General features: G+C 52.3%; 54 protein-coding genes, 1 tRNA gene and 1 pseudogene (2 of these 56 running past the window's edge). 31 read left to right on the forward strand and 25 right to left on the reverse strand.

The window, feature by feature from the left end; all coding sequences use genetic code 11:
- Positions 1 to 776 carry the 3' portion of a glutathione ABC transporter permease GsiD gene (gene gsiD, locus OGV94_RS17715; RefSeq protein ID WP_043015712.1) on the forward strand. The gene continues 136 nt to the left of window position 1, outside the view, so only the last 776 of its 912 coding nucleotides appear in the window; the start codon falls outside the window, past its left edge; it ends in the stop codon at positions 774 to 776.
- 93 nt (positions 777 to 869) lie between these two features.
- Here the strand turns inward: gsiD and rimO are convergent, their stop codons facing one another.
- A complete protein-coding gene (gene rimO, locus OGV94_RS17720) occupies positions 870 to 2,177 on the reverse strand; it encodes a 30S ribosomal protein S12 methylthiotransferase RimO (protein WP_003831616.1) in 1,308 nt (435 codons plus the stop codon).
- A 231-nt stretch (positions 2,178 to 2,408) separates the two neighbouring features.
- On the opposite strand from rimO, the gene OGV94_RS17725 reads away from it, so the two are divergent.
- Positions 2,409 to 2,594: a glycine cleavage system protein T gene (locus OGV94_RS17725; RefSeq protein WP_226791845.1), complete on the forward strand. Its 186-nt coding sequence runs from the start codon at positions 2,409 to 2,411 to the stop codon at positions 2,592 to 2,594.
- Positions 2,595 to 2,646: 52 nt separating this feature from the next.
- Positions 2,647 to 5,097 carry a glycogen phosphorylase gene (gene glgP, locus OGV94_RS17730; RefSeq protein ID WP_286523879.1) on the forward strand — a complete coding sequence of 817 codons (2,451 nt, stop codon included), beginning with the start codon at positions 2,647 to 2,649 and terminating at the stop codon, positions 5,095 to 5,097.
- 31 nt (positions 5,098 to 5,128) lie between these two features.
- On the opposite strand, the gene OGV94_RS17735 is transcribed toward glgP, so the two are convergent.
- Positions 5,129 to 6,055 carry a LysR family transcriptional regulator gene (locus OGV94_RS17735; RefSeq protein WP_047412423.1) on the reverse strand — a complete coding sequence of 309 codons (927 nt, stop codon included), beginning with the start codon at positions 6,053 to 6,055 and terminating at the stop codon, positions 5,129 to 5,131.
- A gap of 220 nt (positions 6,056 to 6,275) precedes the next feature.
- On the opposite strand from OGV94_RS17735, the gene bssR reads away from it, so the two are divergent.
- Together bssR and OGV94_RS17745 are read left to right on the forward strand one after the other, a co-directional pair.
- Positions 6,276 to 6,659: a biofilm formation regulator BssR gene (gene bssR, locus OGV94_RS17740; RefSeq protein ID WP_006685335.1), complete on the forward strand. Its 384-nt coding sequence runs from the start codon at positions 6,276 to 6,278 to the stop codon at positions 6,657 to 6,659.
- Between the two features lie 102 nt (positions 6,660 to 6,761).
- On the forward strand, positions 6,762 to 7,859 hold the full coding sequence (locus OGV94_RS17745) for a PQQ-dependent sugar dehydrogenase (protein ID WP_286523881.1): 1,098 nt from the start codon (positions 6,762 to 6,764) through the stop codon (positions 7,857 to 7,859).
- 5 nt (positions 7,860 to 7,864) lie between these two features.
- Here OGV94_RS17745 and OGV94_RS17750 read toward each other — a convergent pair whose 3' ends face one another.
- A complete protein-coding gene (locus OGV94_RS17750) occupies positions 7,865 to 8,491 on the reverse strand; it encodes a glutathione S-transferase family protein (protein ID WP_047412416.1) in 627 nt (208 codons plus the stop codon).
- A 328-nt stretch (positions 8,492 to 8,819) separates the two neighbouring features.
- On the opposite strand from OGV94_RS17750, the gene dacC reads away from it, so the two are divergent.
- The gene (gene dacC / locus OGV94_RS17755) at positions 8,820 to 10,022 is read left to right on the forward strand and encodes a serine-type D-Ala-D-Ala carboxypeptidase (RefSeq protein ID WP_032944358.1); all 1,203 of its coding nucleotides are present in this window, start codon (positions 8,820 to 8,822) and stop codon (positions 10,020 to 10,022) included.
- 45 nt (positions 10,023 to 10,067) lie between these two features.
- On the opposite strand, the gene deoR is transcribed toward dacC, so the two are convergent.
- Together deoR and ybjG are read right to left on the reverse strand one after the other, a co-directional pair.
- Positions 10,068 to 10,826: a DNA-binding transcriptional repressor DeoR gene (deoR, locus tag OGV94_RS17760; protein ID WP_181633948.1), complete on the reverse strand. Its 759-nt coding sequence runs from the start codon at positions 10,824 to 10,826 to the stop codon at positions 10,068 to 10,070.
- 64 nt (positions 10,827 to 10,890) lie between these two features.
- Complete coding sequence (gene ybjG, locus OGV94_RS17765) at positions 10,891 to 11,499, reverse strand: undecaprenyl-diphosphate phosphatase (RefSeq protein ID WP_043015719.1); 609 nt, start codon at positions 11,497 to 11,499, stop codon at positions 10,891 to 10,893.
- A 297-nt stretch (positions 11,500 to 11,796) separates the two neighbouring features.
- Between ybjG and OGV94_RS17770 the strand changes: the two genes are divergently transcribed.
- The gene (locus OGV94_RS17770; RefSeq protein WP_043015720.1) at positions 11,797 to 13,029 is read left to right on the forward strand and encodes an MFS transporter; all 1,233 of its coding nucleotides are present in this window, start codon (positions 11,797 to 11,799) and stop codon (positions 13,027 to 13,029) included.
- 28 nt (positions 13,030 to 13,057) lie between these two features.
- Here the strand turns inward: OGV94_RS17770 and OGV94_RS17775 are convergent, their stop codons facing one another.
- The 3 genes from OGV94_RS17775 to OGV94_RS17785 form a co-directional block, all read right to left on the reverse strand.
- Positions 13,058 to 13,339 carry a hypothetical protein gene (locus OGV94_RS17775; protein ID WP_043015721.1) on the reverse strand — a complete coding sequence of 94 codons (282 nt, stop codon included), beginning with the start codon at positions 13,337 to 13,339 and terminating at the stop codon, positions 13,058 to 13,060.
- Positions 13,340 to 13,446: 107 nt separating this feature from the next.
- Entirely contained in the window at positions 13,447 to 14,262 is an 816-nt protein-coding gene (locus OGV94_RS17780) for a Cof-type HAD-IIB family hydrolase (protein WP_043015722.1), read from the reverse strand.
- On the reverse strand, positions 14,262 to 15,470 hold the full coding sequence (locus OGV94_RS17785; RefSeq protein WP_213733479.1) for an MFS transporter: 1,209 nt from the start codon (positions 15,468 to 15,470) through the stop codon (positions 14,262 to 14,264). Before OGV94_RS17785 ends, OGV94_RS17780 begins: the two co-directional genes overlap by 1 nt.
- A gap of 85 nt (positions 15,471 to 15,555) precedes the next feature.
- Here OGV94_RS17785 and OGV94_RS17790 point away from each other — a divergent pair, with 85 nt between their 5' ends.
- Positions 15,556 to 16,116 carry a TetR/AcrR family transcriptional regulator gene (locus OGV94_RS17790; protein ID WP_043015724.1) on the forward strand — a complete coding sequence of 187 codons (561 nt, stop codon included), beginning with the start codon at positions 15,556 to 15,558 and terminating at the stop codon, positions 16,114 to 16,116.
- Here OGV94_RS17790 and OGV94_RS17795 read toward each other — a convergent pair.
- Both OGV94_RS17795 and OGV94_RS17800 read right to left on the reverse strand, forming a co-directional pair.
- Positions 16,103 to 16,900, reverse strand: a complete 798-nt coding sequence (locus OGV94_RS17795) for an SDR family NAD(P)-dependent oxidoreductase (protein WP_213733480.1) — start codon at positions 16,898 to 16,900, stop codon at positions 16,103 to 16,105. The genes OGV94_RS17790 and OGV94_RS17795 overlap by 14 nt on opposite strands.
- Positions 16,901 to 17,169: 269 nt before the next feature.
- Positions 17,170 to 18,855, reverse strand: coding sequence for an aspartate:alanine antiporter (locus OGV94_RS17800; RefSeq protein ID WP_043015726.1), 1,686 nt, complete (start codon positions 18,853 to 18,855; stop codon positions 17,170 to 17,172).
- Between the two features lie 270 nt (positions 18,856 to 19,125).
- Between OGV94_RS17800 and OGV94_RS17805 the strand changes: the two genes are divergently transcribed.
- Positions 19,126 to 19,506 carry an inner membrane protein YbjM gene (locus OGV94_RS17805; protein ID WP_043015727.1) on the forward strand — a complete coding sequence of 127 codons (381 nt, stop codon included), beginning with the start codon at positions 19,126 to 19,128 and terminating at the stop codon, positions 19,504 to 19,506.
- Between the two features lie 34 nt (positions 19,507 to 19,540).
- Here the strand turns inward: OGV94_RS17805 and OGV94_RS17810 are convergent, their stop codons facing one another.
- A complete protein-coding gene (locus OGV94_RS17810; protein ID WP_016152408.1) occupies positions 19,541 to 19,804 on the reverse strand; it encodes a GrxA family glutaredoxin in 264 nt (87 codons plus the stop codon).
- A gap of 172 nt (positions 19,805 to 19,976) precedes the next feature.
- Between OGV94_RS17810 and OGV94_RS17815 the strand changes: the two genes are divergently transcribed.
- From OGV94_RS17815 to rlmC, 10 genes are all read left to right on the forward strand, one after another.
- Positions 19,977 to 20,267, forward strand: coding sequence for a YbjC family protein (locus OGV94_RS17815; RefSeq protein ID WP_080625477.1), 291 nt, complete (start codon positions 19,977 to 19,979; stop codon positions 20,265 to 20,267).
- Positions 20,251 to 20,973 (forward strand): nitroreductase NfsA, encoded by a 723-nt coding sequence (gene nfsA / locus OGV94_RS17820; RefSeq protein WP_047412393.1) that lies wholly within the window; start codon positions 20,251 to 20,253, stop codon positions 20,971 to 20,973. The genes OGV94_RS17815 and nfsA overlap by 17 nt, the downstream gene beginning before the upstream one ends.
- Before the next feature lie 59 nt (positions 20,974 to 21,032).
- Positions 21,033 to 21,935, forward strand: a complete 903-nt coding sequence (gene rimK / locus OGV94_RS17825) for a 30S ribosomal protein S6--L-glutamate ligase (protein ID WP_043015730.1) — start codon at positions 21,033 to 21,035, stop codon at positions 21,933 to 21,935.
- Between the two features lie 90 nt (positions 21,936 to 22,025).
- A complete protein-coding gene (locus tag OGV94_RS17830) occupies positions 22,026 to 22,502 on the forward strand; it encodes a type III secretion system chaperone family protein (protein WP_047412390.1) in 477 nt (158 codons plus the stop codon).
- Between the two features lie 433 nt (positions 22,503 to 22,935).
- The gene (gene potF, locus OGV94_RS17835) at positions 22,936 to 24,048 is read left to right on the forward strand and encodes a spermidine/putrescine ABC transporter substrate-binding protein PotF (protein WP_043015732.1); all 1,113 of its coding nucleotides are present in this window, start codon (positions 22,936 to 22,938) and stop codon (positions 24,046 to 24,048) included.
- A gap of 138 nt (positions 24,049 to 24,186) precedes the next feature.
- On the forward strand, positions 24,187 to 25,320 hold the full coding sequence (gene potG, locus OGV94_RS17840; protein WP_286523884.1) for a putrescine ABC transporter ATP-binding subunit PotG: 1,134 nt from the start codon (positions 24,187 to 24,189) through the stop codon (positions 25,318 to 25,320).
- Between the two features lie 9 nt (positions 25,321 to 25,329).
- Entirely contained in the window at positions 25,330 to 26,283 is a 954-nt protein-coding gene (gene potH / locus OGV94_RS17845; RefSeq protein ID WP_043015734.1) for a putrescine ABC transporter permease PotH, read from the forward strand.
- Positions 26,280 to 27,125: a putrescine ABC transporter permease PotI gene (potI, locus tag OGV94_RS17850; RefSeq protein WP_003831669.1), complete on the forward strand. Its 846-nt coding sequence runs from the start codon at positions 26,280 to 26,282 to the stop codon at positions 27,123 to 27,125. The genes potH and potI overlap by 4 nt, the downstream gene beginning before the upstream one ends.
- Before the next feature lie 59 nt (positions 27,126 to 27,184).
- Entirely contained in the window at positions 27,185 to 27,673 is a 489-nt protein-coding gene (locus OGV94_RS17855) for a YbjO family protein (protein WP_181633946.1), read from the forward strand.
- Positions 27,674 to 27,839: 166 nt separating this feature from the next.
- Complete coding sequence (gene rlmC / locus OGV94_RS17860) at positions 27,840 to 28,970, forward strand: 23S rRNA (uracil(747)-C(5))-methyltransferase RlmC (RefSeq protein WP_286523887.1); 1,131 nt, start codon at positions 27,840 to 27,842, stop codon at positions 28,968 to 28,970.
- Positions 28,971 to 29,289: 319 nt separating this feature from the next.
- On the opposite strand, the gene OGV94_RS17865 is transcribed toward rlmC, so the two are convergent.
- From OGV94_RS17865 to OGV94_RS17875, 3 genes are all read right to left on the reverse strand, one after another.
- Positions 29,290 to 29,377, reverse strand: a tRNA-Ser gene (locus OGV94_RS17865).
- A gap of 149 nt (positions 29,378 to 29,526) precedes the next feature.
- The gene (locus OGV94_RS17870; protein ID WP_043015737.1) at positions 29,527 to 30,204 is read right to left on the reverse strand and encodes an isochorismatase family protein; all 678 of its coding nucleotides are present in this window, start codon (positions 30,202 to 30,204) and stop codon (positions 29,527 to 29,529) included.
- A 16-nt stretch (positions 30,205 to 30,220) separates the two neighbouring features.
- A complete protein-coding gene (locus OGV94_RS17875) occupies positions 30,221 to 31,081 on the reverse strand; it encodes a pirin family protein (protein WP_220772006.1) in 861 nt (286 codons plus the stop codon).
- A 108-nt stretch (positions 31,082 to 31,189) separates the two neighbouring features.
- On the opposite strand from OGV94_RS17875, the gene OGV94_RS17880 reads away from it, so the two are divergent.
- The gene (locus tag OGV94_RS17880) at positions 31,190 to 32,101 is read left to right on the forward strand and encodes a LysR family transcriptional regulator (RefSeq protein WP_043015739.1); all 912 of its coding nucleotides are present in this window, start codon (positions 31,190 to 31,192) and stop codon (positions 32,099 to 32,101) included.
- A 79-nt stretch (positions 32,102 to 32,180) separates the two neighbouring features.
- Here OGV94_RS17880 and infA read toward each other — a convergent pair whose 3' ends face one another.
- The 5 genes from infA to trxB form a co-directional block, all read right to left on the reverse strand.
- The gene (infA, locus tag OGV94_RS17885) at positions 32,181 to 32,399 is read right to left on the reverse strand and encodes a translation initiation factor IF-1 (RefSeq protein WP_002211347.1); all 219 of its coding nucleotides are present in this window, start codon (positions 32,397 to 32,399) and stop codon (positions 32,181 to 32,183) included.
- A 283-nt stretch (positions 32,400 to 32,682) separates the two neighbouring features.
- A complete protein-coding gene (gene aat / locus OGV94_RS17895; protein WP_075144931.1) occupies positions 32,683 to 33,387 on the reverse strand; it encodes a leucyl/phenylalanyl-tRNA--protein transferase in 705 nt (234 codons plus the stop codon).
- A gap of 44 nt (positions 33,388 to 33,431) precedes the next feature.
- The gene (gene cydC / locus OGV94_RS17900) at positions 33,432 to 35,153 is read right to left on the reverse strand and encodes a heme ABC transporter ATP-binding protein/permease CydC (protein WP_286523888.1); all 1,722 of its coding nucleotides are present in this window, start codon (positions 35,151 to 35,153) and stop codon (positions 33,432 to 33,434) included.
- Positions 35,154 to 36,920 (reverse strand): heme ABC transporter permease/ATP-binding protein CydD, encoded by a 1,767-nt coding sequence (cydD, locus tag OGV94_RS17905; RefSeq protein WP_043015741.1) that lies wholly within the window; start codon positions 36,918 to 36,920, stop codon positions 35,154 to 35,156.
- A 114-nt stretch (positions 36,921 to 37,034) separates the two neighbouring features.
- The gene (gene trxB, locus OGV94_RS17910) at positions 37,035 to 38,003 is read right to left on the reverse strand and encodes a thioredoxin-disulfide reductase (protein WP_043015742.1); all 969 of its coding nucleotides are present in this window, start codon (positions 38,001 to 38,003) and stop codon (positions 37,035 to 37,037) included.
- A gap of 547 nt (positions 38,004 to 38,550) precedes the next feature.
- On the opposite strand from trxB, the gene lrp reads away from it, so the two are divergent.
- The 8 genes from lrp to OGV94_RS17950 all read left to right on the forward strand — a co-directional run bounded on the left by lrp (position 38,551) and on the right by OGV94_RS17950 (position 50,912).
- Positions 38,551 to 39,045, forward strand: coding sequence for a leucine-responsive transcriptional regulator Lrp (gene lrp / locus OGV94_RS17915; RefSeq protein ID WP_002439523.1), 495 nt, complete (start codon positions 38,551 to 38,553; stop codon positions 39,043 to 39,045).
- Between the two features lie 134 nt (positions 39,046 to 39,179).
- Positions 39,180 to 43,277: a DNA translocase FtsK gene (gene ftsK, locus OGV94_RS17920; RefSeq protein WP_286523892.1), complete on the forward strand. Its 4,098-nt coding sequence runs from the start codon at positions 39,180 to 39,182 to the stop codon at positions 43,275 to 43,277.
- A gap of 111 nt (positions 43,278 to 43,388) precedes the next feature.
- The gene (gene lolA / locus OGV94_RS17925) at positions 43,389 to 44,000 is read left to right on the forward strand and encodes an outer membrane lipoprotein periplasmic chaperone LolA (RefSeq protein ID WP_043015744.1); all 612 of its coding nucleotides are present in this window, start codon (positions 43,389 to 43,391) and stop codon (positions 43,998 to 44,000) included.
- A 10-nt stretch (positions 44,001 to 44,010) separates the two neighbouring features.
- The gene (gene rarA / locus OGV94_RS17930) at positions 44,011 to 45,354 is read left to right on the forward strand and encodes a replication-associated recombination protein RarA (protein WP_043015745.1); all 1,344 of its coding nucleotides are present in this window, start codon (positions 44,011 to 44,013) and stop codon (positions 45,352 to 45,354) included.
- Between the two features lie 92 nt (positions 45,355 to 45,446).
- Positions 45,447 to 46,739 carry a serine--tRNA ligase gene (gene serS / locus OGV94_RS17935; protein WP_003831902.1) on the forward strand — a complete coding sequence of 431 codons (1,293 nt, stop codon included), beginning with the start codon at positions 45,447 to 45,449 and terminating at the stop codon, positions 46,737 to 46,739.
- A 235-nt stretch (positions 46,740 to 46,974) separates the two neighbouring features.
- Complete coding sequence (gene dmsA / locus OGV94_RS17940) at positions 46,975 to 49,419, forward strand: dimethylsulfoxide reductase subunit A (protein ID WP_220772000.1); 2,445 nt, start codon at positions 46,975 to 46,977, stop codon at positions 49,417 to 49,419.
- A 10-nt stretch (positions 49,420 to 49,429) separates the two neighbouring features.
- Positions 49,430 to 50,047 carry a DMSO/selenate family reductase complex B subunit gene (locus OGV94_RS17945; RefSeq protein WP_003035741.1) on the forward strand — a complete coding sequence of 206 codons (618 nt, stop codon included), beginning with the start codon at positions 49,430 to 49,432 and terminating at the stop codon, positions 50,045 to 50,047.
- 1 nt (position 50,048) lies between these two features.
- Positions 50,049 to 50,912 (forward strand): dimethyl sulfoxide reductase anchor subunit family protein, encoded by an 864-nt coding sequence (locus tag OGV94_RS17950; protein ID WP_193144701.1) that lies wholly within the window; start codon positions 50,049 to 50,051, stop codon positions 50,910 to 50,912.
- Between the two features lie 108 nt (positions 50,913 to 51,020).
- Here the strand turns inward: OGV94_RS17950 and ycaC are convergent, their stop codons facing one another.
- Positions 51,021 to 51,647: an isochorismate family cysteine hydrolase YcaC gene (ycaC, locus tag OGV94_RS17955; protein WP_043015748.1), complete on the reverse strand. Its 627-nt coding sequence runs from the start codon at positions 51,645 to 51,647 to the stop codon at positions 51,021 to 51,023.
- Positions 51,648 to 52,032: 385 nt separating this feature from the next.
- On the opposite strand from ycaC, the gene OGV94_RS17960 reads away from it, so the two are divergent.
- A complete protein-coding gene (locus OGV94_RS17960) occupies positions 52,033 to 53,181 on the forward strand; it encodes an MFS transporter (protein ID WP_043015749.1) in 1,149 nt (382 codons plus the stop codon).
- Between the two features lie 179 nt (positions 53,182 to 53,360).
- Positions 53,361 to 53,429 (forward strand): annotated as a pseudogene (locus OGV94_RS25240) (transporter); the annotation flags it as partial.
- 4 nt (positions 53,430 to 53,433) lie between these two features.
- Here OGV94_RS25240 and OGV94_RS17965 read toward each other — a convergent pair.
- The 5 genes from OGV94_RS17965 to OGV94_RS17985 are packed head-to-tail and all read right to left on the reverse strand — an operon-like array spanning position 53,434 to position 57,202.
- Entirely contained in the window at positions 53,434 to 53,871 is a 438-nt protein-coding gene (locus tag OGV94_RS17965) for a PTS sugar transporter subunit IIA (RefSeq protein ID WP_286523897.1), read from the reverse strand.
- 51 nt (positions 53,872 to 53,922) lie between these two features.
- Positions 53,923 to 54,834: a transketolase family protein gene (locus tag OGV94_RS17970; RefSeq protein WP_042309472.1), complete on the reverse strand. Its 912-nt coding sequence runs from the start codon at positions 54,832 to 54,834 to the stop codon at positions 53,923 to 53,925.
- Positions 54,831 to 55,631, reverse strand: a complete 801-nt coding sequence (locus tag OGV94_RS17975; RefSeq protein WP_087052622.1) for a transketolase — start codon at positions 55,629 to 55,631, stop codon at positions 54,831 to 54,833. Before OGV94_RS17975 ends, OGV94_RS17970 begins: the two co-directional genes overlap by 4 nt.
- A 12-nt stretch (positions 55,632 to 55,643) precedes the next feature.
- Positions 55,644 to 56,909 (reverse strand): PTS ascorbate transporter subunit IIC, encoded by a 1,266-nt coding sequence (ulaA, locus tag OGV94_RS17980; RefSeq protein ID WP_042309469.1) that lies wholly within the window; start codon positions 56,907 to 56,909, stop codon positions 55,644 to 55,646.
- A 17-nt stretch (positions 56,910 to 56,926) separates the two neighbouring features.
- A complete protein-coding gene (locus OGV94_RS17985) occupies positions 56,927 to 57,202 on the reverse strand; it encodes a PTS sugar transporter subunit IIB (protein ID WP_042309466.1) in 276 nt (91 codons plus the stop codon).
- Positions 57,203 to 57,323: 121 nt separating this feature from the next.
- On the opposite strand from OGV94_RS17985, the gene OGV94_RS17990 reads away from it, so the two are divergent.
- A protein-coding gene (locus tag OGV94_RS17990) for a MurR/RpiR family transcriptional regulator (protein WP_042309464.1) crosses the window boundary here: on the forward strand, positions 57,324 to 57,671 show its 5' portion. 501 nt of this gene lie beyond the right edge of the window; 348 of the gene's 849 nt are visible here — the first part of the coding sequence; the start codon lies at positions 57,324 to 57,326; the stop codon falls past the right edge of the window.

Raw genomic sequence — 57,671 nt, forward strand, 5'->3', positions numbered from 1 at the left:
TTGTCCTGTTGCTGATAGCGGTGGCGATTTTTGCGCGCTGGCTGACGCCATTTGATGCCGAGAACTACTTCGATTATGACCGTCTGAATGACGGACCGTCGATGCTGCACTGGTTTGGGGTTGACTCACTGGGACGGGATATCTTTAGCCGCGTGCTGGTTGGCGCGCAAATCTCGCTGGCGGCAGGGGTCTTTGCCGTGTTTATTGGTGCGGCGATTGGCACGGTGTTGGGTCTGCTGGCAGGATACTATGAAGGCTGGTGGGACAGACTGATTATGCGTATCTGCGACGTGCTGTTCGCCTTTCCGGGGATTTTGCTGGCGATAGCCGTCGTCGCCGTGTTGGGCAGCGGCATTGCGAACGTGATCATTGCCGTGGCCGTTTTCTCCATTCCTGCCTTCGCACGCCTGGTGCGCGGAAATACGCTGGTGCTGAAGCAGCAGACCTTTATTGAGTCTGCGCGCAGTATTGGCGCCAGCGATGCGACCATCATTTTTAACCATATCCTGCCGGGTACGGTTTCATCGATAGTGGTCTTTTTTACCATGCGAATTGGCACGTCGATTATCTCTGCCGCGAGCTTGTCATTTCTGGGATTGGGCGCGCAGCCGCCGACCCCGGAGTGGGGGGCCATGCTCAATGAAGCACGCGCTGATATGGTGATCGCGCCGCACGTGGCGATTTTCCCCGCAGTGGCGATATTCCTGACAGTGCTGGCGTTTAACCTGCTGGGAGATGGTCTGCGCGACGCGCTGGACCCGAAAATTAAAGGGTAAATCACAGGCCTGATAAGACGCATTAGCATCGTCATCAGGCCTTACCGGATGCGGCGAAACGCCTAATCCGGTCTGCAGTTGGCTTACGCTTATTTAAACGCGGGTGCCCCACAGATCGTATTCATCTGCGTTTTCGACTTTCACGCGGATGATATCGCCAGGTTTCACCTTAGTTTCGCCATTCAGGTATACCGCGCCGTCGATTTCCGGGGCGTCAGCCATACTGCGACCAATCGCGCCTTCTTCGTCAACTTCATCAACGATAACCAGAATTTCGCGGCCCACTTTCTCCTGCAAGCGTTCAGCAGAGATCTGCTGTTGCAACTGCATAAAGCGGTTCCAGCGTTCTTCTTTCACCTCTTCCGGGATTTGGTCCGGAAGATCATTGGCGCCAGCGCCTTCTACCGGGCTGTATTTAAAGCAGCCCACGCGATCCAGACGTGCTTCCTTCAGGAAGTCGAGCAGCATCTGGAAGTCTTCTTCCGTTTCACCCGGGAAACCGACAATGAAGGTGGAGCGCAGCGTCAGTTCAGGGCAGATTTCACGCCACTGCTTGATGCGCGCCAGCTGTCTGTCCACGGAACCTGGGCGTTTCATCAGTTTAAGAATACGCGGGCTGGCATGCTGCAGCGGGATGTCCAGATACGGCAGAATTTTCCCTTCCGCCATCAGTGGGATCACGTCATCAACGTGCGGGTAGGGATAGACGTAATGCAAACGCGTCCAGATCCCCAGTTTTGATAACTGCTCGCACAGATCAACCATGCTGGTTTTGACCGGCTCGCCGTTATGGAAACCGGTGCGATGCTTCACATCCACGCCGTAGGCGGAGGTATCCTGAGAAATGACCAGGATCTCTTTTACGCCTGCATCCACCAGACGTTTGGCTTCGCTGAGGACGTCGCCAATCGGGCGGCTCACCAGATCGCCACGCATCGACGGAATAATGCAGAACGTGCAGCGGTGGTTGCAGCCTTCAGAAATTTTCAGATAGGCATAATGGCGCGGAGTCAGCTTGACCCCCTGCTCAGGAACCAGACTCTGGAACGGGTTGTGCTTAGGTTTTGGCACATAGTGGTGAACGTGCTCCAGAACCTGTTCGTAGCTGTGCGGCCCGGTGATTTCCAGCACCTTTGGGTGAACTTCACGGATCTGATCGACTTTCGCGCCCAGACAGCCGGTGACGATCACCTTGCCGTTTTCGTTCAGCGCTTCGCCGATTGCTTCCAGAGACTCCTGAACCGCGCTGTCGATAAAACCGCAGGTGTTAACGATAACCATATCCGCGTCGTCGTAGCTTGGCACAACATCATAGCCTTCGGTACGAAGTTCGGTCAGGATGCGCTCAGAATCGACGAGGTTTTTCGGACAACCTAGTGATATAAAACCAATTTTTGCCATTTTCTTATACTGTACATTGCTCGTAATCGGGCGATTATACAGATGCCTTCACGGTACATCTATATCTGATCAGCATAAGGCCGGGAGAATAAGGACCAATACCCAGAAATAGTGGATCGGTTAGCGGAAGGTGTTTAGCGAGTCTAATTCCGGCTTTAAGTGCCACTTCTTGGCTGTAGAAATTAATTATCGTAAATTTTATCTCGTCGAGCGTTATTAATGAGGTTAAATTTGAAAGATATTGTTTTGCAGTCGAAACTTGAAATGGCGAAAACTCTTTATGCTAATGGTGTGAGTTTATATTATATCTCACTTGCCACGGGCTTAAGTTGGCGCGTATTAATGGCAGAATTAACGTTTATCGCCAGTCATGAAATTATTCGACAAAAAACTGACGCTCGCAAACCCAGAGTTTAAATAATTCATCTGTCTATTACCCATCCTGCAAAATTTGAAAGGTAACGTTAATATGTATATTTCGCCACTGCCGCTTGCGACGGACTCTGATGTTGATAAACTGAGAGACGATATTGCTAATAAGCTCTTATTTACTATTGGCAAAGATCCCGCCATCGCGACGAAGCGGGAGTGGCTTAACGCGACGTTATATGCGGTTCGCGATCGAATGGTCGAGCGTTGGCACCGTTCTAATCGGGCTCAATTCTCTCAGGATGCACGCCAGGTTTATTATCTGTCGATGGAGTTTTTAATTGGCCGTACGCTGTCGAATGCGCTGCTGTCGTTAGGTATTTACGATGAAATCAGAAGCGCGCTGGAGGCAATGGGACTTGAACTGGAAGAGTTGATTGACGAAGAAAACGATCCCGGACTTGGGAATGGCGGTCTTGGTCGTCTGGCGGCTTGTTTCCTTGATTCTCTGGCAACGCTTGGCCTGCCGGGATGTGGATACGGCATTCGCTATAACTACGGTATGTTTAAACAAAATATCGTCAACGGCGTACAAAAAGAGTCGCTGGATTATTGGTTAGAATACGGTAATCCGTGGGAATTCAAACGTCATAATACACATTATAAAGTGCGTTTTGGTGGGCGACTGCAACAAGAAGGGAATAAAAACCGCTGGCTTGAAACTGAAGATATTCTGGCGGTGGCCCATGACCAAATTATTCCCGGCTATGCGACGGATACCACCAACACATTACGGTTGTGGAACGTTCAGGTAAATAGTGAGGTTAATGCGGGCAAACTAAATCAGCAGGAAGACTTTGCTACGGAAGTGGAAAACAAATACCACTTTGATCGGATCTCGCGAGTACTGTACCCGGATGATTCGACCGATGCAGGACGTGAGCTGCGTTTACGCCAGGCCTATTTCCTGGCATCAGCTACGATTCAGGACATCCTGAGCCGTCATTATCAGTTGCACCGCACATACGATAATCTGTGCGATAAAATCGCGATTCACCTCAATGATACGCATCCAGTGCTGGCGATCCCTGAGCTGATGCGTTTGCTGATTGATCATCACCAGTTTAGTTGGGATAACGCGTTTGACGTGACCTGTCAGATTTTTTCTTATACCAACCATACATTGATGAGTGAGGCGCTGGAAACCTGGCCGGTAGAAATGTTAAGTCGAATTTTGCCGCGTCATTTGCAGATTATTTTTGAGATAAACGATCGCTTCCTGAAGACGTTACAGGAGCGCTATCGCGATGACAGCGAACTGTTGCAGCGCGTATCGCTGATTGATGAATCTAATGGGCGCGTGGTGCGCATGGCCTGGCTGGCGGTGGTTGTCAGTCATAAGGTAAATGGCGTGTCGGCGTTGCATTCAACGCTGATGACCGACTCCCTGTTTGCTGACTTTGCGCGTATCTTTCCTTTGCGTTTCACCAACGTAACCAACGGTGTTACGGCGCGGCGTTGGTTGGCGCTGGCAAACCCTGCGCTAGCCAATGTACTGGATGATAATATTGGTGAAAGCTGGCGGACCCAATTAATGCAATTAGGCGAGTTGAAGCAGTATATAGACTATCCGACGGTGAATGAGGCGGTACGCCGGGCGAAGCATGAAAATAAGCAGCGACTGGCGCAACATATTGCCAGCCATTACGGCGTGGTGGTGGATCCAAATGCGCTGTTTGATGTGCAGGTGAAACGTATTCACGAATACAAGCGGCAGCTTATGAATGTGCTTCACGTGATCACGCGCTATAACCGGATTAAAGCCGCGCCGGATGCCAATTGGGTTCCACGTGTCAATATTTTTGCCGGAAAAGCCGCCTCGTCTTACTATATGGCGAAGCAAATTATTCGCTTAATCAACGATGTGGCGCAGCTAGTTAATAATGACCCGCAAACAGGCGGCAAACTGAAGGTAGTCTTTATTCCGGATTACAGCGTTAGTCTTGCTCAGCTAATTATTCCGGCAGCCGATCTGTCAGAACAAATTTCCCTGGCCGGGACGGAAGCCTCCGGGACCAGCAATATGAAATTTGGTATGAATGGCGCGTTGACCATTGGCACGCTCGACGGTGCGAATATTGAAATGCGCGAATATGTTGGGGAAGATAATATCTTCATCTTTGGTAACACGGCTAATCAGGTTGAAGCCTTACGATGTGATGGCTATGACCCGCGACGGATCTTTGAAAGTGATGAAGAACTGCACCAGGCGCTGACGCAAATCGGTACAGGTATGTTCAGCCCGCAGGAGCCTGGACGTTACAGAGACGTGCTGGATTCATTGATCAACTTTGGTGACACCTACCAGGTGTTGGCGGATTACCGCAGCTATGTGAACTGCCAGGATGCGGTGGATGAGTTGTATCGAACTCCTCGCGAGTGGACGACAAAGACGATGCATAATATTGCCAACATGGGGTATTTCTCATCGGACAGAACGGTGCAGGAATATGCCGACCATATCTGGCGCATAGCTAAAATTCGCGTATAGCAATTTCCCTAACGCTGGGCCTCCCTGGATTTTATAACAGGGAGGCAGTTTGCAAATCGGCGAGAATGGGGGAGAGGATCTTATGGGTATTGCTGTCTTTGCGCGATGAAGCAAACACACTAAATTGCGGCAGGGGAAACGGCGTGTTTATTTTTTTCAGCCCATACAGATGAGCATGTGTTGCAAATACCTTTTCCGGGATCACCCCTATACAATGGGTATTGGAGACAATCGTCAGTATCGCCGTAAATGATGAGGTAAGCAGGCAGCGCTCCCCGGTTCTGAATTTTTTATCCACAATGCTGCGATGGTAAATGATTTTTTCATTCTTGGTATTATAACCCACCAGGTTCGCGTTTCTGAATTGCGCTTCGCTAATGGTGCTGCCGTATAAAGCGTTATTTTTTGATGCCGCCAGTACCAGCCGCATATCGCATATTTTCTGGCATGAAAGGCTTGCTGACTCAACGGAAAAAGTTGAAAAAACGGCATCTGCCTGGCGCATATTCAATAACTCAATAATGCTCTGTTCATTCAGGTCGGCGGTGAGGTGCAGGAGACTGATATCGGCGTCGGTATCGATTATCCTGGCGGTAACTTCGGGAATGACGATAGGGGAAATAAAAGATTCCGTGTAGAGCGTTAGCCTTTTTTTGGCGGCAGGCGTGGAAAGCGGCATCAGCGACGACAGTTTGTCGATAATTGGGATTGTATTATCATAAAGCTCATCAGAGTAGACCGTCGGTAACAGCGCATTTCCGCTGCGGACGAACAGATTATCCCCCATCATTTCTCGCAGTTTTCTCAGGGACTGGCTGACGGCAGAGGGCGAAATGTTCAACATGTCCGCGACCCTGGAAATGCTGCCGACGCTATAGATCAAGCAGAAAATCGTCAGTAGATTGAGATCAATTTTTGATAGCGTGCGAATTTTCTCTGCATCATTTGCTTTCGACATACACCCCTCATAATCAGCGCCACGGCAGTAATCACATCAGGTATAGCAAAAAATGTCAGGCCAGTCAGACACTGACCATTTTCGCTGAGCACACCGTCTGGAGTTGTAACATTGTAAATTATGTTAATCAATTGAGCTTTGTTGATGTAGGACATCTATTTGTTCAAAAAACAACCATACTATTAAGTTGCACCATGGTTGGAAAGAGGAGGAACAAAGTATGGTTGTTGACAGACTGAGAACCGATCTTCTCAACAAATTGATAAACGCCCGTATCGAACTTGCCGCTTATCTGCTGTTGAGAAAAGCGAAAGGCTACATGTCAGTTAGTGAGAGCGATCGTCTGCGTGATAATTTTTTTGTGCTGAATCGCGAATTGCACGAACAATCACAGCTTCACGGTATGCATCTTGATCAGGAAGAGTGGAATGCCCTTCATCGTGCCGAAGGGGCGTTAGCCGCCGCCGCTGTTTGTCTTATGAGTGGACATCATGATTGTCCAACCTTCATCGCCGTTAACGCAGAGAAACTGGAAAACTGCCTGACAACGCTGACGCTGAGTATCCAGTGTTTGCAATCTTATCCAACGCTGGAACACGTCTGAATCAGGGGGAGGGCGCTCCCCCTTTTCGTTAAGATTATGTAAATATGGCAGGATAATTCCCCTTGCTGGCTACGCTTTATGCAGAGCTATTCAGGAGGTGTTATGCGTCGACTCTTTCTCTGTGCTATTCCACTTGCGCTATTTTCCACTTATGCCGCCGCGGTAAAAGTGGAAGTGCTGCAAACCAAACTCGATCACCCGTGGTCGCTGGCTTTTTTACCCGACAATCGCGGTATGCTCATTACGCTTAAAGGCGGCCAGCTTCGACTCTGGCAGCCAGAGAAGGGGATTTCCGACCCACTGACCGGCGTGCCCAAAGTCTGGGCAAATGGTCAGGGAGGACTGCTTGATGTGGCGTTAGCACCGGATTTTGCACAATCTCGCCGGGTATGGCTGAGCTTTGCTGAAGCTGATAGTGAAGGTAAAGCCGGCACGGCGGTAGGTTACGGGCGGCTGAGCGACGATCTCAAACATCTGCAAGGATTCCAGACCGTTTTTCGCCAACAGCCGAAGCTCTCTACCGGAAACCATTTTGGCGGACGTATGGTATTTGATGGTAACGGCTATCTGTTTATTGGCCTCGGTGAGAATAACCAACGAGCCAGCGCACAGGATCTGGATAAGCTGCAGGGTACGGTGGTACGACTGACCGACGAGGGGAAAATTCCGCCGGATAATCCGTTTGTGGGCAAGACAGGGGAGCGGGCAGAGATTTGGTCATATGGTATCCGCAATCCGCAGGGGATGGCGATGAATCCCTGGAGCGATACCCTGTGGCTCAATGAGCATGGTCCACGCGGGGGCGATGAAATCAATATCCCGGAGAAAGGGAAAAACTACGGCTGGCCGATCGCGACCTGGGGTGTTAACTACAGCGGTCTTAAAATTCCGGAAGCAAAAGGTCAAATTGTTGCTGGCACTGAGCAACCCATCTTTTACTGGGAAAAGTCACCGGCAGTCAGCGGAATGGCTTTTTATAACAGCGACGCCTTCCCTCAGTGGCGGCAGAAGTTGTTCATCGGCGCGTTGAAAGATAAAGAACTGATTGTGCTGAGCGTCAAAGGGAATACGGTCACCGAAGACGGTCGTCTTTTACAGGAACGGGGGCAGCGGATCCGTGATGTCCGCGTCGGACCAGACGGTTATTTATATGTATTAACCGACGAGTCCGACGGGGAATTACTAAAAGTGAGTCCCTGACCTGGTTAGCTGACCGGGATCATCACGACTTTTTGAAACGCCGGGCGCTCGGTCAGTTGTTGATACCAGCGCTCCAGATGTGGGCGCGGGGTCCAGCTCAGGCCAACATTGAACAAGTTGTAGATGAACGGCGCAACGGCGATATCTGCGGTACCAAATTCAGCTCCGGAGAACCATGACTGGTCCGCCAGCGCGTTATCCAGAATGGCAAACAGGTTATCGCAAACCTGAGCGCCCGCCTCGATGGCCGCCATGTCGCGCTGATCGGCAGGTGTTCTGACCAGACCAAATAAGATAACCCGATGCGCAGGGCTTAGCGTCTGGTTCGCCCAGTCCATCCATTTTTCACCGACAGCGCGCGCAGCCGGAGCATCAATCCACAAACGCTTTTGTCCGTACTGAGCGGCCAGATAGCGGACAATGGTATTGGATTCCCACAGAACAACGCCCGTTTCATCATCGCGTAGCAGCGGGACAAGTCCGTTGGGGTTCAGTGCCAGATAGTCGGCATCGCGGTTACCGCCATGCTGTCCGCCCGCCAGAATTTGGTTATATGGCAGTTCCAGTTCTTCGAGCGTCCACAATACTTTTTTTACGTTGGTCGAGTTATTGCGACCCCACAGTGTAATCATAGTAACCCCGCAAATTAATTGAGCAGCTTTATGGCTGCAGATGCCATCTGACGAGCTCACATGGTGGGGTAAACCTAATATTTACGCAACAAAGTCTAAAAAAATCGTGCCAGGAGCAGCGCAGCGCGGCGTTATTGCATAAACTTTAAAAACTTTACCAACTTACGGTTTCTTTAAGCTCGTTAGTGCGTTATTACTCACCGCACTTATTTTACACGTCATCCATCAGACCTTTTCTGCATGGGTTGGCCGAGGTCGTTTGGCCGGTTTTGTGTAAACACGGTGTGGTATGACGTGGTTTTTTGGAATGGATACTCGGGTGGCATTTATGACGCAATACTTCTCTTCACTTCGCAGCTTTGCTGCAGGTTCTGCACTCTTAATCCTCTTGGCGCCGACCGTACAGGCGGCGGAGCAACCGACGGCCCCACCGAGCGTGGACGCGCGCGCGTGGATCCTGATGGATTACGCCAGTGGCAAAGTGCTGGCGGAAGGTAATGCTGATGAGAAACTGGATCCTGCCAGTCTGACCAAAATCATGACCAGCTATGTGGTCGGTCAGGCGCTAAAGGCCGGGAAAATTAACCTCAACGACATGGTCACGGTGGGCAAAGACGCCTGGGCGACCGGTAACCCGGCCCTGCGCGGTTCGTCGGTCATGTTCCTCAAACCTGGCGATCAGGTTGCGGTGTCCGATCTGAACAAAGGCGTTATTATTCAGTCCGGGAACGATGCCTGTATTGCACTTGCTGATTACGTTGCCGGTAGTCAGGAATCCTTCATTGGCCTGATGAACGGCTACGCGAAAAAACTGGGGCTGACCAACACCACTTTCCAAACGGTGCATGGCCTGGATGCCGCAGGACAGTTCAGTACCGCACGTGATATGGCGCTGCTCGGGAAAGCGCTCATCCACGATGTACCGGAAGAGTATGCTATCCACAAAGAGAAAGAATTTACCTTTAATAAAATCCGCCAGCCGAACCGCAACCGTCTGTTGTGGAGCACCAACCTGAACGTGGACGGTATGAAAACCGGGACCACTGCCGGGGCGGGATACAACCTGGTGGCTTCCGCAACTCAGGGCGATATGCGCCTGATCTCCGTGGTGCTGGGAGCGAAAACCGACCGCATTCGTTTTAATGAGTCAGAAAAGTTGCTGACCTGGGGCTTCCGCTTCTTTGAAACCGTTACGCCGATCAAGCCGGATGCGACTTTCGTGACCCAGCGCGTCTGGTTTGGTGATAAGAGCGAAGTTAATTTGGGCGCTGGAGAAGCGGGTTCGGTGACCATCCCGCGTGGTCAGCTCAAAAACCTGAAGGCCAGCTTTACCCTCACCGAGCCACAGTTAACCGCGCCGCTGAAGAAAGGTCAGGTTGTGGGCACTATCGACTTCCAGTTGAACGGGAAATCTATCGAGCAGCGTCCGCTGATGGTGATGGAAGACGTTGAAGAGGGCGGATTCTTTAGCCGCATGTGGGACTTTGTGATGATGAAATTCCACCAGTGGTTTGGTGGCTGGTTCTCTTAATCTTCGCGTTTGCCGGGTGACGCTATCGCCATCCGGCAGCACCTCTTAATAAATCAGCTTTATATGTTGCGCTTTCGCGTACTCAACAAATGCCTCGTCAGGACGGCTGTCGCTGATGATGGTATCAAAGCGTTTTACTTCACCCATCCTCGCAGGGCGCACCTTACCAAATTTGCTGTGATCGACCACCAGCACGTGATGCTGCGCCATCGACATCGCCCAGTGTTTCACCGGCAGCTCTTCCAGGTTAAAACAGGTCGCGCCTTTCTCAATATGAACGCCTGCCGCGGAATAAAAGGCGATATCCGGACACAGATTGTTCAGCGTTTCCTGGAAATCGAGCGGTTTGAAAATCGCGTTGCTGGCATGGAATTCGCCACCACACAGAATAACGCGGCACTGCGGTTTTTCCTGCAACACCAGAAACGTATTTAACGAGTAGCAGATTGCGGTGAAAGGCAATTCATTGTCGATGGCTTCAATGATCCACGGCGTGGTGGTGCCACAGTCGAAAAAGATGGTCTGGTGTGCCTGAACGAGGCTTGCCGCCTGTTGGGCGGCGCGACGTTTTTCATCAACCAGCCGGGATTTTTGATCGCTAATTAAATAGTGATTTGCGCTGCGGGGTTCCAGAACAATATAGCCCCCGAGCAGGACGACGGGAGCATCGTTATTATTCAGGTCGCGACGAATGGTCATCTCGGATACACCCAGCAGCGTCGCGGCTTCTTTGAGGTGTAATTTATCGCTGCGTTTCAGCGCCTGCAGTAATTGACCAATACGCTCATCGCGTCGAGTTTCCATAGTTCCCCTGGAGAGTAGAATAAGTGCTCTGTGCCGCGCTTAATATTACTCTTTTTACCGTGGGTTAGTCACGCACCCAGCCTTTACGGATGGGCAGAGCGAAGCAGGCGCGATAGCAATTTTGCAAGCCGAGATACAGGGTTGCGCCAAAGCGCTGCCAGATCATCTGGGCACTCAGACAGCCAATCAGTCCGGCGAGTAATCCTCCCAGCATATCCAGCGGCCAGTGTACGCCAAGGTAGACCCGCGACCAGGCAATTGCTACGGCAACGCCCATCAGCAGAGCGCCCGTCCAAAGGCGATGCCAGAACAGGAAAGCGAGGGCAAAGGTAAAGATAACCGTACCGTGATCGCTCGGGAAAGAGTCATCCGCTGCATGATGCAGGAAGTTGTAACCGATGTGGTTAACAAACGGACGATCGTGGGGGAACAGATGTCCCATCAGCCATGAAATCGTCAGCCCGACGATGAGCGCAATCGCCATTTTGATGACCAACTGACGCTGGAGCATAACCTGGTCGCGCGGTCCCCAAAGCCAAAGTACAACGGCTAACAATGGCACGATGCTAATCAGGTCTTTGGCAATAAAAATCGCCAGCGATATCATCCATTGCGCAGAGTCCGGCGTGGCATTGATGAGATAAAAAAGTGAGTTGTTCAGATTTTCCAGCATAACGTCCAGACTCAGTGTAATCGTTTAAAGGCCCATAGGGGGGAGAGCATAAAATTGCTTTCACGGAATAAAAAGCGGTCTTGTCTTATTTGTCTGCTAAATGACTATTTTTAAGACAGTTAATGAGACTTATTGAGCATGATAGCGGCCTCAACTTAAATTAACCTTAAAGCCAAATCTTCGTGAGCAAATGAGTGTAAAAATGTGCGCATTTCGCTTTCAAATCACATAATTCACTATCACCAGTACGGCGCATTTATTACACTTTGCGCGATTTTTCTATAGTTAAGAGATTGCATGCAGAACCGTTTATCTTCAGGCGCCCGTTTGGGGCGTCAGGCATTACTTTTCCCTCTCTGTCTGGTGCTTTACGAATTCTCTACTTATATCGGCAACGATATGATCCAGCCCGGAATGTTGGCGGTGGTGGAGCAATATAACGCCGGATTAGATTGGGTACCCACATCGATGACCGCCTATCTGGCTGGCGGCATGTTTTTGCAGTGGTTGTTAGGACCGCTGTCGGATCGTATTGGACGTCGCCCGGTGATGTTAACCGGTGTGCTGTGGTTCATTGTGACCTGCCTTGCGACCCTCCTTGCGCAGAATATTGAGCAGTTTACCTTCCTGCGTTTTTTACAAGGGATAAGCCTGTGCTTTATTGGCGCGGTGGGTTACGCCGCAATTCAGGAATCCTTTGAAGAAGCGGTGTGCATAAAAATAACCGCGTTGATGGCAAACGTAGCGCTGATTGCGCCACTGCTGGGTCCGTTGGTCGGCGCAGCCTGGGTTCATATTCTGCCGTGGGAAGGGATGTTTATCCTGTTTGCCGCTCTTGCCGCCATCTCCTTTTTTGGTCTGCAACGGGCGATGCCGGAAACGGCAACCCGACTTGGCGAAAAGTTATCCATTAAAGAGCTGGGCAAAGATTATAAGCTGGTGCTGAGGAACGTACGTTTCGTGGCTGGCGCGTTGGCATTGGGGTTTGTCAGCCTGCCGTTACTGGCGTGGATTGCGCAGTCGCCGATTATCATCATCAGTGGTGAACATCTCAGCAGCTACGAATATGGCCTGTTGCAGGTGCCGATTTTTGGCGCGCTGATTGCCGGTAACCTGGTGCTGGCGCGCCTGACTTCGCGAAAAACCGTACGTTCGCTGATTATCATGGGCGGCTGGCCAATCGCCGTCGGGCTGGTGATTGCCGCAGCGGCTACGGTGGTATCATCCCATGCATATCTATGGATGACGGCAGGTTTGAGCATCTACGCGTTTGGTATTGGCGTGGCGAATGCGGGACTGGTACGTCTGACGCTGTTCGCCAGTGAAATGAGTAAAGGTACGGTTTCCGCCGCCATGGGGATGTTGCAGATGCTGATTTTTACCGTTGGTATCGAGCTGAGTAAACATGCTTATCTGCTGGGAGGGAACGGTTTGTTCAGCCTGTTCAATCTGGCAAGCGGCGTACTGTGGCTGATTCTGATGGTTATCTTCCTGAAAGATAAACGGGTAGGGGATTCACGGGAAGGTTAAAGCCCGGTTGCCCGGGCCTGGCGACAACTTAGTGGTGATCGTCAATCTGATGTTCGATAACCATCCCTTCACCAACGCTTGCAACATGTCGCGCATAAGGATGTGCGCGATAAACAGGAGCCGGGGCAGGTGCCGGAGCAACATACACCGTTTGCGGCGCGGAAGTCACGCTGACCGCCTGCGGAACGCTGACGGAAGAGGGTACAACCACCACCTTGTAACCGCTGGGAACGTCAACAGTAACGCTTTGCGCAAATGCTGTTCCCGCAAAACCCAGCAACAATGTCGCCATCAGTATACTTTTCTTCATAATCCGCTCGCCTGAAATATTCACCGGAAGTAATAATCCAGTGGGTTAATTTGAGGCGGATTATGAATAGATCATGCCATTATTTTGTTGCCGTCTGTGCTGAGGCATTAATGCGTAAACGGTGCTTCATTCTTTAACACGCGGTCGATAATATCCAGCACAGCCTCTTCGTTGTTCGACCCCGCGCGATATTTAGCCGCCTGGATAACCGGCTCATGGGCGTTGGCCATTGCAAAACTAAATCCTGCCTGACGCAGCATCTCAATATCATTTCCGCCATCGCCAAACACAACAACCTCATCGTCGTTAATATTCCAGCGGTGTTGCAGCAGGCGCAGACCATTTGCCTTATGCACGCCGGGAATAATTAAATCGATACTGCCGTAGCCGGTATGCACCGGCACCATAATGTCGCCAATGGCTTCATGCAGATCAGCCTGCACCTGCGGGATACGGTCGTCGGAAATATTCAACCCGAACTTGAAGAAAACGTCGTTAAGATCGTCAAAATTATCTACAAATTCAAGACGATGATAATACATGGCGGAAACAGTTTTATGCTCGTCGCTGTACTGCTTCAGCGTATAGGCGCTGCTTTTACCACAGGCGATAATGTCGATGTCCGTGCGGGTCAGCAGATGCTGCACGATGGCATGAAAATCGTCTTTCGCCAGCTCGCCGTTAAAAACATCTTCGCCTTCACTGACCACCCAACCGCCATTTTCGGCAACAAAAGAGATTTCACTGGCCAGTTCAGGGAAAAAGGAGATGAGCTGGTAATACTGGTTGCCGCTGGCGACCACGAAGCGGATCCCTTGTTCTTTCATCTGACGATATTGCGCCATAAAGCGCTCACGGTTATAGGTTTTTTGGTCGCTTAAAAATGTGCCGTCCATGTCGACCGCAATTAATTTGATACTCATTAGCTGTTCTCCATCACAGTGGTATTTTTGAGATCTGGTTTCGCCACCGCTTTTGCGACGATGGCGGCGACAAGCACCAGCGACAGCACCACCAGCATAGCGCTGCGCAGGCCGTAGTGTTCACCCAGGTAGCCCAGCAGTGGCGGTCCTACCAGGAACGCCAGATAGCCGGTCGTTGCGACAACGCTGACGCGGGTTGGCGCATCGGGGCCGGTGTCGCTGGCAGCCGAAATGGTCAACGGGAAGCCCAGTGATGCGCCGAGTCCCCACAGAATAACGGAAACACCTGCCACCCAGGAGCTGTCGACAAAAATAATCAGGCTAATTCCGAGTGCGCCCATCAGCGCACTGGCACGCACCACCGCGACGCGGCTATAGCGGTCGATGAACCAGCCGCCGGTAAATCGTCCAACGGTCATACCCAACGTAAAGCCGGCATAAATCAGCGAGCCTGATGTCGGGCTAAATCCATGTCCGTCCACCATTAGCAGCGGAAGCCAGTCGTTGGCGGAACCCTCAGCAAATGCCATCGCCAGCACCACGACGCCAATCAGCAATAGCTGGATATCGCGATAAAAAGGCAACCCTTTTTCGCCGGAGTGAGTTCCGTCAGCGGCATTTTTACCCGTGCCGTCAGGAATCGCTTTGATAGCGATGAAGATAGGGGTGATTGCAACCATCGCCGCCAGCAGAATATGCGCGGTCGCCGGGACGCTGAAGGCGGTAAGCATCATTCCGACCCCTGCACCTGCCAGCGTTCCCAGGCTGTAAAAACCGTGCATCATCGGCAGCACGGTTTTATTAATTTCGCGCTCAACTGCCGCACCTTCGACGTTGATGGCGACTTCTGCCGCGCCAAAACTGGCACCAAATACGCCCAGGCCAAACGCGAAAAGCCAGGCGGAATGCAGCCAGAGCGCCCCGCTGAGGATTGCCATTCCGAGAACTGCGCAAGACATGGTGGTGCGGATCACTTTACGCGTGCCAAATCGTTTCACCAGCCAGGCCGAACAAAGAATGCCACTCATCGAACCGATAGAGAGTCCAAATAGCACCGCGCCCATTTCAGCGGTGGAGATGGAGAGAATATCTCTGATGGCAGGGGTACGCGTTGCCCAGGAGGCCATTAATAATCCTGGTAAAAAGAAGAACGTGAACAGCGCCCAGGTACGACGTCTTAAGGCTTTGCGTGATGAGATGCCAGTCATGAATTCGAGCCAAAGAAAAGAGGAAAGAAGACAACATTAGCAAGGTTGTGTACATTTGTACACAAATGCAAGAAGAGGTAATGCAGTGCGACGTGCGAACGATCCGCAGCGGCGGGAAAAAATAGTTCAGGCAACTCTGGATGCGGTAATAGCCCATGGTATTCATGCGGTTACACATCGCAAGATTGCGACAATTGCTCAGGTGCCCCTAGGGTCTATGACCTATTACTTTTCGGGTATCGATGAGCTTTTGATGGAGGCGTTTGGCCGTTTTACTGACAGGATGCTGCTGCAGTATCAGGCCTTTTTTGCCGACGTTAAGGATGCGTCGCAGGCTTGCCAGGCTATTACCGATATGATTTACAGCTCTCAGGTCACCACGCCTGACAACATGGAGCTCATGTATCAGTTATATGCCTTCGCCAGCCGTAAACCGGCGCTAAAAACGGTGATGCAAAACTGGATGCTACGCAGCCAACAAACGCTGGAGCAGTGGTTTGACCCGGTGACGGCGCGGGCGCTGGATGCGTTTATTGAAGGGATGACGCTGCATTTTGTCACGGACAAAAAACCGCTGCAGCGAGAAGATATTTTGCTGATGGTGGAGCGTATAGCGGGCTTGTCCGCGACAGTCAGTTCTGGGTAGCGCCCCCGGTAATATTCACCACCGTGGCGGTGATTGCTGCTGCATGGTCTGAAGCCAGAAAGGTCATTACCTCAGCAATTTGAGCAAGCGTAGGCAGGCGCCCGAGCATGGTGCTTTGCGCCGCGCCCGCTAACCATTGATCGACGGTTATACCCATTGATTGCGCTTTTGCGGAGAAAATCTCTCCGGTATACGAGCCGGCCGCTACCGCGTCCACAATCGCATGTGATCGCACGCCGACGACCCGAACATTTGCCGGTCCCAGTTCGCTGGCGAGCGCTTTAATAAAAGCCTCTGTTCCCGCACAGCCGACGATGTGACCCAGATGTCCAGGCATCGCCATCGGGGCCGCGGGCGCGACAACGGTGAGAATGACACCCGCTCGATTGCCGCCCATGTGCGGCGTTACAGATTTTGCGATATTGAACTGCGCCGAGAGGAAAGGGGTGATACCGCTCATAAACTCAGGGAGGGATAATGCCTCAATGCGCTTGCCCTGCTCATGCATAAAGCCGGTCGCGTTAACTACCACATCTATTCCACCGGTTTGCTGCGCAAGTTGAGTAATTTGTTTTGATGCGTCGTGTTCGTCGAGTACATCGGTGATAAAGGTGTCGACGGTACCGCCTGCTGTTCGAAGGCGACTGGCCGTCCAATCCAGCTTTTCCTGACTGCGCGCGCCCAGGTACACATGGGCACCTTCGCGCGCCATGGCCTGCGCAACCGCACTACCAATAGCCCCGCTGCCACCGAAGATCACCGCGACTTTGCCTGCGAGCAACATAGCTTACTCCCGTCACCATTAAGCACCGAGTAAAAGTATGTGCCATAACCGGCGTGCTGCAAATATAGGGCGACATTTCCGGGGGAGGAAGGAGGGAGGCAAAATACAGGCAACAAAAAACCCATCAACCTTGAACCAAAACGGCGGGGTTGATGGGCTCCACAAATTGGGGACATCAAAGAAAAGCAGTGGCAATAGTTATGACTGACGCCTTGAAGAAAAGTTCTGCTTACCTGCAAAAAATTTTCGTTAAAGGGTAAATCTCAGCGCTAACCAAGGCCAGGCCAGACAATGACGATGAGTGTCCCCGCTAATGTCAGCAGAACGTTGGCAATCGCGTAGGTCCCGGCATAGCCTAATGCGGGGATGTTACTGCGAGCCGTGTCGCTGATGATTTCCATTGCCGGAGCGCAGGTACGCGCGCCCATCATGGCACCAAACAGCAGGGCGCGGTTCATACGTAATACGTAAGCACCGAACAAGAAACAGATGACAACCGGCACCAGGCTGACCACCAGACCGGCAATCAGCATTTGACCACCGACAACGCCAAGGCCATTGCCAATGCCGCTGCCCGCGCTTAAACCGACGCCTGCCATAAATACCATCAGGCCAAACTCTTTGACCATGTTCAACGCCCCCTGCGGGATATAGCCAAACGTTGGGTGGTTGGCACGCAGGAAGCCCAGCATGATCCCGGCGAACAGCAGTCCAGCCGCATTCCCGATGCCGAAGCTGAAATTACTGAACTGGAAGGTGATCATCCCGATCATCAGACCGATGATAAAGAAGGCGCAGAAGGCCAGGAGATCGGTCACCTGACTGTGAATGGAAATGAAGCCGATACGGTCGGCAATGGTTTTTACGCGGCGGGCATCCCCACTGACCTGTAGCACATCACCTTTATTAAGCACGACGTTGTCATCGATAGGCATTTCAATCTGGCTACGGATCACGCGGTTGAGGAAACAGCCGTGGTCGGTCAATTTCAACTGGGCCAGGCGACGGCCAACGGCATTGTGGTTTTTCACCACAATTTCTTCAGTGACGATGCGCATATCGAGCAGATCGCGATCGAACACCTCTTTCCCATTACGGAAGCTGGGGTCGAGGCGGGCATGTGCGTCCGGATAACCCACCAGGGCTATTTCATCGCCCATTTGCAGTACCGCGTCGCCATCCGGGTTGGCCAGGATGCCGTTGCGACGGATGCGTTCAATATAACAACCGGTCTGGCGATAGATACCCAGTTCGCGCAGATTTTTGCCATCGGCCCATGCCACCAGCTCCGGACCAACGCGATAGGCGCGGATCACCGGCAGATACACTTTGCGGTTGGCGTCTGTGTCCAGACCCCGTTCACGTGCGATTTGTTGGGCGCTGGTTTGCAGGTCCTGATGCTGAAGTTTTGGCAAGTAACGCGCACCAACAATCAGACTGACCAGACCAATCAAATAGGTGAGGGCGTAGCCGAGGCTCAGGTTATCAAGGGCGGTTGAAAGCGATGTTCCCGACATTCCCGAATGGCGCAAGGTGTCACCTGCGCCGACCAGCACCGGCGTGGAGGTCATCGAGCCAGCCAGCATACCCGCCGTCAGGCCGATGTCCCAGCCAAACAGCTTACCCAGCCCCAGGGCGATCAGCATTGCGCTACCGACCATCACCAGAGCAAGCATTAGATAATTTTTCCCATCGCGAAAAAAAATCGAAAAAAAGTTGGGGCCGGCTTCGACGCCGACACAAAAAATAAACAGCATAAAGCCGAGATTTAATGCGTCAGTGTTAATACTAAAGTGCTGCTGACCTAATAATAGGGACACCACTAAAACGCCAATGGAATTACCGAGTTGGACTGAACCCAGGCGTAATTTACCCAGACACAGGCCCAGTGCCAGGACCACAAATAATAACAGGATGTAATTCCCATTTAACAAATCTGCGACGTTTATATTCACGGAGACTAACTTCTTGTTTACTAGTAAGCTATTGAAAGAAATGGCAATTTACGCTAATGTTTTTGCCAGAAATTAAGGGGGCGACAGCTTCGTACACAGCCCCGAATAATGCAGCGTAACAATATATGCGGCTAGTTTAATCTCATTACGTATCAACGGCTATAAGAATCGTGTGAGTGTGTTTTTGGCATGGAATGCCAGGTTACTTTATCTGACTGGACGCCTGCGGGCGAAAAGAGTGTTCGATAGAGAATGTGTCAGGAGGAACGATTGAAACATAAGCAAAGTTGGGCGGGTGCGGTCTGTTGCTTTGTGCTCTTTATTGTGGTGTGTCTTTCATTAACGCTGAACGTGAAAGGGGCATTCAGGGCGGCAGGGCATCCTGAGGTCGGATTGTTGTTTTTTATCCTGCCTGGTGCTGCAGCAAGTTTTTTCTCCCATCGTCGGGAGGTGCTCAAACCCCTTCTTGGTGCCATGTTGGCGGCGCCGTGCTGTCTGTTACTGATGCGGTTCGTTTTTATGCCGACGCGTTCATTGTGGCAAGAGCTGGCGTGGTTGTTTAGTGCGGTGTTTTGGTGCGCGCTTGGCGCATTATGTTTTTTGTTTATCAGTAGCCTGTTCAATCAGCATCAACGACGGAAAAAGAACTGATGACGCCCTCCAGCGGAGGGCGTAGAAACAGCTATCAGGCGAACAGATTCATGTTCTCTTTTGCCCACGCTTCAAAATCCGTGCAGCCGCCGATGTGTTTTTGATCAACAAAAATCTGCGGAACGGTTTCGACTGGCTTACCTACCGTCTTTTCCAGATCGGCTTTCGTAATACCTTCGGCATGGATATCAATGTAGCGGAAGTTAAAATCGTCATGCTCATTGCTTAATTTTTCTGCTAATTCTTTTGCGCGCACGCAATACGGGCACCCTGGACGACCAAAAATAACGGCAAACATCTCTCTCTCCTCGAACTTATCAGGCCGGATGGCAATACTGTTTATGATGCCGCGATTTGTGACGGATGAAAAGCAGGTTCAGCCTGTTGCTTTGATATCCTCAAGCTATAACTGTTAAACACGACAAGCCGGAACGTTTTATAATGAAAGCCATTTTGCCGGGAGGCCGCTTATGCGCACAATTGGTACATTACCCAAAAGCGTATTGATGCTGGAAATCATAGGGATGGTTTTGTTATCGCTGGCGTTGCTATCGCTTAACGATTACCTCTCTTTACCCGCGCCGCTTAGCAGTCCGTTAGCCTGCGTGGTGATGATATTTCTGGGTGTGCTGCTGATGCTCCCCGCTGCGGTGGTATTAACGTGGCGTATTGCTCAACGGCTTGCGCCGCAGCTGATGTCACGAGCCCCCGGCGATTCTTCCCGTTCAGACAGAGAAAAAAGAGATGACGCCAACCATTGATCTACTTCGTAGCCATCGTTCCATTCGCCATTTCACCGATGATACCATTTCGGATGCGCAGCGAGAGGCGATAATTGCCGCCGCTCAGGGTACATCAAGTTCCAGTTTTTTACAGTGCACGACGATTGTTCGCATAACGGATAAAGCCCTGCGTGAATCACTGGCTACTTTATCCGGTGGACAAAAACATGTGGCGCAGGCCGCTGAATTCTGGGTATTTTGCGCTGATTTTAATCGCCATTTGCAGATTTGCCCTGACGCGCAACTCGGGTTGGCGGAACAGCTGCTGCTGGGCGTGGTTGATACCGCGATGATGGCGCAAAACGCGCTAACAGCTGCAGAGTCTTTGGGGCTTGGCGGCGTGTTTATTGGCGGCCTGCGTAACAACATTGAGCCAGTCACCGAACTGCTGAAGCTCCCGCAACACGTTCTGCCGCTGTTTGGGCTGTGTCTCGGCTGGCCTGCCGATAACCCGGATATCAAGCCGCGTCTGCCCGCATCGCTTGTAGTGCACGAAAACCAGTATCAGCCGCTCAATAAAGATGTTTTGTCGCAATATGATGAGCAGCTCGCGCAGTACTATCTGACCCGAGGCAGTAATACGCGCCGTGACACCTGGAGCGACCATATTCGCCGTACCATCATTAAAGAAAGTCGCCCCTTTATCCTGGAATATTTGCATAAACAGGGATGGGCCACGCGCTAAAGATTTTAACCCAGTGTATGATACGCCAGCTTTTACCAGGTCATTCAGAGAGGTGCAGGGTGAAAATTGCCATTTTGTCCCGGGACGGAACGCTCTATTCTTGTAAACGCCTGCGTGAAGCGGCGATGCATCGCGGTCACCTGGTAGAAATTATCGATCCCCTTTCTTGCTATATGAACATTAGCCCGGCGGCGTCCTCTATTCATTACAAGGGCCGGCAGCTTCCCCATTTCGACGCGGTGATCCCAAGGATTGGTTCAGCGATTACCTTTTACGGTACGGCGGCGTTGCGCCAGTTTGAGATGCTGGGTAGCTATCCGCTGAATGAATCAGTAGCGATTACACGGGCGCGCGACAAGCTGCGTTCGCTGCAGTTGCTGGCGCGTCAGGGCATCGATTTACCCATCACCGGTATCGCCCACTCTCCGGACGATACCAGCGATATGATTGATATGGTTGGCGGCGCGCCGCTGGTGGTGAAGCTGGTTGAAGGCACGCAGGGGATTGGCGTGGTACTGGCGGAAACGCGCCAGGCCGCAGAAAGCGTGGTGGATGCCTTTCGTGGGTTGAATGCCCATATTCTGGTTCAGGAATATATCAAAGAAGCGAAAGGGCGAGATATTCGCTGTTTCGTGGTAGGTGACGAGGTGGTGGCGGCCATTGAGCGCCGGGCGAAAGAGGGCGATTTTCGTTCTAATCTCCATCGCGGCGGGGTTGCCACGATTGCGAATATTACGCCGCGCGAAAGAGAAATTGCGCTCAAAGCCGCTCAGACAATGGGCCTGGACGTTGCAGGCGTTGATATTCTGCGCGCTGAACGTGGGCCGCTGGTTATGGAAGTCAACGCGTCTCCCGGACTTGAAGGGGTGGAGAAAACCACCGGAATAGATATTGCAGGCAAGATGATCCAGTGGATCGAGCGTCACGCTACGCCTGAATTTTGCCTTAAAATCGGCGGCTAAGCACAATATCGATTTCGATCGTGGTATGACACGATCTTTTTGCGTAAGCTGTGCCGGTATTTTTTTCATCAATAGAGGTCGCACATTATTATGACATCACTGGTCGTTCCCACTCTGGATACGTTGCGTCAATGGCTCGACGACCTGGGCATGAGTTTTTTTGAATGCGATACCTGTCAGGCGCTGCATTTGCCGCATATGCAGAATTTTGACGGCATCTTTGATGCAAAAGTTGATTTGGTCGATAACGTCATTCTGTTTTCCGCGATGGCGGAAGTCAGACCTTCTGCACTGCTGCCACTGGCCGCCGACCTGTCTGCGATTAATGCCAGTTCACTGACGGTGAAAGCCTTTCTGGATATGCAGGATGATAATCTGCCAAAGCTGGTGGTTTGCCAGTCTTTATCCGTTACGCCAGGCGTGACGTTTGAGCAGTTTGAATATTTTGTTCGCCAGAGTGAAGAGCAAATATCGATGGTGATCCTCGAAGCCGGTGCGCATCAGCTGTTATTTAACGCTGAAGAAGATGCGCAAAACAGCAGCGCTGAAGTTCATTTCCTCCATTAATTCTTCCTGAATCTGGACATATATTGCGCAGCCGCTGCCAGAGCGGTTGCGTATTGCCCGTTTTTATTCTGCGTTTAACCTTTCATTAAAGAATTATTCACCTCGATTCAGCGCGTTCCGCTTTATGTCATAGACAATTCTTGCATAAAAAATTGATAAAAGACGTTTTTTAATCTGGGCTATATCCACAATTCCTGGCTAAAGTTATTCTTGCGAAGCTTACCAACGCCATCATTTAAACAGCCCCTTGTGACCTGACCTGCGGCCACAATGTATGTTGAATGCATAGGCGGATGCCAGCGAGCAATAGCGGCGTGAGGAGAGGCCTCTCTTTTCATTGGTGCCGCATGAAAGAATATGCACGTTTCTTGCATATGATTAGAGTGTGACATTTTTGTTCGTTTGTTAACGAACTTTCAGAAGGAAAGAGATTATGACCGCCTTAAATAAAAAATGGTTATCAGGCCTGGTTGCGGGCGCTCTGATGGCTATCTCTGCCGGTACGCTCGCTGCTGAACAAAAAACGCTGCATATTTATAACTGGTCTGATTATATTGCCCCGGATACGGTGGCTAATTTTGAAAAAGAGACCGGAATTAAGGTTATCTATGACGTATTTGATTCCAATGAAGTGCTGGAAGGTAAGCTCATGGCTGGCAGTACCGGCTTTGACCTTGTTGTTCCATCCGCCAGTTTCCTTGAGCGTCAACTGACTGCAGGCGTCTTTCAGCCGCTGGATAAGAGCAAATTGCCGGGCTGGAAAAACCTCGATCCTGAACTGCTAAAGCTGGTGGGTAAACACGATCCGGACAACAAGTTTGCGATGCCGTACATGTGGGCCACGACCGGAATTGGCTATAACGTGGATAAAGTCAAAGCGGTGCTGGGGCCGGATGCGCCGGTTGATAGCTGGGATTTGATCCTCAAGCCAGAAAATCTGGAAAAACTCAAAAGCTGCGGTGTCTCTTTCCTTGATGCTCCCGAAGAGGTGTTCGCCACGGTGCTGAACTATTTGGGTAAAGACCCAAACAGTACCAAAGCGGATGATTACACCGGGCCGGCAACGGATCTGCTGCTAAAACTGCGTCCGAATATTCGCTATTTCCACTCCTCGCAGTACATCAACGACCTGGCAAACGGTGATACCTGCGTCGCGATCGGCTGGGCCGGGGACGTATGGCAGGCAGCAAACCGTGCGAAAGAAGCGAAAAATGGCGTCAATATCTCATTCTCCATTCCTAAAGAAGGTGCAATGGCGTTCTTTGACGTGTTCGCGATGCCAGCCGATGCGAAAAACAAAGATGAAGCCTATCAGTTCCTTAACTACCTGCTGCGCCCTGATGTGATTGCGCATATTTCCGACCACGTGTTCTATGCCAATGCCAACAAAGAAGCGACAGCACTGGTCAGCCAGGAAGTTCGTGACAACCCGGGCATTTACCCGCCTGCGGATGTTCGCGCCAAGCTGTTCACGCTGAAAGTTCAGGATCCGAAGATCGATCGTGTCCGTACTCGCGCCTGGACGAAGGTAAAAAGCGGAAAATAACCTGATGTACGGGACGTGACCCGGCAGGATTTACGCCTGCCGGGCAGTATCGATCCCGGACACACAAAACCCGGCAATACGCACCACCGTGGTGCGTTATTTGCACCGTTTCTTTGTTTTATGCCGGAGAGCACCTGAGTGAATGATGCAACCCCACGCCCACAAGCGAAAATCCGCAAGGCGCTGACCCCGCTGCTTGAAATTCGCAATCTGACCAAGTCATTTGACGGTCAGCACGCCGTTGATGACGTCAATCTTACTATCTACAAAGGTGAAATATTTGCTCTGCTCGGCGCGTCCGGCTGTGGCAAATCGACCCTGCTGCGGATGCTGGCGGGATTTGAACAGCCGACAACCGGGCAAATTATGCTTGATGGCGTCGATTTAGCGCACGTTCCGCCTTATCTACGTCCGATTAATATGATGTTTCAATCCTATGCCTTGTTTCCGCATATGACGGTAGAGCAAAACATTGCCTTTGGCCTCAAGCAGGACAAACTGCCGAAGGCTGAAATCGCCAGCCGGGTGAATGAGATGCTGGGCCTGGTGCATATGCAGGAGTTTGCCAAACGTAAACCGCATCAGCTTTCTGGCGGTCAACGCCAGCGTGTGGCGTTGGCGCGTAGCCTGGCGAAAAGGCCGAAGCTGCTGCTGTTGGATGAACCGATGGGAGCGCTGGATAAAAAGCTCCGTGACCGTATGCAACTGGAAGTGGTGGATATTCTTGAACGCGTCGGCGTGACCTGCGTAATGGTGACGCACGATCAGGAAGAAGCCATGACGATGGCGGGGCGCATTGCGATCATGAACCGTGGCAAATTTGTCCAGATCGGCGAACCGGAAGAGATCTACGAGCATCCGACCACGCGTTACAGCGCAGAGTTTATCGGTTCGGTTAACGTCTTTGAGGGGCTGCTGAAAGAACGGCAGGAAGATGGTCTGGTTATTGAGTCTCCAGGTCTGGTGCATCCACTGAAAGTTGACGCCGATGCTTCTGTTGTCGATAACGTCCCGGTGTATGTTGCGCTGCGCCCGGAAAAAATTATGCTCTGCGTAGCTCCTCCGCCAGAGGGATATAACTTCGCGGTAGGCGAAGTGGTGCATATTGCCTACCTGGGTGATTTGTCGGTGTACCACGTACGTTTGAAAAGTGGCCAAATGCTGAGCGCTCAGCTACAAAATGAACATCGTTATCGCAAAGGATTACCAACCTGGGGTGACGAAGTCCGTTTGTGTTGGGATGCGGACAGTTGTGTGGTGTTGACGGTTTAAGGAGCGAAGATGAGTACACTTGAACCTCCGGCACGCGTAGATAAAGCGGGGCGATTCACGCTGTTTATGTCGCGGCTGCAAATGAAGCACGGGCGCAAGCTGGTGATCGCGCTGCCGTATGTGTGGCTATTGCTCCTGTTCCTGCTGCCGTTTCTGATCGTCTTCAAAATCAGTTTGGCTGAAATGGCGCGCGCTATTCCACCGTATACCGACCTCGTTTCATGGGCTGATGGTCAGCTCTCCATCACGCTCAACTTAGGAAATTTCCTGCAACTGACGGACGATCCGCTCTATTTTGATGCGTACCTGCAATCGTTGCAGGTGGCGGGAGTTTCGACTGTCTGTTGCCTGCTGCTGGGGTATCCGCTGGCATGGGCGGTCGCGCACAGCAAGCCCTCGACGCGCAATATTCTGTTGCTGCTGGTGATCCTGCCGTCCTGGACGTCGTTTTTGATTCGTGTTTACGCCTGGATGGGGATCCTGAAAAATAACGGCGTGTTGAACAACTTCCTGATGTGGCTGGGTGTTATCGACCAGCCGTTGACGATCCTGCATACCAATCTGGCGGTTTATATCGGTATTGTTTACGCCTATTTGCCCTTTATGGTGCTGCCGATTTATACCGCGCTGACGCGTATTGATTACTCGCTGGTGGAAGCGGCGCTCGATTTAGGCGCCCGACCGTTGAAAACCTTCTTTAGCGTGATCGTGCCGTTGACCAAGGGCGGGATTATCGCAGGGTCAATGCTGGTGTTTATTCCGGCTGTTGGGGAGTTTGTGATCCCGGAACTGCTGGGTGGCCCGGACAGCATTATGATTGGCCGTGTACTTTGGCAGGAGTTTTTCAATAACCGCGACTGGCCGGTGGCTTCTGCCGTCGCCATTATTATGTTGTTGCTACTGATTGTGCCGATCATGTGGTTCCACAAATATCAGCAAAAAAGCGTGGGGGAACACGGATGAATAACTTACCGGTCGTTCGCTCGCCGTGGCGTATTTTTATCCTGGTGCTGGGCTTTACCTTCCTGTACGCGCCGATGCTGATGTTGGTCATCTATTCGTTTAACAGCTCGAAGCTGGTGACGGTATGGGCGGGTTGGTCAACCCGTTGGTATGGTGAGCTTTTCCACGATAGCGCGATGATAAGCGCCGTCGGCATGAGCTTAACGATTGCCGCGGGCGCTGCAACGATGGCGGCAATCCTCGGTACCATAGCCGCCGTGGTCATGGTGCGCTTTGGTCGTTTTCGTGGTTCGAATGGTTTCGCCTTTATGATCACCGCGCCGCTGGTTATGCCAGATGTCATTACCGGTTTGTCGCTGCTGCTGCTGTTTGTGGCACTGGCGCACGCCATCGGCTGGCCTGCGGATCGCGGTATGTTGACCATCTGGCTGGCGCACGTCACCTTCTGCACGGCCTATGTCGCGGTGGTCATCTCTTCACGTTTGCGCGAACTGGATCACTCCATTGAAGAAGCGGCAATGGACCTTGGTGCCACGCCGCTGAAGGTCTTTTTCGTCATCACGCTGCCGATGATTATGCCGGCGGTGATCTCCGGGTGGCTGCTGGCCTTTACGCTGTCGCTCGATGACCTGGTTATTGCCAGCTTTGTCTCTGGTCCTGGCGCCACAACGTTACCGATGCTGGTGTTCTCCAGCGTACGTATGGGGGTTAATCCGGAGATCAACGCGCTGGCGACGCTGATACTTGGCGTGGTAGGAATTATCGGATTTATCGCGTGGTATCTGATGGCGCGAACAGAAAAACAACGGATTCGCGATATCCAACGTGCAAGACGTGGCTGAAAAAACTAAAATCTGCCAACCTGTCTATACGGCGCAGCTGTGGTGGCTGCGCCGTTTTCATGGAAGACGACGCGTTGGGATTTTTTAAGAAATCATCCACATCACATGCTCGCTTAAACGTCCCTGCTTTGGTGCAGGTGGCGGCGCTGGCTATTATTATGATCCGCTGTCTCGATCTGTTGATGATTTTTAATACGCTCGGGTTTCGCGGAACCAGCGAATTTATTCATCGCAGCGTACAGACCTGGAATTTGACGCTGGTGTTTCTGGGTAGCCTGGTGCTGCTGTTTGTCGAAATTTACTGCGCATTTTCGCTGGTCAAAGGACGAAACTGGGCGCGCTGGATCTATCTGCTGACCCAGATTATCGCTAGCGTCTATCTGTGGGCGGCTTCGTTGGGCTACGGATACCCGGAACTGTTCAGTATTGCGGGGGAGTCCAGGCGTGAAATCCTGCATACGCTGGTGATGCAAAAATTGCCGGATATACTGGTGTTACTACTGCTGTTTGTTCCTGCGTCCAGCAGACGGTTCTTCCGTTTGCAATAACGTTAATACCCTAAATAATTCGAGTTACAGGAAGGCGGCAAGAGAATGAATCCCCAGGAGCTTACATAAGTAAGTGACTGGGGTGAGTGAGCACAGCCAACGCACCTGTAACTTGAAGTATGACGGGTATATAATCTTGGCCCCCTGTTAATTTGTAGGTTTTTGTATGCAGTGCGCACTTTATGACGCCGAACGCTGTCGCTCCTGTCAGTGGATAACACAGCCAGTCGCCGATCAACTCCTCTCAAAAACAGCCGATCTGCAGAATCTACTGGCTGATTATCCGGTCGGAGAATGGTGCGTGCCGGTCAGCGGCCCGGAAAGCGCTTTTCGTAATAAAGCCAAAATGGTGGTCAGCGGCAGCGTGGAAAAACCGCTGCTGGGGATGCTGCATCGTGACGGTACGCCGGAGGATTTGTGCGACTGTCCGCTCTATCCTGCGTCTTTTGCGCCCGTATTTGCCGCGCTCAAACCGTTTATCGCCCGTGCGGGGTTAACGCCCTATAACGTGGCGCGTAAACGCGGGGAGCTGAAGTATCTGCTGTTAACGGAAAGCCGGTTCGATGGCGGCATGATGCTGCGTTTTGTCCTGCGTTCCGAGGCAAAACTGGCCCAACTGCGCGCGGCGCTGCCATGGTTACAGGCACAGCTGCCGCAGTTAAAAGTGATCACCGCCAATATTCAGCCTGTGCATATGGCGATTATGGAAGGGGAGAGTGAAATCTTCCTGACGGAACAACAGGCGCTGGCGGAACGCTTTAACGATGTGCCGTTGTGGATCCGCCCGCAGAGCTTTTTCCAGACCAACCCGGTGGTGGCGGGGCATTTATATGCCACGGCGCGCGACTGGGTGCGTCAGCTTCCGGTTAATCATATGTGGGATCTGTTTTGCGGCGTCGGGGGCTTTGGTCTGCACTGCGCCACACCGCAGATGAAACTGACGGGGATTGAAATTGCACCAGAGGCGATTGCCTGTGCGAAACAGTCTGCGCAGGAGCTTGGGTTACAGAATCTGCATTTTCAGGCGCTGAATTCGACCCAGTTTGCTACCGCCCAGGGCGAAGTGCCTGACCTGGTGCTGGTGAATCCGCCGCGTCGGGGAATTGGTAAGCCGCTGTGTGATTTTCTTTCCCGCATGGCGCCGCGTTTTATCGTTTATTCCAGCTGTAATGCCCAAACCATGGCGAAGGATATTCGCGAGTTGTCTGGATATCGCATTGAACGTGTCCAGCTTTTCGATATGTTTCCACACACCGCGCACTACGAAGTATTAACGCTTCTCAGCCGACAAAACTAACTTGCCTGATGGCGCTTCGCTTATCAGGCCTACAGGCTGTTCGTCATTTGTAGGTTTGTTAAGCGAAGCGCCGAATCCGGCAAATGCAACATGCGAAAAAAAAGCCCGTACTTTCGTACGAGCTCTTCTTAAAATATGGCGGTGAGGCGGGGATTGACTCGCTTCGCTCGCCCCTTTGGGGCAGCCCGTTCGCTGCGCTCCCGGTCTGTCCAACTGGCTACGCCAGTAGTCGAACCCCGGTCGGGGTTTCTCATCCCCCCGCAGATGTGCAACATGCGAAAAAAAAGCCCGTACTTGCGTACGAGCTCTTCTTAAAATATGGCGGTGAGGCGGGGATTCGAACCCCGGATACGTTACCGTATACACACTTTCCAGGCGTGCTCCTTCAGCCACTCGGACACCTCACCATATTGTATTGCTGCCTGACCGCTTGGGGGGCAACGGGGCGCTACTATAGGGAGTTGCGCTAAAACGGTCAAGCAGAATTTACGTGTTCACTCTCGTTTGGTTACGCAATGTACATATTCCTCCGCCCGGGCTGGCGCGGAGGAGAGGATTAGCGCTGAGAGTCCAGTTTTTCGCCGTTAGTCACGACTTCCTGAGCTTTGCCGTAGCTCTCGATCAGCAACTGATAAGCCGGGAAGACTTTGGTATACACTTCCGCCCATTCGGCGGCGTCTTCACGGTTCCATGTGCCCTGAATTTCAGAAGCGACGGCGGCAGTATCCATTGGCACGACACCAGCCTGAACAACGCGAGCCAGGGTGATTTCCTGCGCCATTTTGCTGTAAGTACCGGAAGCGTCTATCACAGCGAAAACCTTGTAGCCTTCCGCAACCGCGCTGATGGCCGGGAAAGCCATGCACACGCTGGTAATCGTACCGGCGATAATCAGCGTTTTACGCCCCGTCGCTTTGACCGCTTTCACGAAGTCCTCGTTATCCCAGGCGTTGATTTCACCTTTACGCGCCACGTATTGGGCATGCGGCGCATTGGCGTGGATCTCTGGAATCAACGGACCGTTAGGCCCCTGTGGTACGGATGCCGTGGTAATCACCGGCATCTTTGCCAGGGTCGCCATTTTAGCCAGCGCGGCGGCACGCGCACGCAGTTCTGGCATTGGCATATCGCCGACGGTCTGGAACAGCCCGCTCTGATGATCGATAAGCAGCATGACGGAATCATTCACATCGATGACCGGACGTGAGCCATTAAAGTTTGCAGGACTGGACATATTCTTCTCCTTCGATTCAGATTTGGCCAAAGCGGCCGGAGTTAAAATCGCGTACGGCTTCAGCGATTTCTTGTTTCGTGTTCATCACAAACGGACCGTAACCCACAATCGGCTCGTTCAACGGCTCGCCAGACAGCAGCAGCACGCTGGCGTCGCTGGTGGCTTCAATGTGTAGCGTCTTGCCCTGCTGGCTTAGCACCACCAGTTGCGCTTCGCTGGCAGACGTGGTGCCGTTTACGGTGATATTGCCTTTTAATACCACCAGGGCGGTGCTCCATCCTTCAGGCTGGGACAACGTAAGCTGATGATTACGTTGCAGGCACATATCCCAGACGTTCAGCGGCGAAAAGGTATGTGCCGGGCCTTTCGTATCCTGATAGCTGCCTGCAATCACACGAACGCTGCCTGCTTCATTGGGCAGGGCGACGGTCGGAATAACATCGCTGCTGATGCCCTGATAACCCGGTACGGCCATTTTGTCTTTTGCCGGTAGATTGACCCACAGTTGCACCATTTCCAGTTCGCCACCCTGACGGGTAAATTCAGGTGAATGGAACTCTTCGTGTAATATTCCTGCACCGGCAGTCATCCACTGCACGTCGCCGGGGCCGATAATGCCGCCGCGACCGGTTGAATCACGGTGTTCAACTTCGCCGCTGTAAACGATGGTCACCGTCTCAAAACCACGGTGCGGGTGTTCGCCTACGCCGCGTTTTTCGTTACCCGGAGTGAATGTATGCGGACCGGCGTAATCCAGCAGCAGGAACGGGCTTAGTTGCTCAGCATGAGACTGGTAAGAGAACATCGAGCGGACCGGAAATCCATCGCCAACCCAGTGTGGGCGAGGTGCGGTGTAGACGCCTGTTACTTGTTTCATATGTGTCTCCTCTAAGGCGTTGTCTTGATGTGAATAAGCTTATATTCATGACAGCGAGCTGAGTAGTAGCTAAAATAATCCTCACTGTCTCATTAATAGGACAATAAAATGACGAAGCCGGATCTCAATGATTTTGCATGGTTTGTGCATGTTGTAGAGGAAGGGGGATTTGCAGCGGCGGGTAGGGCGCTTGATGAACCAAAATCAAAACTGAGCCGACGTATAGCGCAACTGGAAGAGAGGCTGGGAGTCCGACTGATTCAGCGAACCACTCGCCAGTTTAACGTGACGGAAGTTGGGCAAACCTTTTACGAACACTGTAAGGCGATGTTGGTTGAAGCGCAGGCGGCGCAGGATGCCATCGCCGCGTTACAGGTTGAACCGCGTGGGATTGTGAAGCTGACTTGTCCTGTTACGTTGCTGCATGTGCATATCGGGCCAATGCTTGCCCGTTTTATGGCGCGTTATCCTGACGTATCCGTACAACTGGAGGCCACTAACCGACGCGTGGACGTTGTTGGAGAAGGCCTGGACGTGGCGATCCGCGTCAGGCCCCGGCCATTTGAGGATAGCGATCTGGTGATGCGGGTACTTGCAGACAGGGGACATCGTTTATATGCCAGCCCGCAGTTAATTGAGCAAATGGGGGCGCTACACTCTCCGGCGGAGCTGACACGCTGGCCGGGCCTGAGTCTGGCCTCGGGTAAACATGTGCATCGGTGGGAGTTATTTGGCCCGCAGGGTGCGCGGGCAGAGGTACATTTCACGCCGCGAATGATTACCACCGATATGCTGGCGTTACGTGAAGCCGCAGTCGCTGGCGTAGGTGTTGTGCAACTTCCGCAGTTGATGGTAAAAGATCAATTAGCCGCGGGTGAACTGGTCGCGTTGCTTGACGGCTGGGAACCTAAGCGAGAAATTATTCACGCCGTCTTCCCATCACGCAGGGGATTATTACCTTCAGTGCGCGCATTAGTGGATTTCTTAACGGAAGAATATGCGCGGATGATTGAGGATTAAATACCTGACCTCAGCCCACAAAAAAGGCCGGTTAAACCGACCTTTTATAATCTGGACGCCATTCGGGCGTTAAAAACAATCAGCGACTACGGAAGACAATGCGGCCTTTGCTCAGGTCGTACGGGGTCAGCTCAACAGTCACTTTGTCGCCCGTCAGGATGCGGATATAGTTTTTACGCATTTTACCGGAGATGTGTGCAGTAACCACGTGACCGTTTTCTAACTCTACGCGGAACATGGTATTAGGTAACGTATCGAGAACGGTACCCTGCATTTCAATATTGTCTTCTTTGGCCATCTAATCCTCTGGGGTATCACTACCGTAATTTGAACCGGCAAGATAATGCCGAAGTTCTTTTAATAAGTAAAGATTTGTGCGTTTAAAACACAGCAAATCGGGTTTGGCGCATTACTCTAACCACACAGCAAAGCTGCACTTAAAGCGCAACGTGTAAGGGAACGAGGAGATAAACGATAGGCGTTGCCTGACGCGAACTGTTCCTTAACGGCGGCGGGGTAATGGGCTAAACCAACTCTGCGCGACAATTATAACACCCCGACAAAAAATGTGCCGAAAACATTCACCTCTGAGGTAAAAATAACGTCCTGGGAACCCAGAAATGGCTCGGTAGCCGCTGCTGACGCAGTCTGCTCAGGTGCTCAAGGTACTCCCGACGCGGTGTTTCGACCGCCCCCAGCGAAGCTGTGTGGCTATTTAATACCTGGCAGTCGATTAATTTTCCGCCCTGACGGATAAATTCAGCGCAAAAAACAAGCAGTGCGGTTTTGGACGCATTTTCCTGACGGCTGAACATCGATTCGCCACAAAACAACGTGCCTTGCGCCACACCATACATACCGCCCACTAATTCATTGTGTCGCCACACCTCAATAGAGTGCGCATGCCCCAGTTCGTGCAGGCGATGGTATGCGTCCACCACATCATGCGTTATCCAGGTGCCTTCCTCCCGGTCATTCGCGCAGCCTTCAATCACCTGACCAAACGCGTAATTGAGCGTCACGCGATAAGGCGAATTTTTATGAAAGCGTTTCATGCTGCGGCTGAGGTGAAATTTCTCGGGCCAAAGAATAGCGCGCGGATCGGGCGACCACCAGAGGATGGGGTCGCCGGGTGAAAACCATGGGAAAATACCGCGCTGGTAGGCCATCAGCAGGCGGGCGGGACTGAGATCGCCGCCAAGCGCCAACAAACCGTTAGGCTCGCGTAAAGCGCCTTCCGGTGACGGGAAGGCTATAGAATGGCGGGACAGTTGCACCAGGCGCATGACAGCGAAACTCCACTACGCGAGTTTGATCGTTCAATAATAGCTTACAGACGTTGCTTAAACTGGTAATAACGCCCCTGCCTGGCTAACAGATCTGCGTGATTACCTTGCTCAATAATTTGTCCGTTGTCCATTACTATTATTTGATCAAAACGCGACAACCCGCGCAGGCGGTGTGTCACCATCAGTACGGTTTTATTGCGCATGACATCGCTAATTAATTCAAGCATTTGGCTTTCCGTTGTGGCATCAAGCCCTTCGGTAGGTTCATCCAGCAGCATTAGCGGAGCATCGTGCAATAAGGCGCGGGCGATAGCCAGACGACGGAGCTCACCGCCAGAAAGCTGACGACCGCCTTCACCCAGCCAGGCGTTGAGTCCATCATCCTCAAGCAGTTTGTCCAGACCGACGCGGCGCAACATCGCGGCTAATGCGTCATCCTCGGCGTGCGGTGCCGCCAGCAGCAGGTTATCTCGAAGCGTTGCGCTGAACAGGTGTACGCGCTGCGGCACGACGCTGATGCACTGGCGCAGCGTGGCTTCACTAAGGGTAGCAATCGGCTGCTCGTTAATCAGGATTTCGCCACCCTGCGGATCCCATGCGCGGGTCAACAATTGCAGCAGCGTTGATTTGCCGCAGCCGGTACGACCAAGAATCGCAATGTGTTCACCGGGTGAGGCTTGCAGGGAAAGGGTATCGAGCGCTTTTTGTGCCTGACCCGGGTAGCTGAATGACACATCGCGTAGCGTAAGGGTGACCTGCTCAGGAACCGGAGAGCCGGCATCCGGGAAGGTAACTTCTGGCTGCTGTTCGGTTAACTCGGTGATGCGCAGCGCGGAGGCAATGACCTGACCGAGATGCTGAAACGCGCCGGTGACTGGCGCCAACGCTTCGAACGCCGCCAGCGCACAGAAAACAAACAGCGCGATCAGTGCGCCTGGTTGGGTGTTGCCGCCCACGCCGCCTGAGGCCATCCATAACATCATTATTACCGCCAGCGCGCCAATTAACAGCATGACCGCCTGTGACAGCGCGGTTAATTCAGACTGGCGTCGCTGGGCTTCGTGCCACTGTAACTCGGTGGCTTCCATTTGAGCGCGGTAGCGTTCACTGGCGCCAAAAATGGTCAATTCAGCCTGGCCTTGCAGCCAGGACGTTAACTGCTGACGATATTGTCCACGCAGATGCGTCAGGCTTTGTCCGGTGCTTTTGCCTGCCTGATAAAAGAGCGGGGGCAGGATAAATAAGGTCAGCAGCATAATACCGCCGAGAGTGATAGCCAGCGTGAAATCGAGAACGCTTAGCCCCAGTGTAACCACCATAATGACGACAAAAGCGCCCACTAGCGGAGAGAGTACGCGTAAGTACAGATGATCGAGCGTGTCGACATCTGCTACGATGCGGTTGAGCAATTCCCCCTGTCCATAACGAGACAGGCCAGCAGGCGAGAGCGGCAAGAGTTTGCTGAAGGTATAAATACGCAAATGTTGCAGCACGCGGAACGTGGCGTCGTGGCTGACCAGGCGCTCGAAATAACGCCCCGCGGTACGGGTGATTGCTGCACCGCGCACCCCGGCAGCAGGGAGCATATAGTTAAAGCTGTAAATCCCGGTGACACCAACCACCGCAGAAGCCGACAGGAACCAACCTGAAAGCGTCAGCAAACCAATACTTGCCAGCAGCGTGACGATCGCCAGAACGATCCCCAGCGTTAACATCCATTTGTGACGTTTATACAGCGTCAGATAAGGTAGCAAAGCGCGCATTCAGATATCCTCCTGACGATGAGCCAGTAATGTCGCAAAAGCCCCGTTGGCTGAGCTAAGTTCGGTCCAGGTGCCTTGTTCAACGATCTGCCCGTCCTGCATCACCCAGATAGCGTCCCAGTCGGTAAGATCTTCCAACTGGTGTGTCACCATCAGCGTGGTCTGGCGGCGTGATGCCGCGTTCAACGCCTGCATCACGCGTTGTTCGCTGTGCGCATCAAGGCTGGCGGCGGGTTCGTCCAGCAGCAGTAACTGACAGGGATTGAGTAAGGCGCGAGCCACGGCAACGCGTTGCGCTTGTCCGACGGAAAGTCGAGCCGCCTGATCGCCTACTGGCGTATCCACGCCCTGCGGAAGCAGGGGTAAAAACTCGCTGACCCAGGCGCTGTCGAGTGCGGCCTGTAGCTGCTCCTCGCTGGCATCGGGGCGAGCCAGCAGCACGTTTTCACGTAACGTGGCGGCTGGAAGCTGCGGGTTTTGCCCGACCCATGACAGTTGTTTACGCCAGCAATCAGGCGACAGATCACGTAGCTCAAAGCCGTTAATTCGCAGCGATCCCTGATAAGAAAGGAAACCAGACAGGACATTGAGCAGCGAACTTTTGCCGGAACCGCTGCGTCCAACCAGTACAGCGCGTTGACCGGCTGCCAGGGTAAAGTTGAGCGGCCCGGCCAACACTTTGCCTTCCGGCGAGGTGATGACCAGATCTTGCGCTTCAATTGAAACGGCGTCTTTCGTCGCCAGCTCAATGTCGCCACGCTCTGGATGAGCCAGCGGGGTTTCCATAAAGGTTTTCAGGCTGTCTGCTGCACCAACGGCTTGCGCTTTGGCGTGATAAAAGGTGCCCAGATCGCGCAGTGGCTGGAAAAATTCCGGCGCAAGAATGAGCGCGAGGAAGCCAGCAGCCAACGTGACGCCCGTCCCGTAGTGGCCGAAATCGAGCTCTCCGAGGTAGGAAAAACCGAAGTAAACCGCGACCAACGCAATAGAAAGCGATGTAAAGAACTCAAGGACACCGGATGACAGGAATGCCAGGCGCAGGACTTCCATGGTGCGCTGGCGGAAATCCTGTGACGCAGCGCGGATGCTTTCCGTTTCGGCTTCACCACGACCAAATATTCTTAGCGTCTCCATGCCCCGCAGACGATCAAGGAAATGGCCGCTGAGACGAGCAAGAGCCTGAAAATTGCGGCGGTTAGCATCGGCTGCGCCCATACCGACCATTGCCATAAACAATGGGATCAGCGGAGCTGTTCCGAGCAGTATAAGAGCGGCCACCCAGTTTGACGGGAACACCGCAGCCACAATCAATAACGGGACGCATACGGCCAGCGCCATTTGCGGCAGATAACGCGCATAGTAGTCATGCATATCGTCAATCTGCTCCAGGATAAGCGTAGCCCAGCTCCCGGCTGGTTTACCCTGTATCCAGGCAGGACCTGCCTGTTGCAGACGGTCAAGCACCTGGCGGCGAATTTCAAAGCGAATATGCTGCCCTGCGTGAAACCCGACCCGCTCGCGTAACCAGACGACCCATGCCCGCAGGATGAAAATCAATACCAGCACGATGAAAGGAAGCAGAAGCGCCTCTCGGGGAATATTGGCCATTATCATATGGTCCAGAATTCGGGCCATGAGCCAGGCCTGAGCGACGATTAACAGACCGCTCACGAATCCCAACAGGCGTGAAATGTTCAGCCATCGTTGGGAAATTACACTTTGCTGTTTTAACCAGCGGGTCAGCTCTTTTTGACGGGTTTTATTCATTGCACGCTTAGCAGGTGAGTTATTGGAATTTTTGGGCAGGGCAATGTTACAACGAGGCAAAAATAAAGGCGACTTATAGTCGCCTTTTTTACTTTTGTTACTGATTTGTAAAACTTATTTGCAAGCGTCCGCCAGACCGTCGAGATAACGTTCGGCATCAAGCGCAGCCATACAGCCCGTGCCCGCAGAGGTGATCGCCTGGCGATAAATATGGTCCATCACGTCACCGGCTGCGAAGACACCCGGAATGCTGGTTTGTGTGGCATTACCGTGAATACCGGACTGAACTTTGATGTAGCCATTTTCCAGCTCAAGCTGACCGTCGAAAATGGCGGTATTCGGGCTGTGACCGATAGCGACAAACAAACCGGCAACGTCCAGTGACTCCACGTTGTCAGTGTTTTGCGTATCGCGCAGACGCAGTCCGGTAACGCCCATTTGATCGCCGGTCACTTCTTCCAGCGTGCGGTGGGTGTGCAGCACGATGTTGCCGTTTTCAACTTTATCCATCAAACGCTTGATGAGAATTTTTTCGGCGCGGAAGCTGTCGCGGCGGTGAATCAAATGCACTTCAGATGCGATATTCGCCAGATACAGCGCTTCTTCAACAGCGGTGTTGCCGCCGCCGATCACCGCAACTTTTTGGTTACGGTAGAAGAAACCGTCGCAGGTCGCGCAGGCGGAAACGCCACGGCCTTTGTATGCTTCTTCCGAGGGTAGACCCAGATAACGCGCTGAAGCGCCGGTAGCGATGATCAACGCGTCACAGGTGTATTCACCGCTGTCGCCGGTCAGACGGAAAGGACGATTTTGCAGATCAACTTTGCTGATGTGATCGAAAATGATTTCAGTATCAAATTTGGTCGCATGCTCGTGCATACGCTCCATCAGCAGGGGGCCCGTGAGATCGTGCGGATCGCCAGGCCAGTTTTCCACTTCTGTCGTTGTGGTCAACTGACCACCTTTTTCCATACCGGTAATCAGTACCGGTTGCAGGTTAGCGCGCGCAGCGTAGACCGCAGCGGTATATCCTGCAGGGCCAGAGCCCAGAATAAGAAGTTTACTGTGTTTGGTTGTGCCCATGAGATCCCCATAGTTGTTGGCAGGCAATGAGCAGGATTGTAGGGAATTTGCAGGCGTAAAAAAAGAGTATGGCGATTTTGTTAACAATATGTGTAATAGCAGAAACCGATGAGCGGGTGAATTAGGCGTAATACTATAACGATTTCTACTTAAAATCGGTCAGTTATAAGGTGATAAAATGACGATTTTCCATCACTGCGAATGAATAACTGGCATGTTGTACTAAAAATCGATGTTTTGCTTTGACAATCACCTGCTGTTTTGCGAAAACATTCAAGGAAGAAAAAAACTGTGTCATGTATATGCTGCATAATCATGCATGTAGATACCATGTTTACCGTGTTAGCGAAATCTACGCATGGTGTGGACAGATGCCATTCGTGATGTCGATAGCCGCCGACAGGCAACGGTCTTCTCACCATAAGCCCAGGCATTGCGAACCGAAAATCCCTCTGGGTTGCGGTTTATTTTGATGGGTAGCGGCTCTGAACAGTGATGTTGGTAGAGTCAGGCAGGAGTAGGGAAGGAATACAGAGAGACAATAATAATGGTAGATAGTAAGAAGCGCCCTGGCAAAGATCTCGACCGTATCGATCGTAACATTCTTAATGAGCTGCAAAAGGATGGGCGTATTTCTAACGTCGAGCTTTCTAAACGTGTGGGACTTTCACCAACGCCCTGCCTTGAGCGTGTGCGTCGGTTGGAAAGACAGGGTTTCATTCAGGGCTATACAGCGCTGTTAAACCCACATTATCTGGATGCATCACTTCTGGTTTTTGTTGAGATTACTCTGAATCGTGGCGCCCCGGATGTGTTTGAACAATTTAACTCTGCGGTACAAAAACTTGAAGAAATTCAAGAGTGTCATTTGGTTTCCGGTGATTTCGACTATTTGCTGAAAACACGCGTACCGGATATGTCGGCATATCGTAAGCTGTTAGGGGAAACCCTGCTGCGTCTGCCTGGCGTGAATGACACACGTACCTATGTAGTAATGGAAGAAGTCAAACAGAGCAATCGTCTGGTAATTAAGACGCGCTAACACGGAACAGGTGCAAAATCGACGCAGTTTGATTACACTCCTGTTAATCCATACAGCAACAGTGCCGGGGTGACCCGGTGCTGTTGTCCGTTTTAGCATCGGGCAGGAAAAGCCTGAAACCTGGAGAGCCGTTTTTGAGCCAGGAATACACTGAAGACAAAGACGTCACATTGACGAAGTTAAGCAGCGGGCGCCGACTTCTGGAAGCGCTACTGATTCTTATTGCCCTTTTTGCCGTCTGGTTGATGGCTGCCTTACTCAGCTTTAACCCTTCGGATCCCAGTTGGTCGCAAACCGCGTGGCACGAACCTATCCATAATCTGGGCGGAATACCCGGAGCATGGCTGGCGGACACGCTGTTCTTTATTTTCGGCGTCATGGCCTACACCATTCCTGTCATCATTGTCGGCGGCTGCTGGTTTGCATGGCGACACCAGGCCAGCGACGAATACGTCGATTATTTTGCCGTTTCGCTGCGCATTATTGGCGTTTTGGCACTGATTCTCACCTCCTGCGGGCTTGCCGCAATCAATGCCGATGACATCTGGTATTTCGCCTCTGGCGGCGTGATCGGCAGTCTGCTCAGTACGACGCTGCAACCCTTACTGCACAGCAGCGGCGGTACGCTGACGCTATTGTGTATTTGGGCTGCGGGATTAACGCTGTTTACCGGCTGGTCGTGGGTGAGTATTGCGGAAAAACTGGGCGGTTGGTTACTCAATATCCTGACCTTTGCCAGCAACCGTACCCGCCGCGACGATACCTGGGTCGATGACGAAGAATATGAAGATGAAGACGAGTCTGTCGATGCCGCTGATGGCAAACCCCATGAATCGCGCCGGGCTCGTATTCTGCGCGGTGCGTTAGCGCGTCGTAAGCGTCTGGCGGAGAAATTTACCAACCCGCTTGGCCGTCATACCGATGCGGCGCTGTTCTCCGGCAAACGCATGGATGATGAAGACGAAATTGAATACAGCGCCCGTGGCGTTGTTGCCGATCCTAACGATGTGCTGTTTTCTGGTAATCGCGCGACGCTGCCTGAATATGACGAACTCGACCCACTGCTGAATGGTCATTCGGTGACAGAGCCAGTAGCCGCCGCCGCGGCAGCTACAACGGCCGCGCAGGCCTGGAGCGCGCCGGTTGATCCGCTGCTGCAAACATCGCCCGTGACCAGCACTGTTCTGGAACAACAGGCCCCAGCCGTAGCCTGGCAAACCGCACCTGGCCCGCAAACCGGTGATGCGGTGATTGCACCAGCGCCAGAAGGTTATCCGCAGCCAACCCAGTACGCGCAGCCACCGGTACAACAGCAGTATGAGCCATGGCAGCAGCCGGTTGTGGAGCAGAATCCGCAGCCGCAATATTACGCGCCACAGACTGCTGAACCCGCTTATGCGCAACCCGTTGCGCCGCAACCGCAGGCGTTCACCACGGAGCAAAACTGGCAACCTGAATCCACTTTTCAGCCGGAACATGTGCAACAACCTGTGTATCAGCAGGAAGCAACCTTTCAACAAAATTCCACGCTCCAGCAGCCTGTTTATCAGCCGGAGCCCGTGCCGCAACCTGTGTATCAGCAGGAATCAACTCTTCAACAGAACAATACGTTCGAGCAGCCTGTAGTTGAACAACCGCCTGTGGTGGAATCTGAACCGCTGGTAGAAGAGGTTAAACCGACTCGTCCGCCGCTCTACTATTTTGAAGAAGTGGAAGAGAAACGTGCGCGCGAGCGCGAGCAACTGGCTGCCTGGTATCAACCGATACCAGAGCCTGTTCAGGAGCCTGAACGTGTTAAGCCGTCTATGCCATCTATGCCGACGGCTGTATCCATTCCGCCCGTTGAGTCTGTTGCTGCCGTTGCGCCGCTGGCTGCCGGTGTAAAAAACGCCGCATTAGGAGCGGAGGCCGCTGCCGCAGCACCTGTCTTTAGCCTTGCGGGTAGCGGTGCGCCGCGTCCACAGGTGAAAGAGGGTATTGGTCCGCAGTTACCGCGTCCGAATCGAGTGCGCGTACCTACTCGTCGGGAATTGGCGTCGTATGGCATCAAATTGCCGTCACAGCGTATGGCTGAAGAGAAAGCGCGCGAAGAGCAGCTTGATACAGATGCGTACAGTGACGATGAAATTGATGCGATGCAGCAAGATGAGCTGGCGCGTCAGTTTGCCCAATCGCAGCAGCACCGCTATGGCGAAGAGTATCAGGATGATACCAATCACACTGATGACGAAGATTCAGCCGCAGAAGCGGAACTGGCTCGCCAGTTTGCCTCTTCCCAGCAGCAACGCTATTCCGGTGAACAGCCTGCCGGGGCAAATCCGTTCTCGCTCGATGACTTTGAATTTTCGCCGATGAAAACGCTGGTGGATGAGGGCCCGCATGAGCCGTTGTTTACGCCAGGCGTAATGCCGGAGTCTGCGCCACAGTACCAGGAACCTGTCGCACCGCAGCAGCATTATCAGCAACCGGCGCAGCCAGTCGCACCGCAGCAGCATTATCAGCAACCGACGCAGCCAGTCGCACCGCAGCAGCAATATCAGCAACCGGCGCAGCCAGTCGCACCGCAGCAGCATTATCAGCAACCGGCGCAGCCAGTCGCACCGCAGCAGCAATATCAGCAACCGGCGCAGCCAGTCGCTCCGCAGCAGCACTATCAGCAGCCAGCACAGCCGGCTACACCGCCAACGCAGGATAGTCTGATCCATCCGCTCCTGATGCGTAATGGCGACAGTCGTCCGGCGCACCGTCCAAGTACGCCGCTGCCATCGTTAGATTTGCTCACACCGCCGCCGAGCGAAGTTGAGCCGATAGATACTTTCGCGCTGGAGCAAATGGCACGTCTGGTGGAAGCGCGTCTGGCGGATTTCCGCATTAAAGCCGATGTGGTGAACTACTCTCCAGGCCCGGTGATTACCCGCTTTGAGCTTAATCTGGCTCCTGGGGTTAAAGCGGCGCGTATTTCTAACCTGTCGCGAGATCTGGCGCGTTCGTTGTCCACCGCGGCGGTACGTGTGGTTGAGGTTATACCAGGCAAACCGTATGTCGGACTGGAGTTACCGAATAAAAAACGTCAAACCGTTTATCTGCGTGAAGTGCTGGATAACGCTAAATTCCGTGATAACTCATCTCCGCTGACCGTGGTGCTGGGTAAAGATATTGCGGGCGAACCGGTGGTGGCCGATCTGGCAAAAATGCCGCACCTGCTGGTAGCAGGGACAACCGGATCCGGTAAGTCTGTTGGGGTGAACGCCATGATCCTCAGCATGCTGTACAAGGCGCAGCCGGAAGACGTTCGCTTTATCATGATTGACCCGAAAATGCTGGAACTGTCGGTTTATGAAGGCATTCCGCATCTGCTGACCGAAGTCGTGACCGACATGAAAGATGCTGCTAATGCCTTGCGCTGGAGCGTCAATGAAATGGAACGTCGCTACAAGCTGATGTCAGCGCTTGGCGTACGTAACCTTGCCGGTTATAACGAGAAAATCGCCGAAGCCGCCCGTATGGGACGTCCGATTCCGGACCCATACTGGAAACCGGGTGACAGCATGGATGTTCAGCACCCGGTGTTGGAAAAACTGCCGTATATCGTTGTGCTGGTGGATGAATTCGCCGACCTGATGATGACAGTTGGCAAAAAGGTGGAAGAACTGATTGCTCGTCTGGCGCAAAAAGCGCGTGCGGCGGGGATCCACCTGGTGCTGGCAACCCAGCGGCCGTCTGTTGACGTTATCACCGGTCTGATTAAAGCAAACATCCCGACGCGTATCGCTTTTACCGTGTCGAGTAAAATTGACTCGCGTACCATCCTTGACCAGGGCGGAGCGGAATCGCTGTTGGGTATGGGTGACATGCTTTATTCCGCACCAAACTCGACGATCCCAGTGCGTGTTCACGGCGCCTTTGTCCGCGATGAAGAAGTTCACGCAGTGGTTCAGGACTGGAAAGCGCGCGGTCGTCCACAGTACGTCGACGGCATTACTTCTGACAGCGAAAGCGAAGGCGGCGGTGGCTGCTTTGATGGTGGCGAAGAGTTGGATCCGCTGTTCGATCAGGCGGTAAACTTTGTGACCCAGAAACGCAAAGCCTCAATCTCCGGCGTCCAGCGTCAGTTCCGTATCGGATACAACCGAGCGGCGCGCATCATCGAGCAGATGGAAGCGCAGGGTATTGTCAGCGAACAAGGGCATAATGGTAATCGTGAAGTGCTGGCTCCGCCGCCCTTCGAATGATTGCAAAGTTAAGTAATTCAGTATTTTCTACTTTCCTCATGCTGATTTTTGGCCTGAAATGGATAGCAGAGGGATCTCCCCGTTGGGAGTGACGTATTTTGAGGAATAACGATGAAAAGAATCGCAATCACCTGTGCATTACTGTCGAGCTTTATGGTGAGCAGCGTCTGGGCTGACGCTGCCAGCGACCTGAAAAGCCGCCTGGATAAAGTCAGTAGCTTCCATGCCAGCTTTACTCAGAAGGTCACGGACGGTAGCGGCGCGGCGGTGCAGGAAGGTCAGGGTGACTTATGGGTTAAACGTCCTAATCTGTTTAACTGGCATATGACGCAACCTGATGAGAGCATCCTGGTTTCCGATGGTAAAACGCTGTGGTTCTTCAACCCGTTTGTTGAGCAGGCGACTGCGACCTGGCTGAAAGACGCTACGGGCAATACGCCATTTATGTTGATTGCGCGTAACCAGGCAAGTGACTGGCAGCAGTACAACATTAAGCAAAACGGCGATGATTTCGTGCTGACGCCAAAAACCAGCAGCGGCAACCTGAAGCAGTTTACTATCAATGTTGGGCGTGACGGGACTATCCACCAGTTTAGCGCCGTTGAACAAGACGATCAGCGCAGCAGCTATCAGCTGAAATCTCAGCAGAATGGTGCGATTGAACCCTCTAAATTCACCTTTACCCCGCCGCAAGGTGTAACGGTTGACGATCAACGTAAGTAGAGGCGTGTGAGTGAGCAATTTGTCGCTCGACTTTTCTGATAATACTTTTCAGCCACTGGCCGCGCGTATGCGGCCAGAAAATTTAGCGCAGTATATCGGCCAGCAGCATCTGCTGGCTGCGGGTAAACCCTTGCCGCGCGCTATCGAGGCCGGACATCTGCACTCCATGATTTTATGGGGGCCGCCGGGGACGGGGAAAACTACGCTTGCCGAAGTTATTGCCCGTTACGCTAACGCCGATGTCGAACGAATTTCGGCAGTGACCTCTGGTGTAAAAGAAATTCGTGAAGCGATTGAGCGTGCGCGTCAGAATCGTAACGCGGGCCGGCGTACGATCCTGTTTGTGGATGAAGTTCACCGTTTTAATAAAAGCCAACAGGATGCGTTTTTACCGCATATTGAAGACGGTACCATCACGTTTATTGGCGCAACCACTGAAAACCCCTCGTTTGAGCTGAACTCGGCGCTGCTGTCGCGTGCGCGCGTTTACTTACTGAAATCGTTAACCTCCGACGATATTGAACAGGTGCTTGACCAGGCGATGTCAGACAAAGCGCGGGGTTACGGCGGCCAGGATATCGTACTGCCTCCAGAGACGCGTCGGGCGATAGCTGAACTGGTCAATGGTGACGCGCGTCGGGCGCTGAATACGCTGGAAATGATGGCCGATATGGCCGAAGTTGATGATTCTGGCAAGCGCGTATTGAAGGCCGAGTTGCTCACTGAAATTGCCGGTGAACGCAGCGCGCGTTTCGATAATAAAGGCGATCGTTTTTACGATCTCATCTCCGCATTACACAAGTCAGTACGCGGCAGCGCCCCGGATGCGGCGCTTTATTGGTATGCGCGAATCATCACCGCTGGCGGCGATCCGCTGTACGTTGCCCGTCGCTGTCTGGCGATTGCCTCTGAAGATGTCGGCAACGCAGATCCGCGCGCCATGCAGGTGGCGATTTCCGCATGGGATTGCTTTACCCGTGTGGGACCCGCAGAAGGTGAACGAGCCATTGCTCAGGCGATTGTTTATCTGGCCTGCGCGCCGAAAAGTAATGCGGTTTACACCGCCTTCAAAGCTGCGCTGGCTGATGCCCGTGAACGTCCGGATTACGACGTGCCGGTTCACCTGCGCAACGCGCCAACGAAGCTGATGAAAGAGATGGGCTACGGTCAGGAGTATCGTTATGCCCATGATGAGCCTAATGCCTATGCCGCCGGAGAAGAGTACTTCCCGCAGGAAATGGCACAAACACGCTATTATCACCCCACAAACAGAGGTCTTGAAGGCAAGATTGGCGAAAAGCTCGCCTGGCTCGCCGGACAGGATCAAAATAGCCCTATAAAACGCTACCGTTAGTGTTATCGTTGCGGTAATGTTGTCTCTGTATCCCTGTGACCGCAGGCTGTGGTCACTTTCTCCTATTTTAATTCGATAAGCACAGGATAAGCATGCTCGATCCCAATCTGCTGCGTAATGAGCCAGACGCAGTCGCAGAAAAACTGGCAAGCCGGGGCTTTAAGCTGGATGTAGATAAGCTGCGCGCTCTTGAAGAGCGTCGTAAAGTTCTGCAGGTACAAACTGAAAACCTGCAGGCAGAGCGTAACTCTCGATCGAAATCCATCGGCCAGGCAAAAGCGCGCGGGGAAGATATCGAGTCTTTACGTCTGGAAGTGAACAAACTGGGCGAAGAGCTGGATGCCGCGAAAGCTGAACTTGATACCTTACAGGCCGAGATCCGCGACATTGCGCTGACCATTCCTAACCTGCCAGCGGACGACGTTCCGGTGGGTAAAGATGAAAATGACAACGTCGAAGTCAGCCGTTGGGGTACGCCGCGTGAGTTTGATTTTGAAGTGCGCGATCACGTTACCCTGGGTGAAATGCACACGGGTCTTGATTTCGCTGCGGCAGTTAAGCTGACCGGCTCTCGTTTCGTCGTCATGAAAGGGCAGATCGCGCGTATGCACCGTGCGCTGTCTCAGTTCATGCTGGATCTGCACACCGAACAGCATGGCTACAGCGAAAACTACGTTCCGTATCTGGTTAACCATGACACGCTGTACGGTACAGGCCAACTGCCGAAATTCGCGGGCGATCTGTTCCACACGCGTCCGCTGGATGAAGAAGCGGACAGCAGCAACTATGCGCTGATCCCAACGGCGGAAGTGCCGCTGACCAACCTGGTACGTGACGAAATCATTGACGAAGATGCGTTGCCGATCAAAATGACCGCGCATACGCCGTGCTTCCGTTCTGAAGCCGGTTCTTACGGTCGTGACACTCGTGGTCTAATCCGTATGCACCAGTTCGATAAAGTTGAGATGGTGCAGATCGTTCGCCCGGAAGACTCGATGGATGCGCTGGAAGAGATGACCGGTCATGCCGAGAAAGTCCTGCAATTGTTGGGTCTGCCATACCGTAAGATCATCCTGTGCACAGGTGACATGGGCTTCGGCGCATGCAAAACTTACGATCTGGAAGTGTGGATCCCGGCGCAGAACACCTATCGCGAAATTTCTTCTTGCTCCAACGTGTGGGATTTCCAGGCTCGTCGCATGCAGGCGCGTTGCCGTAGCAAATCCGACAAAAAGACCCGTTTAGTGCATACGCTGAACGGTTCCGGTCTGGCGGTTGGGCGTACGCTGGTTGCGGTGATGGAAAACTATCAGCAGGCTGATGGCCGTATTCAGGTTCCTGAAGTGTTACGTCCGTACATGAATGGCCTGGAATTCATCGGCTAAGCTACCTTTCTCTGCTAAAAAAGCGCCTCAGGGCGCTTTTTTTATGCCCGTTTGACGTCGGACAATAACGACTACTCCCATAGGAGTAATACTGCCTTCGAATGAAAGTCAGTATTTATCTCTGTCTTTTAGCAAATTCAGTATTTAACAGCCTGTATATCGATATTAACGTTATATAAAAAACTATACAGCGAGTGTTTGTATTTTTTTATTGTGAGCAGCAGAGTGAGCCACTATGAAAACTAAAATCCCCGATGCCGTGCTGGCAGCTGAGGTTAGTCGCCGCGGTTTGGTGAAAACGACGGCAATAGGCGGACTGGCGGTGGCCAGTAGCGCGTTTACCCTGCCATTTACCCGTATTGCAAATGCCGCAGAAGCCCTTAATCCGTCACAGATTAATGAGAAGGTGATCTGGAGCGCATGTACGGTGAACTGCGGTAGCCGTTGCCCGCTGCGTATGCATGTGGTCGATGGTGAAATAAAGTATGTCGAAACCGACAACACCGGCGATGACAACTATGACGGTCTGCACCAGGTGCGCGCTTGTCTGCGTGGTCGCTCCATGCGTCGTCGCGTCTATAATCCCGATCGGCTGAAATACCCGATGAAACGCGTCGGCAAACGTGGAGAAGGCAAATTTGAGCGCATCAGTTGGGATGAAGCCTACGACATCATTGCCAGCAATATGCAGCGTCTTATTAAAGACTACGGCAACGAGTCTATCTACCTGAACTACGGCACCGGTACGCTGGGCGGCACCATGACGCGCTCGTGGCCGCCGGGTAAAACGCTGGTGGCACGGTTGATGAACTGCTGCGGCGGCTACCTTAACCACTACGGTGACTACTCTTCAGCGCAAATCGCTGCCGGGTTGAACTACACCTACGGCGGCTGGGCTGACGGTAACAGCCCGTCCGACATTGAAAACAGCAAGCTGGTGGTTCTGTTCGGGAATAACCCTGGTGAAACCCGTATGAGCGGGGGTGGGGTAACCTATTACCTTGAACAGGCGCGACAAAAATCCAATGCCCGCATGATCATTATCGATCCCCGCTACACGGATACCGGCGCTGGTCGTGAGGATGAATGGATCCCGATCCGTCCAGGAACCGATGCGGCGCTGGTTAATGGTCTGGCGTATGTCTTGATCACCGAAAACATGGTTGACCAACCGTTCCTCGATAAGTACTGCGTAGGTTACGACGAGAAAACCTTACCGGCCGATGCGCCGAAGAACGGTCACTACAAGGCGTATATTCTAGGGCAGGGCAAGGACGGTATTGCCAAGACTCCGGAGTGGGCGGCGCAGATTACTGGTATTCCCGCTGATCGAATCATCAAACTGGCGCGTGAAATCGGTAGCGCTAAACCGGCATACATCAGCCAGGGATGGGGACCGCAGCGTCACGCCAACGGTGAAATAGCGACCCGCGCCATTTCTATGCTGGCTATCCTGACCGGTAACGTAGGGATCAACGGCGGCAACAGCGGGGCGCGTGAGGGCTCATACAGTTTGCCGTTTGAACGTATGCCTACGCTGGAAAACCCTGTTGAAACCAGCATTTCGATGTTCATGTGGACGGACGCGATTGAGCGAGGCCCGGAGATGACGGCCCTGCGTGACGGGGTACGCGGTAAAGACAAGCTTGATGTTCCTGTTAAGATGATCTGGAACTATGCCGGTAACTGCCTGATTAACCAGCATTCTGATATCAACCGTACGCATGAAATCCTGCAGGATGAGAACAAATGCGAGATGATCGTCGTCATCGACTGCCATATGACTTCCTCGGCGAAATACGCGGACATTTTGCTGCCGGACTGCACCGCATCTGAGCAGATGGACTTCGCGCTGGATGCCTCCTGCGGCAACATGTCCTATGTGATTTTCACCGATCAGGCGATCAAGCCGCGATTCGAATGCAAGACTATTTACCAGATGACCAGCGAGCTGGCGAAGCGCCTTGGCGTCGAGCAGCAGTTTACAGAAGGTCGTACTCAGGAAGAGTGGATGCGCCATCTCTACGAGCAGTCGCGCAAAGCGATTCCTGAACTGCCAACGTTTGAAGAATTCCGTAAACAAGGGATCTTTAAACAGCGCGATCCGCAAGGGCATCACGTGGCGTATAAGGCATTCCGTGAAGATCCTAAAGCTAATCCGCTGACCACGCCGTCAGGTAAGATCGAAATTTATTCGCAGCAGCTTGCTGAGATCGCGGCAACCTGGGAGCTTCCTGAAGGTGATGTGATCGATCCCCTGCCGATTTACACCCCAGGCTTTGAGAGCTTAAACGATCCGCTGGTGGAGAAATTCCCTCTGCAGTTGACCGGCTTCCACTATAAGTCTCGCGTCCACTCGACCTATGGCAACGTAGATGTTCTGAAAGCATCCTGCCGCCAGGAAATGTGGATCAACCCGATGGATGCGCAGCGACGCGGCATTAACAACGGCGACAAGGTGCGCATCTATAACGACCGCGGTGAAGTGCATATCGAGGCGAAGGTCACACCACGTATGATGCCCGGCGTGGTGGCATTGGGAGAAGGCGCCTGGTATAACCCGGATGCAAAACGCGTGGATCAGGGCGGGTGCATTAACGTTCTGACGACCCAGCGTCCGTCTCCTCTCGCGAAGGGGAACCCGTCACACACGAACCTTGTTCAGGTTGAAAAGGTGTAAGGAGTAGCCGATGACAACCCAGTATGGATTTTTTATTGATTCCAGTCGTTGCACCGGTTGCAAAACCTGCGAACTGGCCTGCAAAGATTTCAAAAATTTAACCCCTGAAGTCAGCTTCCGCCGCATTTATGAATACGCAGGCGGTGACTGGCAGGAGGACAACGGCGTCTGGCATCAGAACGTCTTTGCTTATTACCTCTCCATTGCCTGTAACCACTGTGAAGATCCGGCCTGTACCAAGGTATGTCCGAGCGGTGCGATGCACAAACGTGAAGATGGCTTTGTCGTAGTCGATGAAGATGTGTGCATTGGCTGTCGGTATTGCCACATGGCCTGTCCTTACGGCGCACCGCAGTACAACGCTGAAAAAGGGCACATGACTAAATGTGACGGCTGCCATGAGCGCGTCGCTGAAGGCAAAAAACCTATCTGCGTGGAGTCCTGCCCACTGCGTGCGCTGGATTTTGGTCCGATTGAAGAGTTGCGCAAAAAACACGGTACTTTGGCAGCGGTCGCGCCACTGCCGGGCGCGCACTTTACCAAACCGAGTATTGTCATCAAACCTAACGCCAATAGCCGCCCGACCGGGGATACCACAGGCTATCTGGCTAATCCGAAGGAGGTGTAAGATGGGAAGTGGATGGCATGAATGGCCGCTGATGATCTTCACGGTCTTCGGACAGTGTGTGGTTGGCGGCTTTATCGTTCTGGCGCTGGCGTTGATGAAAGGCGACTTACGCCCAGAATCGCAGCAGCGCGTGATTGCCTGCATGTTCGGGCTGTGGGTATTAATGGGCATTGGCTTTATTGCTTCCATGCTCCATCTGGGCTCGCCGATGCGCGCTTTTAACTCACTCAATCGCGTAGGATCTTCTGCATTAAGTAATGAGATTGCCAGTGGCTCAATTTTCTTTGCTGTTGGCGGTATCGGCTGGTTGCTGGCTACGTTGAAAAAAATGTCGCCCGCATTACGTAATCTGTGGTTAGTTGTCACCATGGTGCTGGGCGTGGTTTTTGTCTGGATGATGGTACGCGTGTATAACACCATCGATACTGTGCCGACCTGGTACAGCGTCTGGACGCCGCTGGGCTTCTTCCTGACGATGTTTATGGGCGGGCCGCTGCTGGGATATCTGTTACTCAGAATTGCTGGCGTGGATGGTTGGGCAATGCGCCTGCTGCCAGCTATCTCAGTGCTTGCTCTGGTCGTGAGCGCCATCATGTCTGTCATGCAGGGGGCTGAACTGGCGACGATCCACAGTTCGATTCAACAGGCTTCTGCGCTGGTTCCGGATTACGGATCGCTGATGGCGTGGCGGATTGTGGTACTGGCATTAGCGCTGTGCTGCTGGATTGTGCCGCAGGTGAAGGGCTACCAGCCTGCCGTTCCGCTGCTTTCCGTGGCGTTTATTTTGCTTCTGGTCGGTGAGCTGATTGGTCGTGGCGTGTTTTACGGTTTGCATATGACCGTTGGTATGGCGGTGGCGAGTTAATTTATAGTATCCAGGATTAACTCAAGTCTTATCAGGCCTGCACGATCTGTAGGCCTGATAAGTGAAGCGCCATTAACAATACATCAGGCCAGGGGTTTCGCCCTGGTTTTACTTCTGCTTGGTCAACGTGTCGTAGCTGGTCATCAGATTGCGATAATCCGGAATGTGATTCGAGAACAACGTCGCCAGACCTTCGACATCGTTACGCCAGTCGCGGTGCAGCTCACATGCGACGCCGAACCATGTCATCAATTGAGCACCGGCCTGCGACATCCGATCCCATGCTGAATGGCGGGTAATTTCATTAAATGTGCCTGAAGCATCGGTGACAACAAAGACGTCAAAACCTTCTTCAATCGCCGAGAGCGCAGGGAAGGCAACGCAAACTTCCGTCACGACACCGGCGATAATCAGCTGCTTTTTGCCGGTCGCTTTTACTGCTTTCACGAAATCTTCGTTATCCCACGCGTTAATGTTTCCGGGGCGAGCAATATAAGGCGCATCGGGAAATTGAGCTTTTAGTTCCGGCACCAGCGGCCCATTTGGTCCAGTCTCAAAACTGGTTGTCAGAATCGTCGGGAGTTTGAAGTATTTTGCTAAGTCACCGAGAGCAAGCACGTTGTTTTTAAATTTATCGGGATCGATATCCCGAACCAGAGAGAGCAGGCCAGCCTGATGGTCGACCAGCAGTACTGCCGCATTATCTTTATCAAGTCTTACGTAAGGTTTAGTCATGGTATTTCTCCTGTTCTGCATCGGTGGGGGAAATTTGATGAGTTTAAGTCTACGAAAAGAACGATATTTGGATTAGATAGATAAATAAGAACTCACTGTTCTATTTTGAAGACAATGCAGCTCTGTATCCCGCATAGAGTTTAGTAAGAAATAAAAGTAAGGGGAGTCCATGAAATTTTTCGACTGAACGCAACGCGAGATTTTTGTTTTAGATCAATAAAAACAAGCAGATGTGTTTTTGTGCTTTTTATCTATTCACATTAAGAATCAGTAATGCAAATCGATCGTCCAGAAAGCGCCTCAGCCCTCTGATTACGCCGATTGACAATGTTTTTGGCAGTGGCATGATGCGCATGAAATTTGAACTTCCTCACGGTTTTTATTCATGTCCACCTATACCCGTCCCGTCATGCTATTGCTATGCGGGCTGCTTCTGTTGACCCTGGCGATCGCCGTGTTAAACACGCTCGTCCCGCTTTGGCTCGCCCATGAAAATCTGCCCACATGGCAGGTAGGCGTGGTGAGCTCGTCCTATTTTACCGGTAATCTGGTAGGGACGTTGCTGACCGGGTATTTAATAAAACACCTTGGTTTTAATCGCAGCTATTACATCGCCTCGCTTATTTTTGCCGTAGGTTGTGTCGGGCTGGGGATTATGGTGGGATTCTGGAGCTGGATGACATGGCGCTTTATTGCCGGTGTTGGCTGCGCCATGATTTGGGTGGTAGTGGAAAGTGCGCTGATGTGCAGTGGGACTTCGCGTAATCGCGGACGTTTGCTTGCCGCTTATATGATGATCTATTACGTGGGGACGTTTTTAGGCCAGTTGCTGGTTAGTAAAGTATCAACTGAATTGATGAACGTTCTGCCGTGGGTGACGGGTACAATCCTGGCTGGCGTTTTACCACTGCTCTTTACGCGCATTGCCAATCAGCAGGGTGATGAACAGCAGTCTACGCCTATTGTCTCCATGCTGAAGCTGCGACAGGCGCGTCTGGGCGTTAACGGCTGTATTATTTCCGGGATTGTATTGGGGTCCTTGTATGGCCTGATGCCGCTGTATCTCAACCATCAGGGGGTGAGCAACGCCAGCATTGGTTTCTGGATGGCGGTTCTGGTTAGCGCCGGTATCCTGGGGCAATGGCCGATTGGCCGTCTGGCGGATAAGCTGGGACGCCTGCTGGTTTTACGCGTTCAGGTTTTCGTGGTAATCGTCGGGAGTATTGCCATGCTGAATCAGGCGGCGATGGCGCCCGCGTTGTTTATGTTGGGGGCGGCAGGTTTTACTCTCTACCCGGTAGCGATGGCCTGGGCCTGTGAAAAGGTGGAACACCATCAACTGGTCGCCATGAATCAGGCATTGTTATTAAGCTATACCGTGGGCAGCCTGCTTGGTCCCTCATTTACCGCGATGCTGATGCAGAATTATTCAGATAGCTTGCTGTTTATCATGATCGCCAGCGTATCGTTTATTTATTTACTGATGCTGTTGCGTAAGACGGGCCATACGCCCAATTCTATTGCGCATATTTGACCTGATTTAACAGAATACGAACAGGTTCCCATACATACTGTTTATGTATGCTTTATGGGAACCTGCATTATTTAATCACACGCTTTTGCCCTGAAAATAAAGTGTGCAGAAGATTATAGTTTTACACCCTGCCGTTTCCGCTCGCTCATTTTACCGCGCATAATCCCACGCCTGATTTTATCGTGACGCCGTTTGTGCTGGTAGGATTGGGGCTGATTTTCCCGCTTCTGGCGCGCAGGAAACAGTAATGCGTTAACTCACTTCAAGAATAGAGAGAAACTGCGCCAGGCTGGTGGTATGGGATAACTGGTGTAAGCGCTCCGCTTCATCCAGCCAGCACACCAACTGTTGGATCATTTCGATATGTTGAGTGCTGTTGGCTGCGGCAAGAACAATGATTAACCCCACATCCGGGTGTCCGGGAAACAGGACTGCTTCTTTCAGGCTCAATAGCGACAGATGTGTTTTACTGCCAATCACGCCTTCATCCGGTCGAGCATGAGGCAGGGCAAATTCTGGACTTAATATATACCATGGGCCATGTTTTTCTGTTTCATGGATGATTGCCTGAGTATAACTATGTGTAATTACGCCTTGCACTTCGAGAGGGTGACAGGCCAACTGCACGGCTTCCTGCCAGGTGCCGCATTGTTCGCGAAACTGCCAGGCTGAAAATAGCGTAGATAGCATCGTTTTATCCCCATTGTAGTTGGCAGACCGTGTAACGGTCTGCCAACCAGATTATTTGAGTGCTTCACAGATTGCAGAGGCTGAAATTCCGTATTTCTCTTTCAACTGCCGGCTGTTGCCCGATTCGGTGAATGTGTCCTGAGTACCAAGGCGACACAATCGTGAGTTGATTCCTTCTTCAGCCAGCACTTCAGCAATCTGGCCACCCAGTCCGCCGTTAATCGTATGATTTTCAATCGTGACGATACGTGGGCAATTGGCAATGAGGTGCAGGAAACGCTGACGATTGAACGGTTTTAGCGTTGCCACATGAATCAGTTTGCCCCTTTTCCCCTGCGCACTGAGCTGGGCGTAACCCGTACTCGCTTGTTCAAGAACTGTTCCTTCATAAACAATGGCGAAGTCGTTGCCTGAACTCTCCACGGCCTCGATATCGGATACTCGGGGGACGACTGATTTATCGCGTACGGGCATCGGTTCCCGGGCAACACGAATGTAGACAGGGCCGGGGATGTTTACTGCCTGCTCAAATGCAGCCTCAACTTCTTCGGCATCTGCCGGAGTCAGAATCGTGATTCCTGGCAATACACGAGTCAGGGCTAGATCTTCCAGCGCATGGTGCGAAGCGCCATCCGGGCCGTCATCCATACCTGGATGGCTACCGACCAGCTTAATGTTGGCCTTTGCGTAACAAGCCTGACGAAGCTGTGTCCATGCTGTACCAGTCACGAACATCGCGAAGTTAACGTAAAAAGGAATGTTACCTTCCAATGCCTGACCTGTGGCGAAACTCATCGCGGAGCCTTCGGCAATTCCCATTTCAAAGAATGCTTCAGGCCAGATCTTCTGAAACTGATCGGTGCGGGTGGAGCTCGCCAAATCGCTGTCGATAACGACAACTGGATAGCCTTTCTCCCTCAAAGCGAGCAGGGCATTACCAATCTCATCGCGTGGTGCTCTCATGACTGTAATTCCTCCATAGCTTGCTGGTATTGTTCCGCACTGGGTGTTTTAGAATGCCAGTCGCCGTTATTTTCCATATAGCTCACGCCGCTGCCTTTGGTGGTGCGGGCGATAATAGCTACCGGCTTGCCTTTCAGATAACGAGATAGCTGCAAAGTGTCGGCAACCTGGCACATGTTGTTACCATCCTGTAGCTCAAGTACGTGCCAGCCAAAATTACGGATTTTGTCGGCCAGTGGCTCGAGATTGATGACGTCATTGACCGGATCGTGTGAGGAAAAACCGTTGTAGTCGATGATGGCGACCAGATTGTCCATCCGCATATGAGCGGCCTGTTGCAGTGACTCCCATATTTGGCCTTCGTGCATCTCCCCATCGCCGATGATTGCGAAAACGCGGTTGGGATCCCCCGCGCGATTTTTGGCAGCAGCCATCCCCAGCGCAATTGACAGACCCTGGCCAAGCAGTCCAGTTGTTGCATCCACATCGGGAAGTGATTTCACGCTCGGATGTCCCTGCAGACGCGAGTTAATCTGACGAAAGGTGCTAAATTCGCTGCGGGATATTTTCCCCAATTGATACAGCATGGCGTACTGTGCCGCGACGGCGTGGCCTTTACTCATCACCACCCGGGCACGAGGTGTTTCATTCAGACGAACTTCTTCATGATAAATCCAGGTCAGAATATCAATAATGGAGAGTGCGCCGCCGGGATGACCAATACCGGATTCGTAAATAATGGTGACAATATCGCGGCGGGCAGATCGCGCATGAGATTTCAATTCATCAATATTCATGTTTACTCCTTATCAGGGCAGCATTTTGCCGATGTAATACACCACCAGACCAAGCGCGACGAAATCGGTTTCCGGGAAGCTGGTACCGGAAAGTCCTACCGATTCCATAATTGGGTAGATAAGTGCGGGACCAATGCCGATGAGAATGCCTGTAATAAAGCTTCCCACTACTGCGCCTTTCCAGCCTCCTGAAGCGTTGCCAAAGACGGCAGCCGTTGCCCCAATGAAGAAATAGGGGATCGCGACGGGGATGATTACCGTCTGACCAATCAGCGCAAGTATTCCCATCACCACCAGTCCGCCGACGAACGAAGAGATAAAACCAAGTACGGTAGCGGTTGGCGCGTAAGGGAATACAACCGGGCAGTCGAGCGCCGGTTTGGCATTAGGAATGAATTTTTCCGAGATCCCGAGAAATGCCGGAACGATCTCTGAAAGCAGTAAACGAACACCGGTAATAATGATGTAAAGCGAGGCGGTAAAGGTCAGTGACTGAAAAAGCGGGTAGACCAACCAGTGCATGCCACCTGCTACCGCGGTAACCGCTGTTTTCCCTGCTGCCAGTGCGGCGATGTAATAGAAAATACTGACCGAAATAGAGACTGAGACAATGTAATCTTTAAAAATCCCCAGCCATCCGGGGAGATTCAGTTTCTCCGTCGACTCTTTGGGATCGCCGACCTTCGAGCCAATCCAGCCTGAGGCCGCGTAAGCCAGTGTGACATAATGACCCATGGCGATTTCATCATTGCCGGTGATCTTACGCATCCACGGTTGGGCAATGGCCGGGTAGATGCAGGCAGCAAGGCCTAACAATACAGAACCAACCATAATCGTAACGCCATCGCTGTAACCGAGCGCTTTCAGCGTGACGGTGAGCAATGCCGAGAGATACAGATTATGTTGGCCGGTCAAAAAAATGTATTTAAACGGTGTAATACGGGCAAAAAGTAAGTTCCAGCCAAAGCCGATAACCATGATGAGTGATACGCACATGGCAAATTTGGTTTGGGCCAGGCCGGTTAGCGCCTCCGCCAACGGCATCACTCCTTTGAGTCCAAATCCATCGCTAAACAATGTCTGGAAATTACCCAGAGATGTCACTGCCAGCCCCGCGCCACCCGCAAAGACCAGAAATCCAACGATGGTTTTGAAGGTGCCGGATAATACTTTTTCAATCGGCTTGCGTTGAATGAGCAGACCGATTAATGCAATAAATCCAACTAAAAGTGGGGTTACACCCAAAATGTCGAATACAATAAACCTGAGGAGATCCATATTGCCTCCGGGAGAGGTTAGTTGCCCTGAATTACGCTGGTGAGCGCAGTTTCCATTTCTTCGCTATTCATCAAGTCGGTTATACCGATGGCTCTGAATCCAGCAGCTTCGATTTCATCGGTGAGGTCGCGCATGGTGATAACAAAATCAATCCCTTGCCAGGTGGCAAGACCGGACAATACGTCATGTTCGAGTTCAATATCCCAGCCATGCTTGTCGATGATTTTTTGCGCTTTGATTTTGAGCATTAAGGAACTGCCCATACCGGTACGACAGACAATGAGACCTTTCATTTATTTTTCTCCTGTTTTGTAAAAATAATTATTTTCATTGCTCTTGTTGTGAAAAAAATTATTATCTTAACGTGGGCAGAAAGATGTGACTGTGTTTGCATTTTGAGCAAAAAGGCGAAAAATGAGTCAGATTGACACTAACTTACTGATAAACATCAGAAATGAGGCTGGAGGGTTAAGCCCAATTCTGGAAAAAGTGGGCCGTTTTGTGACGGAGAACCCTGATTTTGTGATGAGACATACGATCACAGAGTTAGCGGATTCTATTGAAACCAGTGAAGGGAGTATTACCCGTTTTTGCCGCGCATTTGGTTTTAAAGGTTTTTCTGATTTCAGAACTGCGCTTGCGCTGGAGCAGGGAGCTGCGCGTCCTGAAGAGCAGGAAAATGATGAGGTCTCTGCCGTAGTGGCGAGCATTCGTGACAGCCATGCCATCATTAATACGCAAGAATTACAGGCTGCTGCGGCG

This window comes from Citrobacter sp. Ce006 (assembly GCF_030336535.1).
Taxonomy (GTDB): domain Bacteria; phylum Pseudomonadota; class Gammaproteobacteria; order Enterobacterales; family Enterobacteriaceae; genus Citrobacter; species Citrobacter europaeus.

Bases quoted from the DNA above. Each gene is read 5' to 3' on its own strand.
- OGV94_RS17985 (WP_042309466.1), bottom strand. From the start codon at position 57,202: ATGAAAGGTCTCATTGTCTGTCGTACCGGTATGGGCAGTTCCTTAATG.
- OGV94_RS17750 (WP_047412416.1), bottom strand. From the start codon at position 8,491: ATGATTACACTGTGGGGTCGCAATAACTCGACCAACGTAAAAAAAGTA.
- nfsA (WP_047412393.1), top strand. From the start codon at position 20,251: ATGACGCCAACCATTGATCTACTTCGTAGCCATCGTTCCATTCGCCAT.
- OGV94_RS17855 (WP_181633946.1), top strand. From the start codon at position 27,185: ATGGAAGACGACGCGTTGGGATTTTTTAAGAAATCATCCACATCACAT.
- OGV94_RS17945 (WP_003035741.1), top strand. From the start codon at position 49,430: ATGACAACCCAGTATGGATTTTTTATTGATTCCAGTCGTTGCACCGGT.
- dacC (WP_032944358.1), top strand. From the start codon at position 8,820: ATGACGCAATACTTCTCTTCACTTCGCAGCTTTGCTGCAGGTTCTGCA.
- ybjG (WP_043015719.1), bottom strand. From the start codon at position 11,499: ATGCTGGAAAATCTGAACAACTCACTTTTTTATCTCATCAATGCCACG.
- dmsA (WP_220772000.1), top strand. From the start codon at position 46,975: ATGAAAACTAAAATCCCCGATGCCGTGCTGGCAGCTGAGGTTAGTCGC.
- infA (WP_002211347.1), bottom strand. From the start codon at position 32,399: ATGGCCAAAGAAGACAATATTGAAATGCAGGGTACCGTTCTCGATACG.
- potF (WP_043015732.1), top strand. From the start codon at position 22,936: ATGACCGCCTTAAATAAAAAATGGTTATCAGGCCTGGTTGCGGGCGCT.
- glgP (WP_286523879.1), top strand. From the start codon at position 2,647: ATGTATATTTCGCCACTGCCGCTTGCGACGGACTCTGATGTTGATAAA.
- OGV94_RS17780 (WP_043015722.1), bottom strand. From the start codon at position 14,262: ATGAGTATCAAATTAATTGCGGTCGACATGGACGGCACATTTTTAAGC.
- OGV94_RS17960 (WP_043015749.1), top strand. From the start codon at position 52,033: ATGTCCACCTATACCCGTCCCGTCATGCTATTGCTATGCGGGCTGCTT.
- rlmC (WP_286523887.1), top strand. From the start codon at position 27,840: ATGCAGTGCGCACTTTATGACGCCGAACGCTGTCGCTCCTGTCAGTGG.
- OGV94_RS17870 (WP_043015737.1), bottom strand. From the start codon at position 30,204: ATGTCCAGTCCTGCAAACTTTAATGGCTCACGTCCGGTCATCGATGTG.
- OGV94_RS17950 (WP_193144701.1), top strand. From the start codon at position 50,049: ATGGGAAGTGGATGGCATGAATGGCCGCTGATGATCTTCACGGTCTTC.
- lrp (WP_002439523.1), top strand. From the start codon at position 38,551: ATGGTAGATAGTAAGAAGCGCCCTGGCAAAGATCTCGACCGTATCGAT.
- OGV94_RS17875 (WP_220772006.1), bottom strand. From the start codon at position 31,081: ATGAAACAAGTAACAGGCGTCTACACCGCACCTCGCCCACACTGGGTT.
- OGV94_RS17880 (WP_043015739.1), top strand. From the start codon at position 31,190: ATGACGAAGCCGGATCTCAATGATTTTGCATGGTTTGTGCATGTTGTA.
- OGV94_RS17785 (WP_213733479.1), bottom strand. From the start codon at position 15,470: ATGACTGGCATCTCATCACGCAAAGCCTTAAGACGTCGTACCTGGGCG.
- lolA (WP_043015744.1), top strand. From the start codon at position 43,389: ATGAAAAGAATCGCAATCACCTGTGCATTACTGTCGAGCTTTATGGTG.
- OGV94_RS17735 (WP_047412423.1), bottom strand. From the start codon at position 6,055: ATGTCGAAAGCAAATGATGCAGAGAAAATTCGCACGCTATCAAAAATT.
- ycaC (WP_043015748.1), bottom strand. From the start codon at position 51,647: ATGACTAAACCTTACGTAAGACTTGATAAAGATAATGCGGCAGTACTG.
- OGV94_RS17965 (WP_286523897.1), bottom strand. From the start codon at position 53,871: ATGCTATCTACGCTATTTTCAGCCTGGCAGTTTCGCGAACAATGCGGC.
- OGV94_RS17810 (WP_016152408.1), bottom strand. From the start codon at position 19,804: ATGTTTGCCGTTATTTTTGGTCGTCCAGGGTGCCCGTATTGCGTGCGC.
- OGV94_RS17775 (WP_043015721.1), bottom strand. From the start codon at position 13,339: ATGAAGAAAAGTATACTGATGGCGACATTGTTGCTGGGTTTTGCGGGA.
- cydD (WP_043015741.1), bottom strand. From the start codon at position 36,920: ATGAATAAAACCCGTCAAAAAGAGCTGACCCGCTGGTTAAAACAGCAA.
- bssR (WP_006685335.1), top strand. From the start codon at position 6,276: ATGGTTGTTGACAGACTGAGAACCGATCTTCTCAACAAATTGATAAAC.
- OGV94_RS17975 (WP_087052622.1), bottom strand. From the start codon at position 55,631: ATGAATATTGATGAATTGAAATCTCATGCGCGATCTGCCCGCCGCGAT.
- OGV94_RS17970 (WP_042309472.1), bottom strand. From the start codon at position 54,834: ATGAGAGCACCACGCGATGAGATTGGTAATGCCCTGCTCGCTTTGAGG.
- ulaA (WP_042309469.1), bottom strand. From the start codon at position 56,909: ATGGATCTCCTCAGGTTTATTGTATTCGACATTTTGGGTGTAACCCCA.
- OGV94_RS17745 (WP_286523881.1), top strand. From the start codon at position 6,762: ATGCGTCGACTCTTTCTCTGTGCTATTCCACTTGCGCTATTTTCCACT.
- OGV94_RS17815 (WP_080625477.1), top strand. From the start codon at position 19,977: ATGCGCACAATTGGTACATTACCCAAAAGCGTATTGATGCTGGAAATC.
- potI (WP_003831669.1), top strand. From the start codon at position 26,280: ATGAATAACTTACCGGTCGTTCGCTCGCCGTGGCGTATTTTTATCCTG.
- OGV94_RS17795 (WP_213733480.1), bottom strand. From the start codon at position 16,900: ATGTTGCTCGCAGGCAAAGTCGCGGTGATCTTCGGTGGCAGCGGGGCT.
- serS (WP_003831902.1), top strand. From the start codon at position 45,447: ATGCTCGATCCCAATCTGCTGCGTAATGAGCCAGACGCAGTCGCAGAA.
- OGV94_RS17770 (WP_043015720.1), top strand. From the start codon at position 11,797: ATGCAGAACCGTTTATCTTCAGGCGCCCGTTTGGGGCGTCAGGCATTA.
- cydC (WP_286523888.1), bottom strand. From the start codon at position 35,153: ATGCGCGCTTTGCTACCTTATCTGACGCTGTATAAACGTCACAAATGG.
- OGV94_RS17830 (WP_047412390.1), top strand. From the start codon at position 22,026: ATGACATCACTGGTCGTTCCCACTCTGGATACGTTGCGTCAATGGCTC.
- potH (WP_043015734.1), top strand. From the start codon at position 25,330: ATGAGTACACTTGAACCTCCGGCACGCGTAGATAAAGCGGGGCGATTC.
- aat (WP_075144931.1), bottom strand. From the start codon at position 33,387: ATGCGCCTGGTGCAACTGTCCCGCCATTCTATAGCCTTCCCGTCACCG.
- deoR (WP_181633948.1), bottom strand. From the start codon at position 10,826: ATGGAAACTCGACGCGATGAGCGTATTGGTCAATTACTGCAGGCGCTG.
- trxB (WP_043015742.1), bottom strand. From the start codon at position 38,003: ATGGGCACAACCAAACACAGTAAACTTCTTATTCTGGGCTCTGGCCCT.
- rimO (WP_003831616.1), bottom strand. From the start codon at position 2,177: ATGGCAAAAATTGGTTTTATATCACTAGGTTGTCCGAAAAACCTCGTC.